Below are 57,671 nucleotides of genomic sequence, written 5' to 3' on the forward strand. Positions count from 1 at the left end.
TTAACTCAAATTGAAATTCAAAAAGGTCCAGAATCAATGGGGTCTTCTGGAATTGAATTTTCTTATGAATATGACAGCAATGGAAATGTCATAAACAACAGCACTCCATACACATATGAAAATGGTTTAATTACTAAAGTTTTAATTGATAATTATTTAACTGTCTACAACTATGATTCTGAGCAAAGAGTCACTAAACGAACAGGAAAATTAAATGCGTCTACTTTTGAATATACTGATACTGAAGTTAAAGAAACCCGATATGAAATTATTGAATCATTAGGCGAAGTTGCCAATGGAAGAGTTATTCTCACAAAATACGATAAAACAAAGGCTGGTATCTATAATAACGAACCGTATTATAAAATCGCTACTACTTTTTCATCTTTATTAGGCCAGACATTGCCAAATCCTTATCTACATATTATTGAACAATCTATAGTTGACAATGGTATTACGCAAAAAACACAATCGTTCAAATATTTTTATGATGCAGAAGGTTATTTGATAAAAGTAGATGATGGCGAGTTTGTAACCATTTACATTTATCAGCAAATCTAGAAAATAGAATTTTAGTAACTTAGATTAAAAATATACCCTCACAAAAGGCATAAATCCAGAACCGTAAAGGCTTTTATTAGGATTATATAAAACGTCATAACGAGCACCAATTGTTACGTTTTTTGTTCTATAACCTGCTCCAAGATACAAAGCAGTATTCCAGTAACTATCTGAATACGATGGGAAATTGTAGGTGGCTTCATATTGGGTATCAACTCTTACTTGTTCCAATTCAGCTGATAACTGGATTTCCGGAATAGGATTTACTAGACCAATAAGACTACCTCCCCAAACGAAAGATTCGTAATAATTTTTTTGATATAAATAACCAAATTGAAGGCCTGCTCCTACAGCTACAATTTCGTTGATATTGTAAATAGCGCTTGGCATTACAGAAACATTAGTATATCCTGAACCAAATCCGAGACCTAATCCACCTCCAAACTGAACCTTATCCCAAAAATGGTTACTGTTGTCTATAACATATTTTTGTTGTGCAATACTATAACTTGAAAATAAGACGGCCAAAATCACAAAAAAATATCTGCAATCGATTGAAAATTGAATTTTATTCATAGTTAACGTTTATTTTAACAAATTTTTACGTAAAAGTACGTAAAAAAAAGATTTAAATAAATGTGATTGTTGTACTTTTGCCTTTCTATATAACAAAAAGTATATTCACTCATATTATGGATAGGTTTTCATTTTTAAACGCAGCGCATACCGAGTTTTTTGCACAATTATACGATCAATATTTAGTAAACCCAGACAGCGTTGAGCCTAGCTGGAGAAGTTTTTTTCAAGGTTTTGACTTTGGACAAACAACTTATAACGACGAAAACCCTGTGCAAACTATCGTTGAGTACGTGACTAGCGATAACGCAGACTGTAGTTTGGTTTCAGAAAAACTGCAAAAAGAATTCAATGTACTAAAATTAATTGACGGATACCGTACGCGCGGGCATTTATTCACAAAAACAAATCCTGTTCGTGACCGTAGAACTTCATCTCCGACCTTGGATATTGAAAACTTCGGATTATCTGCAGCAGACCTTTCAACTGTTTTTGATGCTCGCACAAACAATTGGCATGGCGCCATCTTCTTTACAAGATATCGTAAATCGTCTTAAAGCTATTTACTGCCAGCATATCGGTATTGAATATATGTATATTAGAAATCCTGGCGTTGTAAAATGGATTCAGGATAAATTGGCTGTCAATGTTAATCAGCCTAATTTCTCTACAGAAGAAAAGAAAACAATCTTAAATAAATTAAACGAAGCTGTTTCTTTTGAGAATTTCCTTCATACTAAATATGTTGGACAAAAACGTTTCTCATTAGAAGGTGGAGAATCTATCATACCAGCTTTAGATGCTTTGATCGAGCAAGTTGCTGAAAAAGGTGTTGAACAATTCGTAATGGGAATGGCTCACCGTGGTCGTTTGAACGTTTTGGCAAACATCTTCGGAAAATCGACTCAAGATATCTTTGGTGAGTTTGACGGAAAAGATTACGATCAAGAATATTTTGACGGTGACGTAAAATACCATTTAGGTCTTACTGCCGACAAAAAAACAAGATCTGGAAAAAGCATCAACATCAATTTAGCACCAAACCCTTCTCACTTAGAAACTGTTGGAGCTGTAATTGAAGGTATTACAAGAGCTAAACAAGATAAATACTATGCTGATGATTTCTCTAAAGTATTGCCAATCGCAGTACACGGAGATGCTGCAATCGCAGGTCAAGGTATTTTATATGAAATCATTCAAATGGCTCAACTTGATGGTTACAAAACTGGAGGAACAATCCATATTGTAATCAACAACCAAGTTGGATTTACAACAAACTACTTAGACGCTCGTTCTTCTACTTATTGTACAGACGTTGCTAAAGTAACTTTATCTCCAGTATTACACGTAAATGCTGATGATGCAGAAGCTGTTGTACACGCTGTATCTTTTGCATTAGATTACAGAATGCAATTTGGACGTGACGTATTTATTGATTTATTAGGTTATAGAAAATACGGACACAACGAAGGTGACGAACCTCGTTTTACACAACCTGTTTTATACAAAATCATTGCTAAGCATAAAAATCCAAGAGACATCTACGCAGATAAATTACTTTCTGACGGCGTAATCGATGCTTCTTATGTTAATGCTTTAGAAAAAGAATATAAAGCTAGATTAGAAGAAAACTTAGAAGCTTCTCGTAAAAAAGACTTAACAATCATTACTCCATTCATGAAAAACGAATGGGACGGATTTGTTCAGGTAACAGATACGCAAATGCTTCAAAAAGTGGATACTACTTTTGCTAAAGAAGGATTAGATTCTATAATCAATACAATCTCAACTTTACCATCAGATAAAAAATTCATCAACAAAATCAGTAAAATTGTTACAGATAGAAAAGCTGGTTACGATAACAATACTATAGATTGGGGAACTGCAGAAGCATTGGCTTACGGTTCACTTTTAACAGAAGGATTTGATGTTCGTATTTCTGGACAAGACGTTGAGCGTGGTACATTCTCTCACCGTCACGCTGTTGTAAAAGTAGAAGATTCTGAAGAAGAAGTAATTTTATTAAATGCTATTGAAAACAAAAAAGGAAACTTTGGCGTATTCAACTCGCTTTTATCAGAATATGGTGTTTTAGGTTTTGATTATGGATATGCATTAGCAAACCCAAAAGCATTAACAATTTGGGAAGCACAATTTGGAGATTTCTCTAACGGAGCTCAAATTATGATTGACCAATACATTTCTTGTGGCGAAGATAAATGGAACAACCAAAATGGTATTGTGATGTTATTGCCTCACGGATATGAAGGACAAGGTGCAGAACACTCTTCTGCAAGAATGGAGCGTTATTTACAACTTTGTGCAAGACACAACATGTATGTTGCAGATTGTACAACGCCAGCTAACTTCTTCCACTTGTTAAGAAGACAAATGAAAACGAATTTCCGTAAACCTTTGGTAGTTTTCTCTCCAAAAAGTTTATTGCGTGATCCAAGATGTGTATCTACAGTTGAAGAAATCGCAAGCGGAAGTTTCCAAGAAACAATTGATGACAACACAGTAGATAAAAAAGGTGTAAAAACTTTAGTTTTTGTTACAGGTAAATTCTACTATGATATTGTAGCAGAAAGAGAAAACAACGGAAGAAATGATGTTGCAGTGGTTCGTATCGAACAATTATTCCCTTTCCCTGTAGATCAAATCAAAGAAATTATTGCACAATATCCAAATGCTGATGATTATGTTTGGGCGCAAGAAGAACCTAAAAACATGGGAGCTTACAGCTTTATGTTAATGAATTTTGATCTTGTAAAATGGAGATTGGCTTCATTAAAAGCATATTCTGCTCCAGCATCTGGAAGTTACACACGTGCAAAACGTCGTCATGCAGATGCTATTAGAATGGTATTCGATAAAAACTTATTTAGATAATTAAAAAAATAATTGTTTCAAGTTTAAAGTTTCATGTTACACAAAGCCTGAAACTTTAAACTGACTAAACTTTAAACAAAAACAAGATGATTTTAGAAATGAAAGTCCCATCACCAGGGGAATCAATAAAAGAAGTTGAAATTGCAACTTGGTTAGTAAAAGACGGAGATTATGTAGAAAAAGATCAGGCTATTGCTGAAGTTGATTCAGATAAAGCTACTCTTGAATTGCCTGCTGAAATGAGCGGTGTAATTACACTAAAAGCTGAAGAAGGTGATACAGTTGCAGTAGGTGCTGTAGTTTGTTTAATTGATACAGATGCTTGCTAAACCAGCAGGAAGCACAGCTCCAGCAGCTGAAGCGCCAAAAGCAGAGGCTCCAAAGACTGAAGTAAAAGCAGAAGCTCCAAAAGCAGCACCAGCTCAAGCTCCAGCAGCGACAAGCTATGCAGCAGGAACTCCATCTCCAGCGAGCAAGAAAAATATTAGACGAAAAAAATATTGCTCCAACTACAGTTTCAGGAACTGGTAAAGGCGGAAGAATTACTAAAGAGGATGCTGTAAATGCAGTACCTTCTATGGGAACTCCAACAGGAGGAAGCCGTGGAACTGAGCGTACAAAATTATCTATGTTACGTCGTAAAGTAGCAGAAAGACTAGTTTCAGCTAAAAATGAAACTGCTATGCTTACTACTTTCAACGAAGTAAACATGACACCAATCAACCAAATTCGTAACGAATACAAAGATGCTTTCAAAGCTAAACATGGTGGTTTAGGTTTAGGTTTCATGTCATTCTTTACAAAAGCAGTTACAAGAGCTTTAGAATTATATCCAGATGTTAACTCTATGATGGATGGTGATTACAAAATTGCTTATGATTTTGCTGACATCTCAATCGCAGTTTCTGGACCAAAAGGATTAATGGTTCCTGTTGTTCGTAATGCTGAACTTTTAACTTTCCGTGGAATTGAAGCTGAAATCAAAAGATTAGCTTTAAGAGCTCGTGATGGTCAAATTACAGTTGACGATATGACTGGAGGAACTTTCACAATTACAAATGGTGGTGTTTTCGGAAGTATGTTATCTACTCCAATCATCAACCCTCCTCAATCAGGAATCTTAGGAATGCACAACATCATTGAGCGTCCGATTGCTGTAAACGGAAAAGTTGAAATTCACCCAATGATGTACGTTGCACTTTCTTACGATCACAGAATCATTGACGGACGTGAGTCTGTTGGTTTCTTAGTTGCCGTAAAAGAGGCTTTAGAAAACCCAGTAGAATTATTGATGAATGGCGACGCTAAACGTGCTTTAGAGTTGTAATTTTTAAAGTAATTTTTGACAATAATAAAAACCTGTTCATTAATTTGAGCAGGTTTTTTTGCTTAAGATTAGCTTAATTTTAGCTTAAGTTGTTAATTTTTTGAAAAAATGTAAATTTTACCCTTTAAAAAATATTTAATTTAGAATAAATAAGAATAACTTGTTTAGTTGCTATCCAACAATTAAATTTGCACTATCAAAATTAATTCTAAATAAAAATGAAATTAAAATTTACAGTTTCTTTTTTGAGTTTTTGTTTTGCTTTAATGACCAGCGTATCAGCTTTGGCTCAAGAAAAAGCAACTATTAAAGGTCAAATTAGCTTAACAAATAATCAAGCGAGCAGACAACGTATCTGTAATATTGAAAGGAACAAAAATAGGAACTAGCACTGACGCGAATGGTTTCTATGAAATTAAAAATATTAAACCAGGCAACTATGTAATTAAAGTTTCTGGAATTGGTTATTCTTCTAAAGAAAAAAGCGTTAACCTTAATGGTGGCGACTCAATTATTGAGGATTTTAGAATTAGTGAAAACTCTCAAGAATTAAATGAAGTTGTTTTAAGCTCAAACAGAAAAAACCCGTTAGCGCGTAAAGAAACAACACAAGTATCAAGATTACCTCTTAAAAATCTTGAAAACCCTCAAGTTTATACTACAATTACTGGTGAACTTTTAAAAGAGCAAGTTGTTACAAATATAGATGACGCTCTTAAAAATGCACCAGGATTATCTCCGCTTTGGGCTTCTACTGGACGTGGTGGCGACGGTGCAGGATATTTCTCTCTAAGAGGATTTGCTGTGCAACCAACAATGACAAATGGTTTACCTGCTTTGAATAACGGAAGTATCGATCCTGCAAATATTGACAAAATTGAAGTTATTAAAGGGCCTTCTGGAACTTTATTCGGAAGTAGTTTAATTTCTTACGGAGGTTTAATCAACTTGACTACTAAAAAACCTTATGATCACTTTGGAGGAGAAGTAAGCTATACAGCAGGAAGTTACGGATTAAACCGTGTAACTGCAGACATTAATACTCCTGTAGATGATGAACACAAAATTAATTTCAGAGTTAATACTGCATATCATACAGAAAACAGCTTTCAAGATGCTGGATTTAGAAAATCATTTTTCTTTGCTCCATCTTTATCTTACCAAGCGAGCGACAGACTTTCGTTTTTTATTAATACTGAATTCATGAACAACAAACAGACGAATCCTACTATGCTATTTTTAGATAGAGGAGCACCTTTGAGAGTTCATAATATGGATGAATTAGGTTATGATAACAAACGTTCTTATACAAGTAACGAACTTGCAATTGAAACTCCTTCTTACTCTCTTCAAGGACAAATGAATTACAAAATCTCTGATCAATGGACTTCTCAAACGGTTCTATCAAGAGGATCATCTAAATCTGAAGGATATTACACTTATCTTTATGAAGGCACACAATATTTTCCTGCAGAAGTAAATCAAGGAATTGTTTTAGGACGTTCAATGAATTACCAAGATACAACAACTTTAACAACAGATATTCAACAAAACTTTATTGGTGATTTTAAACTTGGAAACTTAAGAAACAGAATTGTTGTTGGCTTTGATTACTTTAATAGAGGGCAAGTTGATAATGGTTCTGGATATGTATCAAATGGAAGAGTTTATATCGGAAACTTAGATGTAGCAACTGTAAACCAATACGTATTTGGCATAACAGATCCTGCAAAATATATTACAAACGGTGACAGTGGTATCCTAACAAAAGCTGGTTCTGATAAACTTTTAGCAGAAGCTGGCGCAAACAATAACAAAACAAAACAAGAAGTTATTAGTGCTTATGCATCAGATGTAATCAATATTACTCCTGCATTATCTGCAATGGCAAGTTTACGTGTAGATCGTTTTATGACTGCTGGTGATGTTACTACAAATGCTGATGATTTTAATCAGACTTCTTTTTCACCAAAATTTGGTTTAGTTTATCAGCCAATTATTGACAAAGTTTCGATTTTTGCCAACTATATGGATGGTTTTACTAATACAGCTCCAACAACTGATACTGGTTTAAATGGTGCAGTTATTCCAAGAACTTTCAAACCAGAACATGCTAATCAATTTGAAATCGGAACTAAATTAAATGTTCTTAAAGATAAAGTTTACGCAACATTTAGCTATTATGATATCAAAGTAACAGATCAGGTTTATACTGTTTATGGTTCTACAGGTGGAGTACCAACTCAAACTTCTTTCCAAGATGGAGAACAAAGAAACAAAGGTTTTGAAGCAGAAATCGTTGCAAATCCAGTTGCTGGTTTAAACATTGTTGCTGGTTACAGTTATGTAGACGCTGTATTAAATGCTGGAGATCCTTCGTTCGTAGGAAACAGACCTGAGAGTTCAGGACCAAGAAACACAGCAAACTTTTGGGCAAGCTACAAATTCCCTCAAGGAGATTTACAAGGATTTGGTTTAGGTTTTGGTGGAAACTATGCTGACAAAAACCTAATTATGAACAGAAATGTTGTAGGTCAGTTTACAATTCCTTCTTACACTGTTTTAAATTCTTCTATTTTCTACGGAACAGAGAAATTTACATTGACATTAAAATTAGACAATATTGCTAATGTTGATACTTACGATGGTTGGTCAACAATTCACCCAAAAAACATGAGAAGCGTATCTGCGAACTTCGCGTACAGATTCTAATAAAAAATAATGAAAACACCTTTCTCTTCTTATAGGAAAGGTGTTTTTTTAAATTTTAAAGATTATGATTACAACTGCCAGTCTTATCGTTTTTTTAGCTTTTTACACGTTGTATTACACTTCAAAAAGAGCTGTTTTGTCTTATGATTTAGGTTTTGAAAAATGGATGCAGAAAAATCCGAAGCCAACTAAAATCATCGGCTTAATGCTTTTGCTTTCTGCGTATGCAATGTGGCTTTTTACGCAATCACTAGGCTGTGGCACTTTGATGTTTTTTATTCAGCTCATGACCGTAGGAAGTTTAATCATTATCCTTACACCACTAAAAAAAATAAACAGTAAGTTACTTTTGGCGCTACTGGTTTTTATTGCACTAACAGAATTCTATTACCAGTAATCATTATCAAATTATGCCAGCAAATTCAAAATATCTAAATCCCTCTTTTTGGCCACGTTTTTCCAAAATTACTGCCGCAATTTTAGGAGGATACTTTGTTTCTGTCACTTTTCATTTGGCTCTAGCTTCTTGGTTTAACCGCGCCAATGTTTTAATGACAATGGCTTTTACTGGTTTTATTTTATGGGTTGCCTTAATGATCATTGCTTTTTTAGCCAAAAGCGGTTGGAAAATATGGGGAATTTACATCTTGCTTTCTTTACTTTTTTGTCTTTTTATTTATTTGGGTCAAACCTATAATACGGCACAATAATATATATGAATAACCGTCATTACAATATCTATTTTCATACACATACTGTCAGCGGAATCGTTATCAGTGTAATTCTTTTTGTAATTTTCTTCGCTGGATCTTTTTCTTTTTTTAGAGATGAAATCATCAATTGGGAAAGAAGTGAATCTACAGCAATCACAAGAGAAATTCAATTGGATTACAATGACGCCCTGCAGCATTTAGATAAAAAATATGTTTTGCACGGAAGAAATATCACTATTTCTAAACCTTCAATAGAAAATCGAGTTGCTGTTTATATGGAAGGAACCAAAGACACATTGGCTCCCAAAAAACAACAAGCAGGAGAATTTTTCTATTTAGACAATAAAAATTACAAATCTTATACTTACGAAGAATCTTATTCTCTTGGTGAACTTTTATACCGTCTGCACTTCTTGGCGCAAATTCCTTATCCTACGGGGTATTATTTAGCCGGATTCACCGCTCTGTTTTTTTTATTCGCAATCGTGACAGGAGTTTTATTGCATTGGAATAAAATCGTTTCTAACTTTTATATCTTCCGTCCAAAAGAAAAATTAAAAACACTTTGGACAGATGCACACACAGCATTAGGAATGATTGGACTTCCGTTTCAATTTGTATATGCCGTTACAGGTGCTTTTTTCATGATTAAACTTTTAATAGTAGCGCCAGCTGTAGCCGCTTTATACAATGGTGATCAGGATAAATTATATAAAGAATTAGAATATACAGATGCCGATTATAAATTTGAAAATAAAAAGTTAGCCAATCCATTTAATATTGATGAGCTAGTTGCCAAAACCAAAAAGAACTGGAAAGATTTTGAAATTACTCGTGTTTTTATCCAGAATTATGGAGATGCCAACATGCACGTTTTGGTCGAAGGAGAACTTTTAAGCAATAAGAAATTTACGGGAATTGGGAAAGTAGTTTATAGAATTGCCGATGGAAAAGAAATTGCTAAAAAAGATCCAATTGCCCAAACTAATTACCTAGATGTTGTAAAAAATGTTTTGTACCGAATTCATTTTGGCGATTATGGCGGATATGCTTTAAAAATCGTAAGTTTCCTTTTAGGAATTATAACCTGTTTTGTTATTATTTCTGGAGTAATGATTTGGCTTGTTGCGCGACAAAAAAACAATATGCCGGAAAAGAAAAGACGTTTTAACAATGCGGTTGTTCGTATCTATCTGGCAATCTGCTTAAGCATGTATCCAATTACGGCATTAGCTTTTATTGGAAGTAAGATTTTCTATCCTTTAAGCCAATCTAATTTGTATGCTCTTTATTTTGGAGGTTGGCTATTGCTTGCCATTTTCTTTATCATCAAAAAGAATGATGCTTTTACGAATAAATTCTGTTTGGTTTCAGGAAGTATTTTAGGATTCTTAATTCCAATTACAAACGGAATTGTTTCTGGAAATTGGTTTTGGACTTCATTTATAGAAAACAAATTTCAGATTTTCTTTATCGACGTTTTTTGGATTTTCTTAGTCGCAATTACATTATATACAGCTTATCATTTAAAACCCAAAAAAGCAGTTTCTTAAAAATTAGCTCAATTTATTTGTCCTCTATTGATTTTGCGTATAATTTTACGTTTTTAATCAAAATATGGGATTCAAAACCAAAATACGTTTTATACACAAATGGCTCGGATTAATTTCTGGGCTTATTGTTTTTGTAGTTTGTATAACGGGCTGTATTTTTTGTTTTCATGATGAAATAAAAGACATTACAAGAAAAGATTGGCGTTTGGTAGAACCTCAAAACAAACCTTTTCTATTACCATCTGAATTGCGAGCAAAAAGCAAAAGAAATTGCTCCTGCGAATAAAGCCAGTATGGTTGCTTATTACGGAAAAAACAGATCGGCAATTGTTTATACCTATTCAGATACAGAAAATTTATATCTCTATTTCAATCCCTACACAGGTAAATATTTAAAAACAGAAAATCCAAAAACCGATTTCTTTATTATAGTAGAGTACATTCATTTGTATCTGCTCCTGCCCGATTATATCGGAAAACATATTATTGGTGTTTCAACCATCATTTTTATTTTATTGCTTATTTCAGGAATTATACAATGGTGGCCAAAACGAAGAAGCGACATCAAAAGAAGTTTTACTGTAAAATGGTCCGCAAAATGGCGTCGCGTAAATTATGACTGGCACAATACTTCTGGTTTTTACATTTCGTTAATTGCTTTAATTCTAGCCATAACTGGACTTACTTTTACATACGAATGGGTTGGCGACGGAATTTATAAATCTTTCAATTTCGGTGGAGACAAAGCAGCCGAGACAAAAACGCCTACAATTGATACAACCACTTTCAAATCAAATTCGGCCACAGCAATTGACAAAGCTTTTATTCAAACCTTAAAATTACAGCCAAAAGCAGAAATGTTCTTTGTAATGATTCCGCAACAAAAAGGTGACATTGTGAGTACAGGCGCATATCCGCACACATTGCGTTACGACCAGCAGAGCAATTATTATTTTCATCCGTCAAGCGGAAAACTTATTCAAAGTCAGACATTCGATAAAAAGAGTTTAGGATTGCAAGTTGTCGAAATGAATTACGGAATACATACAGGACAAGTTTTAAATCTTCCAGGAAAAATTATCGCTTTTATAGTAAGTCTAATTGCCGCAGCGCTTCCCGTCAGCGGATTTGTAATTTGGTTTGGAAGAAAAAAGAAATCTAAAAAAGTAAAGCCATAAAAAAACCGCTTATTTAAAGCGGTCTTTCTATAATTGGTACTGAAATTATATGATTAATTTCTGTTTGCTAAAGCATTTTTCTGTAAATTTTTAACCGAACTTACTTTGTTGTCAACATAAGCAACTTCTTTCAAGCTGTCTTCATTAAAGTAAATCCATTTTCCAGTTTTAACTCCGTCTGCGTATTCTCCAACGGTTTTTTTGTTTCCATTTTCGTCATAAGATACCCAAACACCGTCTAATTTACCATCTTTAAAAAAGCCTTCTTGTCGCACTTTACCATTTTCATAGTAATAGGTTGCTTTTACCTTGTTCCCAGCAGCTTCTAATTCAGGCTTTCCTTCTTGTGCAACTACAATTCCAGAGAACAATATTGCGACTAAAATTACACTCTTTTTCATATCTTTAGGTCTTTAATGTTAAGAAATCTTTATCAAATATAGTTAATTGTTTACATTAAAAAAACTTTTGCTTAACAATTTGGTAACATTGATTAAAAACTTAACATTGGAAAAATTTATAAAATAAAAAAACCAGCGCTCAAGCACTGGTTTTACTGGTATTTTAGAACTATTTAAATTTTACGATAACGTTGTAAATTTCGTAAATAAATTAGTTCAATAATGCTGTAAGCTGTTTATCTAGTTCTGGATCTGAAGGTCTTTCTGCATCATATTTTAGAATATTACCACTTGGATCTACCAGAATAAATCTTGGAACTCCAGTTATATTATAATTAACAATAAACTCAGATTCCCAATCCTTATCTGCTAAAAGCTGTGTACCGCCAAGACTTTTATCAGCAATAAATTTTCTCCATTTGTCACTGTCTTTCAGTTTATCAATAGAAATACTTACAAATTCAATATTTTTTCCATGATACTTTTCTTCAAGTTTTTTTAAATAGGGAATCTCAGCTCTGCAAGGCGCGCACCAAACTGCCCAAACGTCTATAAAAACGTATTTTCCTTTAAAATCAGAAAGCTTGGTTTTCCCTCCTTTATAATTTTCATAATCAAACCCTGGAGAAACTTTCCCCGTAAATTTGTTTGCTTTTGAAACTCTTTCATACTGTCGAGCGACTAATTCATGGTAACTTTCAAAACTGCGTTTTAAAGTTGTTTTAAAATCTGCCGAAAAATCACTCTTCTCTATTTTTTCTGTATCCGATTTCAATTTGTCATCAAGCAAAGCAGTAAACTCGTTCGGTTCTTTTGTAAAAGCATCTTTTGTAAAGTTTTCGTTTCTTATAGCTTGCTGTGCTAAAAAGTTGCTTTCTTCTACTCCTTTACCTTTATATACAATCGTTTTATAAAATTCCTGAGCATTCAGCGTTAAATTGATCTCAGAATTTGGTTTCAAATATAGATTAGAAGATTCCTTGCCATCATAAAACACATAAAATCCTTGAGGAGCATCAAAAGAAGAAACAAAAACTCCTTTTTTATCAATCGGAATTACTTTCTCAAAATCTCTTCCTTTAATTACTAAAGTGTCGCTATTTCTATTATCTATTTTAGCTGTGAACTTAATAGAATTTCCACTTTGAGCGGCAATATTCAAAGCATTAAAAATTACTAAACCTGCAACAAAAAGTTTTTTCATAGGTATTTCAATTAGTTTTAGATACTCAAAACTAAATAAATTAAACCTTTCCAATTTGAGAATTAACAAAATATTTAAAATTATTCTGCATCAACTTTCCACTTTACTATATTATCTTGAATTTTGTATTTACTTTTGCAGTCTAAAATTTTGATTATGTATAGAAGTCATAATTGTGGCGAATTAAACGCTTCAAATATTAATACCGTAGTTACACTTGCGGGCTGGGTTCAAAAATCACGTGATAAAGGATTTATGAATTGGGTCGATTTACGCGACCGTTACGGAATTACGCAACTTATTTTCGACGAAAGTCGTACTGATAAAACCGTTTTTGAATTGGCTAAAACTCTAGGAAGAGAATTTGTAATTCAAGTAAAAGGAACTGTAATTGAGCGTGAAGCTAAAAACAAAAACATTCCAACGGGTGAAATCGAAATTTTAGTTTCAGAATTAACGATTTTAAATACTGCACTTACTCCTCCTTTCACAATCGAAGATGAAACAGATGGTGGAGAAGATATCAGAATGAAGTACCGTTACTTGGATATTAGAAGAAATCCAGTAAAAAACAGTTTATTATTCCGTCACAAAGTGGCAATGGAAGTTCGTAAATATTTATCTGATTTAGATTTCTGCGAAGTTGAAACTCCTTATTTAATTAAATCGACTCCTGAAGGAGCAAGAGATTTCGTTGTACCAAGCCGTATGAACGAAGGTCAGTTTTATGCATTACCGCAATCTCCTCAAACTTTTAAACAGCTTTTGATGGTTGGAGGTATGGATAAATATTTCCAAATCGTGAAATGTTTCCGTGATGAAGATTTACGCGCCGACCGTCAGCCTGAGTTTACTCAAATTGACTGCGAAATGGCATTTGTAGAGCAAGAAGACATTTTGAATATTTTCGAAGGATTGACAAGACACTTGCTTAAAGAAATTAAAGGTATTGAAGTAGACAAATTCCCAAGAATTACTTACGACTACGCCATGAAAACATACGGAAACGACAAACCGGACATTCGTTTCGGAATGAAGTTTGGAGAACTAAACGAATTTGCACAACATAAAGAATTCCCTGTATTCAATGCAGCAGAATTAGTTGTCGGAATCGCTGTTCCTGGTGCTGGAAATTATACTCGTAAAGAAATCGACGGATTAATTGACTGGGTTAAACGTCCACAAGTTGGTGCATCTGGAATGGTTTATGTAAAATGTAATGAAGATGGAACATACAAATCATCTGTAGATAAATTCTACGATCAAGACGATTTAGCAAACTGGGCAAAAGCTACAGAAGCAAATCCTGGCGATATGATTTTTGTTCTTTCTGGACCTGCAAACAAAACACGTGCTCAACTTTCTGCATTGCGTATGGAATTAGCAACTCGTTTAGGATTACGTAATCCTGAAGAATTTGCTCCATTATGGGTTGTAGATTTCCCATTATTAGAACTAGACGAAGAAAGCGGTCGTTACCATGCAATGCACCATCCATTTACTTCTCCGAAACCAGAAGACATGGCTTTACTGGAAACAGAACCAGGAAAAGTTCGCGCAAATGCATACGATATGGTTTTAAACGGAAACGAAATTGGAGGTGGATCTATTCGTATTCACGATAAAGCGACACAACAATTAATGTTTAAATATTTAGGATTTACCGAAGAAGAAGCAAAAGCGCAATTCGGATTCTTAATGGACGCTTTCCAATTTGGAGCACCACCTCACGGAGGACTTGCTTTTGGTCTTGATAGACTTGTAGCAATTCTTGGAGGTCAGGAAACAATTAGAGATTTCATCGCTTTCCCTAAGAACAATTCAGGACGCGATGTTATGATCGATGCACCTGCTGCAATTGATGATGCACAATTGAAAGAACTTCGTATTAAAGTAGATATAGCTTAATTTGAAGTAATTTATTCATAAAAAAACAAAAAGCCGCTGAAATTTCAGTGGCTTTTTTAATTTAATCAAATATTAAGAAAAATCTTAAATCATTATTTTTTCGAATTATCATATTCTTACAAACGTAATGTTTTCTTATTCTTACAATTAATGATTCGCAAATTATGGTATTTTATAAACAAATTGACGCAATAAACCACGTAAAAACACTGTAAATCAATAATTTTTACAAAAAATTAACACGTAGATGTCTTTTGTATGATATTATATACTACATTTGTTTATTATAAATTATTATTACATTACAAATGCGTACAGGTACAGTAAAATTTTTCAATGAATCTAAAGGTTATGGATTCATTACAGACGAAGAAACAGGAAAAGACATCTTCGTTCACGCTTCAGGAATTAACGCGGAAGAATTACGCGAAGGTGACCGTGTAAGCTATGAAGAAGAAGAAGGAAGAAAAGGGAAAGTTGTCGCTAAAGTAGCAGTAATCTAAGAAAAATATAGCAATTTATTTTTTTTGCCTCTGAATGGTCTCAGAAGACGTCCCGAAGTATCGGGACGTTTTTTTTACCCATTTCTTAAAAAAATATTAAAATAACGCAATGTTATTTATAATGAATAAAAATTAGACGTAAACGCGGTTTACTACCCTACTTAAATCCTTTTTTAGCTTGTGTTTTACAGAGTTCCAAGTTATCTTTGTGGCTCATTTTTTAAGTATAAAACACGAAGTTTATGCAATCTGATCAATACAGTTACATTCCTATTTTAATGCAGTTTATTCTAGCTGTTGGTTTTGTGGTAGGAACAATCATTATTTCTGGAAAATTAGGACCAAGAAGAACCTCTGAAGTTAAAGATAAAAACTTCGAATGCGGTATCGAATCTGTTGGTAACGCCCGTATTCCATTCTCTGTAAAATACTTCTTAGTTGCCATTTTGTTCGTATTATTCGACGTAGAGGTTATTTTCCTATATCCTTGGGCGGTAAACTTCAAAGACTTAGGAATTGAAGGAATGTTAAAAATGTTAGTTTTCATGTCTTTGCTTTTAGTTGGTTTCTTCTATATCATCAAAAAGAAAGCATTAGAGTGGGAATAATGATTTTAGATTTTAGATCTGAAATTTTAGATTTATCTACTATTGAGATTTAAAATTTGAATTCGAATTTAAAGTACTGATTTAAAAAATTGATTTTACCTTTTACGATTTCAAAAAATCTAAAATCTAAAATCAGAAATCTAAAATAAAATGAGCGATTCAAAAGTAAATATGGTTGCGCCGCCAGAAGGAGTTACTGGTGAAGGTTTCTTCGCCACAAAACTTAGTGATGTTGTTGGTTTAGCAAGAGCTAACTCATTATGGCCGCTTCCTTTCGCGACTTCATGCTGTGGTATCGAATTCATGGCAACAATGGCATCTCACTATGACTTAGCTCGATTTGGTTCTGAGCGTGTGAGTTTCTCGCCAAGACAAGCCGATATGTTATTAGTAATGGGAACTATTTCTAAAAAAATGGCTCCTATTTTGAGACAAGTATACGAGCAAATGTCAGAACCTCGCTGGGTAATTGCTGTTGGAGCATGCGCTTCTTCAGGAGGAGTTTTTGATACTTACTCTGTTCTTCAAGGAATTGACAAAGTAATTCCGGTTGACGTTTATGTACCAGGATGCCCGCCAAGACCAGAACAAATTGTTGATGGAGTTATGAGACTTCAGGACTTGGTTAAAAGCGAATCTGTGAGACGAAGAAGCTCACCAGAATACCAAGAATTATTAGCTTCATATAATATCTCATAAGATGGCCTTAGAAAATACCCAAATTCAAGACAAACTTGTAGAAACATTTAGTAACGATGTTTTTAACTTTCAACAAGAAAGAGATATTTTTTCTTTAGAAGCTTCAGCTGATAAAATTACACCGTTGATTCTTTTCCTTAAAAACGATCCAGAATTACGTTTTCATTTCTTAACAGATTTGTGCGGCATTCATTATCCAGATAACGAAACAGAACGCCAGTTTGCCGTTGTTTATCATTTACACAACTGGTACGAAAACAAAAGATTAAAAATCAAAGTTTTCTTAAACGGCGAAAAACCAGAAATTAAAACAGTTTCAAATATTTTCTTGTCTTCTAACTGGATGGAAAGAGAAACTTTCGATTTCTACGGGATTGACTTTATTGGACATCCTCAGTTGAAACGTATTTTAAATATGGACGAAATGCAGTCTCATCCAATGAGAAAAGAATTCCCAATGGAAGACAGCGGAAGAACAGATAAGGATGACCGATTCTTCGGAAGAACAACATCAAATTGCTAAAAAATAATTCAACATTATAAAATGTCAGAACTATTATTACCACCAGAGCATCGTTATGCTAAAATAATTAAGGAGAGACTAAACGACGACGGAAGTGAACTTTCTGTACTAAATTTAGGTCCGACTCACCCTGCAACACACGGTATTTTCCAAAATATCTTATTGATGGATGGTGAAAAAATTCTTGAGGCTGAGCCAACTATTGGTTACATCCATAGAGCATTCGAAAAAATTGCCGAAAATCGTCCTTTTTATCAAATTACACCTCTTACAGACCGTATGAACTATTGTTCCTCTCCTATTAATAATATGGGGTGGTGGATGACAGTAGAAAAACTATTAGGTATTGAAGTTCCAAAAAGAGCACAATATTTAAGAGTTATCGTTATGGAGTTGGCTCGTATTACGGATCACATTATCTGTAACGGAATTTTAGGGGTTGATACTGGTGCGTATACTGGTTTCTTATACGTTTTTCAATTTAGAGAAAAAATCTACGAAATCTACGAAGAAATTTGTGGAGCTCGTTTGACTACAAATATGGGAAGAATCGGTGGTTTTGAAAGAGACTGGTCTCCAGAAGTTTTCAAAAAACTAGATAAATTCCTTGAAGAATTCCCTCCAGTTTGGCAGGAATTCCAAAACTTATTCGAGAGAAATAGAATTTTCCTTGACAGAACTGTTAACGTAGGTGGAATTACTGCTGAAAAAGCAATGGCTTACGGATTTACAGGTCCAAACTTACGTGCTGCTGGAGTTGATTACGACGTACGTGTAGCACAACCTTATTCATCTTACGAAGATTTCGATTTTATTGTTCCTGTTGGAAAATCAGGAGATACTTATGATCGTTTCTGTGTTCGTAACGCTGAAGTTTGGGAAAGTTTAAGCATTATTCGTCAGGCTTTAGAAAAAATGCCTCCAGGAAACGAATATCATGCTGAAGTTCCAGATTACTACCTTCCTCCAAAAGAAGATGTTTACACTTCTATGGAATCTTTAATTTATCACTTTAAGATCGTAATGGGAGAAGTTCCTGTACCAGTTGCAGAAATCTATCACCCTGTAGAAGGAGGAAATGGAGAACTTGGTTTTTATTTAGTAACAGACGGAAGTAGAACTCCATATAGATTACATTTCAGAAGACCTTGCTTTATTTATTATCAAGCATTCCCAGAAATGATTAAAGGTGCCATGCTTTCTGATGCAATTATCATTCTTTCAAGTTTGAACGTAATTGCAGGAGAATTAGACGCCTAAACAATTTAGATTAAAAAAATTGTGCCTTTGCGCCCTTGCGGCAAAACAAGAATAAAATGGAAAGAAAACATTACAAACAAGAAATAAATATGACTGAAGCATTGATCGCTCGTATCAATGAATTAATTAGTCATTATCCTGAGGGCAAACAAAAATCAGCTTTATTGCCTGTTTTGCACGAAGTTCAGGATGCACATAACAACTGGCTTAGTATTGAATTGCAAGACAAAGTTGCTGAGATTCTTCAGATCAAACCAATCGAAGTTTATGAAGTTGTAACTTTCTATACGATGTTCAACCAAAAGCCAATTGGTAAGTACATGTTTGAGTTCTGCCAAACTTCATGTTGTTGTTTAAGAGGTGCCGAAGATTTGATGGATTATACTTCTGAAAAACTAGGCATTAAAATGGGAGAAACAACTCCAGACGGAATGTTTACCATTGCTGGTGTAGAATGTTTAGGTGCTTGCGGATATGCTCCGATGATGCAATTAGGTGATTTCTACAAAGAAAAACTGACAGAAGAGAAAATCGATCAGATCATTGCTGATTGTAGAGATGATAAAATAATATTACACGATAAATAAGATGTCACAAAAAATATTATTAGATAAAATCAATATTCCTGGAATTAAAACCTACGAAGTTTATCGCCAAAATGGTGGTTACGCTTCTGTAGAAAAAGCTTTAAAAACCCTTACCCCAGACGAAGTTACTGAAGAAGTAAAAAAATCAGGATTACGTGGTCGTGGTGGTGCAGGTTTCCCTGCTGGAATGAAATGGAGCTTTATCGATAAAAAATCAGGAAGACCAAGACACTTAGTTTGTAACGCCGACGAATCTGAACCTGGAACATTCAAAGATAGATTTTTGATGGAATACATTCCTCACTTATTGATCGAAGGAATGATTACTTCTAGCTATGCTTTGGGCGCTAACCTATCTTATATCTACATCCGTGGAGAATATATGTGGGTTTTCAAAATTTTAGAAAGAGCAATCGCCGAAGCAAAAGCTGCCGGATGGTTAGGAAAAAATATATTAGGTACAGGTTATGATCTTGAACTTCACGTACACTGTGGAGCTGGAGCGTATATCTGTGGAGAAGAAACAGCATTAATCGAATCATTGGAAGGTAAAAGAGGAAACCCTCGTATTAAACCACCTTTCCCAGCGGTTTCTGGTCTTTGGGCAAATCCAACTGTGGTAAACAATGTTGAAACAATTGCGACTGTGCCTTGGATTGTAAACAATTCTGGTGATGATTATGCTAAAATTGGAATTGGACGCTCTACTGGAACTAAATTAATTTCTGCTTCAGGACACATTAAAAATCCTGGTGTTTACGAAATTGAATTAGGTTTAAGTGTTGACGAATTCATGAATTCTGATGAATATTTAGGAGGAATGTCTTCAAGCCGTCCTTTAAAAGCATTTGTACCAGGAGGTTCTTCTGTGCCAATTTTACCAGCTGAATTGATTTTCAAAACAGCAAATGGCGAAGATCGTTTAATGACTTACGAATCTTTAAGTGATGGTGGTTTTGCTACTGGATCGATGTTAGGTTCTGGAGGATTTATTGTTTACAACGACACTGCTTGTGTAGTAAGAAACACTTGGAACTTTGCTCGTTTTTACCACCATGAATCTTGCGGACAATGTACTCCTTGCCGTGAAGGAACAGGATGGTTAGAAAAAATCTTATGGAGAATCGAAAACGGTCAAGGCCGTGAAGAAGATATCGAATTATTATGGAGCATTCAAAGTAAAATTGAAGGAAACACAATTTGTCCACTTGGTGACGCCGCTTCTTGGCCAGTAGCTGCAGACAATTCGTCACTTTAGAGATGAGTTCGAATATCACGTTCGTTTCCCAGAAAAAATTAAAAATAGAGATCACTTTGTTGCCGAGCCTTTCTCACAAGTTAAGCATTTAGTAGGCGGTAAAGTAATCGTATAAAAATATATAGAGAAAGTTATAAAGTTAAAAATATTAAAAAGGACAGCAACTCTTTTAAATATTCCGACTTTCAACATTCAAATCAATAAGAGATGAAAGTAACCATAGACGGTCAAAGTATAGACGTAGAACCAGGAACAACGATCCTGCAGGCTGCACGTATGATTGGTGGAGATTTAGTTCCGCCAGCCATGTGCTATTACTCAAAATTAAAAGGCAGCGGCGGTAAATGTCGTTGTTGTTTAGTTGAAGTTTCTAAAGGTAGTGAAGCTGACCCACGACCAATGCCAAAATTAATGGCATCTTGTGTAACAGGATGTATGGATGGTATGGAAGTAAACAGTAAATCGTCTGCAAGAGTAACTGAGGCTCGTAAATCTGTAACAGAATTTTTATTAATCAATCACCCATTAGACTGTCCAATTTGTGATCAAGCTGGAGAATGTGATTTACAAAATTTAAGTTTCGAGCACGGAAATCCAAAATCACGTTATATTGAAGAGAAAAGAACATTTGAACCAGAAGATATTGGTCCAAATATTCAACTTCATATGAACCGTTGTATTTTATGCCAAAGATGTGTACAAGTTGCAGATCAATTGACAGACAACAGAGTTCATGGAGTATTAGATCGCGGTGACCACGCTAATATTTCTACTGGAATTTCTAAAGCAATTGACAATGAGTTCTCTGGAAACATGATTGACGTTTGTCCGGTTGGAGCTTTAACAGATAAAACTTTCCGCTTTAAATCAAGAGTTTGGTTTAACAAACCTTATAACGCGCACAGAGAATGTACTACTCCAGGATGTTGCGGTAAAACTACAGTTTGGATGTTTGGTGGAGAAATTCAACGTGTAACTGGTCGTAAAGACGAGTACCATGAAGTTGAAGAATTCATCTGCAACAGCTGTCGTTTTGATCACAAAGATGTAAATGACTGGGTTATTGAAGGTCCGAGAGAATTTGAAAAAGATTCTGTTATCAACCAAAATAACTACACTCAAAAATTAGAGAAAGTTACAATCGATACAGAAAAGAATATCCTTTTAGGTAGAGATATTGACCGTAAAAAGATTAGTATGGTCGCAATTCCATTAACTGATAAAGATCAAAAATAGTAAGAAATGGAAAGTGCATTTATTATAGAAAAAAGTGTTGTAATTGTTGTCGTTTTTGCGGTAACAATGATTATGGCGATGTATTCTACTTGGGCAGAACGTAAAGTTGTCGCTTTCTTGCAAGATCGTGTTGGACCAAACCGTGCTGGATGGGGAGGTTTATTACAACCGCTTGCAGATGGTATGAAATTATTCTCTAAAGAAGAGTTTTTCCCAAACACACCAAATAGATTTTTATTCGTAGTTGGACCTGCGATTGCAATGAGTACTGCTTTGATGACTAGTGCTGTAATTCCGTGGGGAGATCGTTTACACCTTTTTGGAAGAGACATTATTCTTCAAGCTACAGATGTTAATATCGCATTATTGTACATTTTTGGAGTTCTTTCTGTTGGAGTTTACGGTATCATGATCGGTGGATGGGCTTCTAACAATAAGTTCTCTTTGATGGGAGCTATTCGTGCTGCTTCTCAAATGGTTTCTTACGAGGTTGCAATGGGATTATCAATAATCGCTTTATTGATGATGACTGGAACAATGAGTTTAAAAGAAATCTCATTACAACAGCAAGGAATGAACTGGAATGTTTTCTATCAGCCATTATCATTCTTAATTTTCTTAATCTGTTCATTTGCTGAAACAAACAGAACTCCTTTCGATTTAGCAGAATGTGAAAACGAATTAATTGGAGGTTACCACACAGAATATTCATCTATGAAAATGGGATTCTATTTATTTGCTGAATATGCAAGTATGTTTATCTCTTCTACTATTATTTCTGTATTATTCTTTGGTGGATACAACTACCCAGGAATGCAATGGATGGTAGAAAATGTAGGTGTAAATGTGGCTAACTTATTAGGTATTGCGGCATTATTTGTAAAAATATGTTTTTTCATATTCTTTTACATGTGGGTACGTTGGACGATTCCAAGATTTAGATATGACCAATTAATGCACTTAGGATGGAGAATTTTAATTCCGCTTTCAATCATTAATATCATGATTACGGGTGTTGTTATTTTAAGACACGAAATCTTAGTCGCTTTAGGATTCTAAGAACCGAAGTTAGCTTCAAATAAAAAACAAAATAGATTTTAAATTTGATTCGATATCAAATTATAAATCATAAACTATAATAGTAAAAATGTCAATAGAAACTATATCATTATCGGGTAGAAAAAAGGTGGTGTCAAATAAGGACATGTCTTTTGTTGAACGATTGTATCTTGTGGCGATTGTAAAAGGTTTAATTATTACTGTAAAACACCTTTTTAGAAAGAAAGTTACCATTCATTACCCAGAGCAGGTTCGTGAAATGAGTCCAGTTTATCGTGGTCAGCATATGTTGAAACGTGATGAGCAAGGCCGTGAAAACTGTACTGCTTGCGGATTATGTGCTTTATCATGTCCAGCAGAAGCTATAACAATGAAAGCTCGCTGAACGCAAGCCTGATGAAAAACACTTATACAGAGAAGAAAAATATGCTGAAATCTATGAGATCAACATGCTTCGTTGCATTTTCTGTGGTTTATGTGAAGAAGCTTGTCCAAAAGATGCTATTTACTTAACAGAATCTAAAGTATTGGTTCCTGCTAGCTACAATAGAGAGGATTTCATATTCGGGAAAGATAAATTAGTAATGCCTTTAGAAATGGCTATGAAAAACGCTCAACTTAAAAACGCTAACTAAATGATACATATTCCTGATTTTGCACACGCGACAACTATTCAAGTTATCTTTTGCTTTTTAGCGTTTATTACCGTTATTACTGCTTTCTTGACTATTTTCAGCAGAAACCCGATTCATAGTGCCATCTATTTGGTAATTTGTTTCTTCTCTATTGCTGGTCATTATTTACTATTAAATTCTCAGTTCTTAGCTGTTGTACATATAATAGTCTACTCCGGAGCTATTATGATCTTGTTCCTGTTTACCATTATGTTGATGAACCTGAACGAACAGCGAGAAGTTCACCGACCTAGAATTACACGTTTAGGTGCTATTGTTTCTTTCTGTTTAATATTGATTGTTTTAATTACAATTTTTATCAACTCGAAACCAATTGTTGGTGAATACGATTCTACTGGAGAAGATTTCCAATCGATTAAAGTTTTAGGTAAAATATTATTGAACGAATATATGGTTCCGTTCGAATTTGCTTCAATCTTACTTTTGGTTGCTATGATTGGAACAGTTCTATTGTCTAAAAAAGAAAAATTAAATAAATAATGGGTAATATATTAAATCAAATAGGTATTGAAAACTACATCTTTTTGAGTGTTGTACTTTTCTGTATTGGAATTTTTGGTGTATTGTACAGACGAAATGCTATTATCGTTTTCATGTCTATCGAAATTATGTTGAATGCGGTAAACCTTTTATTTGTTGCTTTTTCAACTTATCATCAAGATGCACAAGGACAAGTTTTTGTGTTCTTCTCGATGGCGGTTGCTGCAGCCGAAGTTGCGGTAGGATTGGCCATTTTAGTTTCTATCTTTAGAAATATCGGATCAATCAGTATCGATAATTTAAAAAATTTAAAAGGATAATCAGAAATGGATACCAATTTAGCTTTAATTTTAGTTTTAACTCCTTTACTAGGATTTCTAGTAAATGTCTTTTTTGGAAAAAGCTTAGGCAAAACAGTTTCTGGTGCAATCGGAACTATTGCTGTAGCAATTTCTTTTGTAGTTTCTCTTTTACTTTTTAATCAAATAACTTCAACTGGAAAAGGAATTGAAGTTACTTTATTTGATTGGATTCAAATTAGCAACTTAAAAATCAATCTTGGATTTTTATTAGATCAATTATCTGTTCTTTGGTTACTTTTCGTAACTGGAATCGGATCTTTGATTCACTTATACTCTATCAGTTACATGCACGATGATGAGAATATGCACAAGTTTTTTGCTTATTTAAATCTATTCGTTTTCTTCATGATTACACTTGTAATTGGAAGTAACTTATTAGTTCTTTTCATCGGATGGGAAGGTGTTGGACTTTGTTCTTACCTATTAATTGGATTTTGGCATAAAAACCAAGATTACAATGATGTCGCGAAAAAAGCTTTCATCATGAACAGAATTGGAGATTTAGGTTTATTAATCGGAATGTTCATCATTGGATCGATGTTCTCAACATTAGATTATGCAACTTTAAAAACTGCAATTGCTGGAGCTTCAAACTTAAATTTACCATTACTTTCTTTAGCAGACTTTATGTTTGTTTATTGGAGCTTGCGGTAAATCTGCTCAAATTCCGTTATATACTTGGTTACCTGATGCGATGGCTGGACCAACTCCAGTTTCTGCTTTAATCCACGCAGACTACAATGGTAACTGCTGGTATCTTTATGGTAACAAGATTAAACTTTGTTTTTGACCTTGCAACAGATGTTCAATCTGTAATTGCGATTATTGGAGCTATCACTTCATTAGTTGCGCCTACAATCGGATTGGTTCAAAACGATATCAAAAAAGTATTAGCTTACTCTACAGTTTCTCAATTAGGTTTAATGTTTTTAGCATTAGGATTTGGAGCTTATGAAGTAGCGGTTTTCCACGTAATCACTCACGCTTTCTTTAAAGCTTGTTTATTCTTAGGTTCTGGATCTGTAATTCACGGATTACACGGAGAACAAGATATGCGTAACATGGGAGGTTTGCGTAAAGCAATGCCAATCACTTTCTGGACAATGTTGATTTCTTCATTAGCAATTTCAGGAGTTCCATTCTTCTCTGGATTCTTCTCTAAAGACGAAATTTTATTGACTGCATTCCACCACAGTATTCCATTATACGTTGTTGGATCTGTTGCTTCAATCATGACGGCTTTTTATATGTTCCGTTTAATGTTCTTGACTTTCTTCAAAGAATTTAGAGGAACAGAAGAGCAAAAACACCATTTACACGAAAGCGGTTCATTAATTACTATTCCGCTTATCATCTTAGCTATTTTAGCGACTTTTGGTGGATTGATTAGTTTACCTGGAAACAGCTGGTTGAATGGTTACCTTGCTCCTCTTTTCACAAAAGTAGCTGGCGAAGAACATCATTTAGGCACAACTGAATACACTTTAATGGGTGTTGCAGTTTTAGGCGGACTATTAGGAATTTTAATTGCTTACGTAAAATACTTTAAACAAGATAATGTTCCAGAATCTGATGAAAACATTACTGGTTTAAGCAAAGTGTTATACAACAAATACTATGTAGACGAAGTTTACGACGCTGTATTTGTAGCACCAGTAAATAGTTTATCTAAATTCTTTAGAGATTATATCGAGACAGGATTGTCTGCTCTTGTTTTTGGATTAGGTAAAATAGCAAACGAAATTGCTTTCCAAGGAAAAAAATTACAAACCGGAAGTATAGGATTATATCTATTTGTATTTGTTTTAGGACTTTGTGCAATTGTTTCCTATATATTTTTAGCTCAATAATATTATTACTATGAACGTTTCTACTATATTAATTATACTTTTAATTGGTGCATTTGCCACTTACTTTTCTGGTGACAAACTAGCTTCAAAAGTTGCTTTACTTTTCAGTTTAGCCGCTTTAGGATGTTCAATTGTATTATTGAATAATTATAATGCAGGTGAAAATATCAGCGTAATCAACAGCTGGATTAATCAACCAAAAATTTCATTCGCTTTAAACGGTGATGGACTTGGACTTGCAATGGTTTTATTGACCGTAGCTTTAACTCCGATAATCATATTTTCTTCTTTCGGAAATGAATATAAAAATGCAAAAGGCTTCTATGCTCTAATCTTGTTTATGGCTTTTGCTATGACTGGAACTTTCTTAGTCGCTGATGGTCTTTTATATTATATTTTCTGGGAGTTAGCACTTATTCCAATCTACTTTATTGCTTTGATCTGGGGTAATGGTGATGCTGAAGAGCGCAGAAAAGCGGTGGTTAAATTCTTTATTTACACTCTTGCTGGTTCGTTATTCATGTTAACTGCTTTTATTTATTTATACCAAAAAGCAGGTTCTTTCTTAATCGAAGATTTATATAAAGTAAACTTGTCTGCTTGCGAGCAATTCTGGATTTTCTTGGCTTTCTTCTTAGCTTATGCTATCAAAATTCCAATTATTCCTTTCCACACTTGGCAGGCAAATGTGTACCAAAAAGCACCAACTGTTGGAACAATGCTTTTATCTGGTATCATGCTAAAAATGGGATTGTACAGCGTACTTCGTTGGCAATTGCCACTTGCACCAATCGCTCGCTAAAGAATACATGTATATCTTTATTGGTTTAGGAATTGCAGGTGTAATCTACGGTTCAATCGTTGCATTGAGACAAAAAGATTTAAAGAAATTATTAGCTTATTCTTCTCTTGCTCACGTTGGTTTAATCGCGGCAGGATCTTACACTTTAACTCTAGATGGTTTTAGAGGTGCAGTTATGCAAATGATCGCTCACGGTTTTGTTGTAGTTGGATTATTCTTCGCTGCTGAAGTAATTTTCAGAAGATACGAAACTAGAGAAATTGAAGAAATGGGTGGTATTCGTACTCAGTCTCCAAAATTCACATCAATGTTTTTAATCTTAGTATTAGCTTCTGTTGCATTACCAAGTACATTTAACTTTGTTGGAGAGTTTACAGTATTATACAGTTTATCTCAAATTAATATCTGGTTTGCTATTCTTGGTGGAACTACTATTATTTTAGGAGCTTACTATATGTTAAGAATGTTCCAGCATGTAATGTTAGGAGAAACAAATGCAAAAACTTTTGCTGATGTTACACTTAACGAAGGAGTTTCATTTGTTGTAATCATTGCGGTTTTATTGTTTTTCGGATTCTATCCAAAACCAATTACAGATTTGATTACACCAAGCTTGGAAACCATTTTACAAGTTATCAATAAGAACTAATATTTTAAACAAAAAAATAAATTAGGATTACACTTAAAAATTGGAATCCTAAATCAAAAAGATAAAAATGAATACATTAATAGCTATAACAGGATTGGGTATTTTCTGCCTATTGTTTGAAATTCTTAATTTAAGAAAGGCCATTGTTCCTATTACCATTTTGGGTTTAATAGGTGTTTTGGCTCTTAATTACTGTGAATTTGGAACAGAACAAAGTTATTACAACAATATGATAGCAGTGAGCAAGTTTTCTACAGCTTTTTCATCATTGTTTATCGTTTTGACTATATTCCTTGTAGCATTAAGTCATAATTTTTACCACAATCACCCAACGAAAATTTCAGATTATGTGGCAATTAAAGTTTTCTTACTAGCTGGTGCTGTAGCAATGGTTTCTTTTGGAAACTTAGCAATGTTCTTTTTAGGAATTGAAATCTTATCTATTGCTTTATATGTACTTGCTGCAAGCGATCGTTTAAATATCAAAAGCAATGAGGCTGGTATGAAATATTTCTTAATGGGTTCTTTCGCTTCAGGAATTATCTTATTCGGAATCTGTTTGATTTACGGTGCAATGGGAAGTTTTGACATTAGTGACATTCACGAAAGTGCCCTTTCTGCAGAGTTACCAATATGGTTTCCAATTGGAATGATTTTAATGGTTGTTGGAATGTTATTTAAAGTAGTCGCAGTTCCTTTCCACTTCTGGGCTCCAGACGTTTACGAAGGTTCTCCTGCTTTAACTACAGCTTTAATGAGTACTTTAGCAAAAGTAGTCGCAATTGCAACTCTATTCAAGTTGGTTTCTGGTATGAACTTAATTCCTTCATTAGACAACCAAGACCTTCTACATACATTTGAAGTTATCGTAGTTATTATTTCTATTGCGTCTATGTCTGTTGGTAATATTATGGCATTAAGACAAGTAAACGTAAAACGTATGCTTGCTTTCTCTGGAATCTCTCACGCAGGTTTCATGTTAATGACATTATTAACTGTTTCAGCTTCTGCTGGAGTTTTATTATACTACACTGCTGCTTATGCATTAGCTGGTATAGCTGCTTTTAGTGTAATTTTATATGTTTGTAGAGATCATGACAATGAAGATATTACAAATTTCCACGGTTTAGGAAAAACAAATCCGCTATTGGCTGCAGTTCTTACAGCTTCATTATTATCAATGGCCGGAATTCCTATTTTCTCTGGATTTTTTGCTAAGTTATTTTTATTCAACCAAACTATTCAAGCAGGATACATTGGTTTAGTAATTGTTGCTGTAATTAATTCTATCATAAGTGTTGGATACTATTTCAAACTAATCATAGCAATGTATTCTAAAGAACCAAATCAAGAAAGAACAGGAAGACCATTCCTTATTTATGCTACAGCTGTGGTGTCAATTGTTTTAAATATTGCTTTAGGTTTATTTCCATCATTAGTTTTAGACTTATTGAAATAAAATTATTTCTTTAAAAAATACTCAAAAATCCATTAAATCAGTTTTAATGGATTTTTTTATGCCTTAAATTAAGAACAGAAATTCATGTTAAAAATTTCTTCTAGACAATTGCACTTCAAAAAATCTCCATATATTTGAGTTCAATTAAATGTATTAAATTATGAACTTTAATTCAAAAAATCCATTTTTAAACAGTAAGCGTTTTTCGTCTAATGCTGAACCAAGAACAGAAGTACACCACGCTCAGATTATTGATTACAATCAAGAAATGACGGTGTCTGGAACAATCAACAAAACAGCAATCCTATTCCTAATCTTATGCGGAGCTGCTATGGTGACATGGTGGATGACTTTTAACGGAATAAACCCAATGCTTCCAACAATTGGAGGTGCAATTGTTGGTTTCATTTTAGTATTAGTTTCTTCATTCAAACCACAATTATCTCCTTACCTAGCTCCAGGATATGCATTATTTGAAGGATTATTCATAGGAGGTATTTCTGCAATATTTGAATTAAAATTTCCTGGAATCGTAATCAATGCAGTTGGCGCAACTCTTGTTACTTTCTTGGTTTGTTTAGGTTTATATAAATTTAGAATCGTAAAAGTTACAGAACAATTCAAATCTGTTGTTGTTGTCGCAACATTGGCTATTGCTACTTATTATTTAATTTCTTGGGTTGTATCAATGTTTACAAGCTGGACACCTGTTCATTACGGAAATTCTATGATGAGTATTGGTATTAGTGTTTTTGTTATCATCATAGTCTGCTCTTAACCTTTTCTTAGATTTTGATTTAATTGAAAAAGGCGCAAGAGAAAAAATGCCAAAATTTATGGAATGGTATGGAGCAATGGGATTGATGATTACATTAGTTTGGTTGTATATTGAATTCTTAAGACTTTTATCAAAACTTTCTAGCAAAGACTAAATAAGTCTCTTTTAAATAATCTAAAGCCTTTTTGAGTAAAATCAGAAAGGCTTTTTTTTATACTTATAGATTGCTTTTTCGCAAAATTAGGTTTAAAACTTCTAAGAATAATCTGTTATTCAAAACCAAAAAATAATTTATTTCTTACAAAAATAAAAATGTAATTTATTGTAATTAAAAAAAATTATAAATCTTCTATATTCTACCCGTTTAAAGATAGAAATAATCAAAAGCTAGAAAAACACGGCTTTTCTCAAGAAATCAAAACATGTAATAAATTACAATTTATGCAATTTGTTGCATTTTTAACATTTAAAAAGCTAAAAAAATAAAGTATATTATTTTTTTAGCTAAAAAAAATAAAGAATTAAGAATTAATATATAATTTCGTGTAATCGATTACAATTAAACCACTTGAAGTCGAAAGTAAAACCACTTACTTATTATTAACTATCTTAAACAAAACAATTATGAAAAAAAACCTACTTTTCATGACTGTCTTTCTCATGACAGTTCAATTATGGGCCCAAACTATCCAAATTAATGAAGCTTCTGGCTGGCTAGAATCGGCTTTTGTAAAATGGCAACCGGTTAGTGGCGCCCAGACTTACAATGTGTATTACACTGGTAACGGATTTACAGATCAGAAAATAGACGACCAACTTATTAGAAGTTATGGTTCTTATTTCCGTGCTGACATTCCGGGACTTAAAGCCGGAACTTACACTGTAAAAGTAAAACCTGTTGTAAATGGGACAGAAGGAACTGGAGCTACAACAGGAAATCTAACTGTAACCGCACACGACAGAAACGGATTTGCTTTTGAAGGTGGTCGTGTTCCTGGAGGATACAAAGCAGACGGAACGCCTAAAGACAATGCTGTAATTTTGTACATTACCCAAAATACGAAAAACACAATTTCAATGAATATTACTGGTGCAAGTGCTAATCCTTGTATTGGTTTACAAAATATTCTTTACGCTATCAAAAAAGGAAAAGACACTCGCCCATTTATTATCCGTCTAATTGGAAATATTACAGATATGACTATTATGGAAGGTGGCGATGTTGTTATTGAAAACTCCAACAATGCTTCAAGCTATGTTACAATCGAAGGTATTGGCGATGACGCTGTAGCAAACGGGTGGGGAGTTAGATTGAAATCGGCTTCAAATATAGAAGTAAACAATCTTGGATTTATGAACTGCGACAGTACTGCAGGTGATAACGTGGGAATGCAGCAAAGCAATGATCACGTTTGGGTTCATAACTGTGATTTATTTTATGGAAATGCAGGAAGCGATGCTGACCAAATAAAAGGCGATGGAGCATTAGATAATAAATCTTCAACTTACATTACAATGTCTTACAACCACTTTTGGGATAATGGAAAAGCAAGTCTTCTTGGTTTAAGCGAAGGAACAACTTCTGGTTTGTACGTAACTTATCACCACAACTGGTTTGACCACTCAGATTCTCGTCATCCACGCGTGCGTTATTATTCAGCACATATTTACAACAACTATTATGATGGAGTTGCTAAATATGGAGCGGGCTCAACTATGGGCTCATCACTTTTTGTTGAAGGAAATTACTTTAGAAACAGTAAACATCCAATGCTAACTTCTCTACAAGGTTCTGACATTTGGGATGAAACCAACCAAGTAAATAATGCAGGAACAATGGGAACATTCTCTGGCGAAGCTGGAGGAAGCATCAAAGCTTATAACAATACATTTGATGCTTCAAACGGAACAAACAACATGCGTTTTGTTGCTTACAATGATCCAAATCCGTTATACAATATCTCTGGAAAAATTAGCTCTACAACCGATTTTGATGCTTATGTAGCAAGCACAAGAAGCGAAGTTGTAAGTAGTTCTGTAAAATCTAAATCTGGTGCAAATACTTATAACAACTTTGATACAGATGCTAATTTATATGTGAAAAATTTAGTAATTGATACTCCAGCTGCAGCGAAAACAAAAACAACGCAATATGCAGGACGTGTTTCTGGAGGAGATTTAAAATGGTCGTTCAATAATGCTACAGATGATACTTCTTCTTTAGTTATTACAGCATTAAAAACAACACTTACAAATTACACAGGAACTTTAGTTGCTGTACAAGGCGAAGGAAATCCACCTGCTGGAACACAGACTTTAACTTTAACATCTGCTTCAAACAACAATCAAACCGTTGTAAGCGGAACAGCAATTTCTTCCATCGTATTTACATGGGGCGGAGATGCAACTGATGCAGCCGTAACTGGATTGCCTGCTTCTGGATTGACTTTTGTAAAAAATACTACAGCTAAAACGATAACTATTTCGGGTACGCCAACTGCAACAGTTTCGTACTCCATTGCAACTTCTGGAACTAGTGGTTCCCCAGCTACTGGTTCTGGAACTGTAACAGTAACTCCAGCTGGAACACAAACATTAGCTTCATCTGGCAATAACAGCCAAACTGTTTCTTCTGGAACTGCTATTGCTTTGATTGTATTTACTTGGGGCGGAAATGCTACAGATGCATCTGTAACTGGATTACCAGCTTCTGGATTGTCTTTTGTAAAAAATACAACTGCAAAAACGATAACTATTACTGGAACTCCAACTGCAAATGTTTCTTATACGGTAACCACTTCAGGAACAGCTGGAACACCAGTATCTGCATCGGGAACCATAACAGTTACTACAGGCTCGGGTGGCGGATCTGAATTACATAATTTTACTACATCTGGTAAAACAAGTACATTCTACTCTATTACAGGAAATATGAATTCAACTCCAGGTTCTGTAACTTACAATGGACTAACACTTACTGAGCGTCTAAAAATCGAATCAAGCACATCTATAACGTATACGACAACTAGCGCGTCTACTTTAACTTTAGTATTTGATTCGAGTTTTAATGGAACTATTAAAGTAGATAATGTTTCGTATACAGCCTCAGCTGGTATTGTAACTGCTTCAATAGCTGCTGGTTCTCATACCATAACAAAAGGTTCTGTTGCTAATTTATTCTATATTAGCACTGTTTATGGCGGAACGACTCTAAAAATGGTCGCGATCGCCGAGACAACAACCATAGAAACTTCAAAAATAATTTTATATCCCAATCCAGTTTCAAGTACTTTATATTTATCAGATTCCGAACAGAAGGTACAAAAAGTACTTATTTACAATGTTTCTGGAAATCTAGTAATTACTTCTGGAAATTCTCAAAGTATTGATACAAGCAGTTTAATTCCTGGTACTTACCTAGCCAAAATTTATACTGTCGATGGGTCATTTAACCAAACACTAATTAAAAAGTAAAAACTAACTTAACTTAAAAAGGCTTCCAAAATTGGAAGCCTTTTTTTCAAATATTATGAACTACAAATCAAATTTAATTCCCTGCGCAAGCGGAAGATTTGTTGTATAATTGATTGTATTAGTTTGACGTCTCATGTAAATTTTCCAAGCATCAGATCCAGACTCACGACCACCTCCTGTTTCTTTTTCACCTCCAAAAGCACCTCCAATTTCAGCACCAGAAGTTCCTATGTTTACGTTTGCGATTCCGCAATCAGAACCTGTTGCAGATAAAAATCTTTCGGCTTCACGTAAGTTATTCGTCATAATTGCAGAAGATAATCCTTGTGCAACTCCATTTTGAATTTCTATCGCATTTTCTACTTCGCCAGAATATTTAATTAAATATAAAACTGGAGCAAAAGTTTCATGCTGTACAATTTCAAACGAATTTTTAGCTTCTGCAATTGCAGGTTTTACATAACAGCCGCTTTCATAACCTTCACCAGATAATACTCCTCCTTCTACAAGGATTTTTCCACCTTCGGCTACTACTTTATTTAATGCTGCGGCATACATTTCTACAGCATGAGTATCAATTAGTGGTCCAACATGATTCTTTTCGTCAAGCGGATTTCCGATTCTTAACTGTTTATAAGTCGCAACCAAAGCATCTTTCACTTTATCATAAATACTTTCGTGAATAATCAGTCTTCTAGTAGAAGTACATCTTTGTCCAGCAGTTCCAACAGCGCCAAAAACAGCACCAATAACAGTCATTTTAATATCTGCGTCTGGAGTAACAATAATTGCATTATTTCCTCCTAACTCTAACAATGATTTCCCTAACCTTCCTGCAACAGTTTGCGCTACAATTTTCCCCATTCTAGTTGAACCTGTTGCCGAAATAAGCGGAATGCGAGTATCTGCTGTCAACAACTCTCCTATTTTATAATCTCCGTTTATTAAACACGAAATTCCTTCTGGAAGATTGTTTTCTTTTATAACTTGAGCAATTATATTTTGGCAGGCAATACCGCAAAGAGGTGTTTTTTCAGATGGCTTCCAAACACAGACATCACCAGAAATCCAAGCTAAAGCTGTGTTCCAAGACCAAACTGCAACTGGAAAATTAAATGCTGAAATGATTCCGACAATTCCAAGCGGATGATATTGTTCATACATTCTATGTCCTGGTCTTTCAGAATGCATTGTTAATCCGTGAAGTTGGCGCGATAAACCTACTGCAAAATCACAGATATCTATCATTTCCTGAACTTCACCATATCCTTCTTGCAATGATTTCCCCATTTCGTAAGAAACCAACTTACCAAGAGCCTCTTTATTTTGTCTTAATTTTTCTCCAAATTGGCGTACAATTTCACCACGTTGTGGAGCAGGAATTAATCTAAATGTTTTAAAAGCTTCTGCTGCGGTTTGAATTGCTTTTTCGTAATCTGCTGCCGTTGACATTTTTACCGAAGCAATTAATTTTCCATCAACTGGCGAATAACTTTCCAAAATTTCTCCAGAAGAAAAATTGTTAATTCCTGTTGATGTTCCTTCATTTATTGTCTTGATGCCCAATTTATCAAGAGCTTCCTTCATTCCAAATTGCGATGCTATTGTTGTCATTGTAACTTTTTTGGTTAAAATTGTTATATTTTTATGTAAAGATATTGTTTTAGAATTAATTTTTGATTGAAGTTAATTCATAAATGAACGTAAATTTAAGCTTATTTTATAGTATTAACAGAAACGAAACTTCAATATTGAATTTATTTAATGAAATTTGCAGTACTTAAAATTAAAAATATGACCCATTCTTTTAGGCTTCTGCTTTGTTTTCTCTTAATTTCAACAAATATATTCTCTCAAAAAGGAAAAAGTTCTTTTTCTGTAGTTCCATTAGGCGTAATGGGTGGTATTGACGAAAAAAATCTTTCTGCTTATTTAATCGCTCCAGCCAACACAACTGATTATATCTGCCTTGATGCTGGAACTGTAAACGCCGGAATTGAAAAAGCTATTGAGAAGAAAACTTTTAAAGTTTCTACAAGTGAAGTTTTACGAAAATACATCAAAGGATATTTAATTTCACACGCACATTTAGATCATGTTTCTGGTTTGATAATTAATTCTCCAGCCGATTCTTCGAAAACAGTTTATGCTACAAATAAATGCATGGAAATGATGGAAAACCATTATTTCAACGATCAGACTTGGGCTAACTTTGGAGACGCAGGACCAGGATTTCCTTTAAAAAAATACCATTTTCAGACTTTAAATTTGGGAGAAGAAACTTCTTTGACGAATACCAAAATGGCAGTTAAAGCATTTTCGTTAAGCCATGTTAATCCGTTTGAGAGTACTGCTTTCTTAATTAAAAATGAAAATGATTACGCTTTATATTTAGGCGACACAGGACCAGATGAAGTAGAAAAAAGTAATAATCTCCGTGATTTATGGACCGCAGTTGCTCCATTGGTTAAAGCCAAACAATTGAAAGGAATTTTTATTGAAGTTTCTTTTCCAAATGAGCAACCAGATAAATTCTTGTTTGGTCATTTGACTCCAAATTATTTAATAAAAGAACTTCATATTCTAGAGGATTTAGCTGGAAAAGGTTCTCTTGAAAACTTTAAAATTATCATCACACATTTGAAACCGCCTGCAAAGAATATTGCGAAAATTAAAGAGCAGTTAAAAGCTCAAAATGATTTAGGATTGAAAATTATTTATCCTGAGCAGGGGAAAAAGTTTGAATTGTAGTTTTATTTTGCCACAGATTCTAAGGATTAAAAGGATTTATTTTAATTTCTAAATACAAAACATAATTAAACCCGACGAGTTTTTAAAACCTGTCGGGTTTTCTATTTCTATAAATATTATTTCTTAGCCGTGAATCTCGGATCAGTTTCCATAACAGTTCCGCAATTATCGCAGGTTCTTAAATCTTCTGAATTGTAGAAGTGTTCAAAATGAGGAAGGAAATCTTTTTCGATATTATGAAGTTCAAAATACACTTCGTACAGTTTATGATTGCAGTTATCGCAATGCCAAAGCAAACCATCTGTAAAACCTTGTCCAGCACGTTTTCTTTCGATCACAAGTCCGATAGAACCTTCTGAACGAACAGGAGAATGAGGCACTTTTGCAGGATGCAGATACATATCGCCTGCATTTAATTCCATTTCTTTACGTTGACCATCTTCCTGAATGACAACCTTGATATTTCCTTCTAACTGATAAAAAAGTTCTTCTGTTTCGTTATAATGGTAATCTTTTCGCGCATTGGGACCTGCAACAATCATTACAATATAATCTCCAGAATCAACATATAAGTTTTTATTTCCAACAGGCGGTTTAAGTAAATGACGGTTTTCGTCAATCCATTGCGTCAGGTTAAAAGGTTTTGCTATAGCCATTTTTATTCAAAATTTATGAAAAGCTAAGGTAGTGAAAAGTATTCAGTCTCAGTTGCAGTTTTCAGCCAGAGTAATCAGTCTCTGCAAAACTGAAAACTGCAACTGAGACTGAATACTTATTTAAATTCTTTTATCAAATAAATATAAACCGGAAGATGATCACTAAAACCAGCTTCCGCCAAAGTGTTCCGCAACGGATAACCTTTGTATTGCCCCGAATTTTGAATAAGATAAGGTCTGCTGAAAATACCCGATTTCCAAAAATTAAAAGTTGAAAAATCCGATTTAATTAAGGATTCTGTCATGATAATTTGATCAAAAATATTCCAAGAATCACGATAAGCAATAGTTCCTAAACCTTTATTGGCAAGCTCTTCAAACGGATTAAAAACTCCAAATTCCGAAACTTCAGCTTTTATTCCTTTTGCACCTAGTCCTGATTTTATGCTTTTGTTTGATGGTGAATCATTAAAATCTCCCATTGTTAATACTTTTGCCTGAGGATTAATCCTTTGCAAAGAATCAATAATTTTCCTGTTCAATTTTCCCGCTGCTTCCCGAAATAAACTAGTTGCCTTTTCTCCGCCTGATCTCGATGGCCAGTGATTGACAATAATATGTATTTCTTCATCCTCTAAAAATCCCGAAACCAAAAGTTGATCTCTTGTAAAAACTCGATTTTTATTTTCTTTCTTAACCTCTATTTCGTCATCTAAAATTTCTGTTTCTTCTTCTTTTTTAGGAATTTCTTTTCTATAAATAATTAAAGGAATATTCGAATAAGAAGTTGGTCTGAAATACTTTTTCTGATAAAGTAGCGCCACATCGATACCACGCTTATCTGGAGAATCAAAATGAATGATTCCTAAATCCAACGGCTGTAATTTTGGCTCTTTTATCAAATCTTCTAAAACTGCTCTATTTTCTATTTCTGCTCCCCCAATTAAAGTTGGCGCATTTGAATTATCTGGTGTTCCAATTTCAGATAAAACCCTCGCCAAGTTCTTTAGTTTCTGCTGGTATTTCTCTGTTGTCCAATGCTGCGCTCCATTTGGTGTCCATTCATCATCATTTGTGAATGCATCATCTACAGTATCATAAAAGTTTTCAAAATTGTAAAAAGCAACTGTATGTATTTTGTACTTTTTGGATTGGCTAAAAAGGACTGACGTTCCAAAAAGAAAAAGCAGACAAAATCTAAATTTTAAAGGCATATATAAGATTTTAAAAAGACAAATCTAACTAAAAAATGTAAGATTTTTACTTAAATAAAATTTCAAAATATTACATTTGTTTCTTGTAAAAGTCTTGTACCTTGCTCAAAAAATCTGATAATTTATAACATGAAAAAAATACTGTTTTTTACTTTCTTCTTAAGCTCTTTAAATACATTTTACGGACAGAAAAACAGTTCTCGAGCAGAGGAAATTAGAAAACAATACAAAATTCCAGAACTGGCTTATGCAGTTGTTTCTTCAGATTCTATACTTGAAATTGATGCTTTAGGATTTCAACGTTACAAGTCTTCTCATAAAGCAAAAATTAATGATATATTCCGTTTAGGATCCATCACAAAAACGATCACAAGTTATATCGCGACGACTTTAGTTAAAGAAGGGAAGATAAAATGGGATACCAAATTCTTTGATTTGTATCCTGAATTAAAAGCAGAAAGTAATCCAGAAATCTATAACATAACCTTGCAAGATTTCTTGACATTTAGAGCGCCAATTCCAACTTGGTCTTATGGAAATGAAACGCCAAATCAACAAGAAATTAAGGGCAACAATCAGGAACAACGTTATGAATTTATAAGTTGGTTTTTTAAGCAAAAACAAATTGTTACTGAGAAACAAGATTGGTATGGTTCTAATCCAAGTTTTGTTGCGGCAGGTTTGATGCTCGAAAAAGCAACTGGAAAAAGTTATGAAACTTTAGTAAAAGAATTGGGCAAAAAGCTAAACATAAACTTTGGTTTTGGACAGCCAAACGTTACTGATGTAAACCAGCCATGGGGACATGATGAGAATTTGAAGCCTGAAAAACCATTTGTAAATTATAAATTAAATTGGCTTTCATCAGCAGGAAATATTAATGTAAACCTCCCTGATTTTTGCAAATTTACACAGATGCGACTACAAGGTTTGTTAGGGAAATCAAAAGTATTGTCTGAAGAAGAATTTAATAAAATGCATTTCGGTTTTCCAGAATTTTCTTTTGGATGGTATTCTGAAATAAATGAAAATTCAGGTTTAAAATATTCTTTTCATTATGGAAATCCAGGAACATTTTTAACCAAAGTGTATATTTGCAAAGACATCAATAAGGCTTTTATATTATTTGCTAATGTGCAATCTGAAGAAGCTGACAAAGGCTTAATGTTGCTTTTATCTGAGCTTCAAAAACAATATGGAGGTTAAATTGATAAACCTTAAAAATTAATTTTATAATTTTAAGCAAAAGAAAAAAATGAATAAAAACTGCTTTCACTATATAAAGAGACACTTTGTCTTTTGTAAACTCGCATTTCTTATTTTTGCTTTACAATCATTCAACTGTCAATCTCAACAAAACATGATAACACCGCCTTATTTACAAAAAGGAGATACTGTCGCACTTTTGGCAACAGCAAGAAAAAACATCGACGATAACTTAAAACCAACAATAGATTTATTGCACAGCTGGGGTTTAGAAGCCGTTATCGGGTCAACAATTGGTTTAGATTATCATCAATTGGCTGGAACAGATGAACAGAGAGTCGCCGATTTTCAGAAACAAATGGACAATCCAAATATTAAAGCCATTTGGTGCGTTCGTGGCGGATATGGCACTGTTAGAATGTTAGATTTACTAGATTTTACGAAATTTAAACAGCATCCAAAATGGGTTATTGGTTTTAGTGATGTAACGGTTCTTCATAATCATTTGAATACAATGGGTTACAAATCTATTCATGGTATTATGCCAGTAACAGTCCCTAGAGCAACTCCAGATGCTGTGAGCTCGTTAAAAGCCGCTTTATTTAACGAACCTATTTCCTACTCTATTAGTCCAAATTCGATGAATCGTTTAGGAAGTGCTACTGGAGAATTAGTTGGAGGGAATTTATCTATTTTATACAGTTTATTAGGATCTCCTTCTGCAATTGACTGCAAGGATAAAATTTTATTTATCGAAGATTTGGATGAATATCTGTATCACATCGACCGTATGATGATGAATCTAAGACGTAACGGATGTATCGAAAATCTAAAAGGAATTATCATTGGCGGAATGACAAGCATGAAAGACAATGAAGTGCCTTGGGGTAAAAATGCTTTAGAAATTATTGATGATGTAACCAAAAAATACAATATTCCAGTAATTTTTAATTTCCCAGCTGGCCATATTAGAGACAACAGAGCTTTAATTATGGGAAATACTGTTTCTATAGAAGTTACTGCTTCTGGAAGTACGGTTACTTTTAAAAAATAATACCGTCAAGCTCCTTATTTAAGGAAATCTAACAATACCACATAAAATCTCGCAGAGACGCGAAGTCGCAAAGTTTTAATATTCTTTGTGGCTTCGCGTCTTTACTTGCAAAAAACATGAAACTATTATCCACTTTTCAACAACCTGAAACTTGAAACAAAAAAACAAATCATATGGCAGAACATAACGATTTAGGAAAATTAGGTGAAGATCTCGCAACGGATTATTTGGAAGAAAATGGATATTCAATTCTAGAACGAAACTTTGTTATCCAAAAGGCAGAAATAGATATAATTGCACAAAAAGATAATGTTTTGGCGATTGTTGAAGTTAAAACTCGTTCGAGTTTAGATTTTGGTTCTCCGCAAGATTTTGTGAAGCAAAAAAAGATTCAATTACTCATAAAAGCAGTAAATGCCTACATAAACGATAGGGAAAAGGATTTTCAGGAAGATTTAGAAATCCGTTTTGACATCGTTGCCATCCATAAAAATGGGGAATCATTTGCAATTGAACATCTTACTGACGCTTTTTATCACTTTTAACATAATTTTTTATTGTTATAATTGTAACAATTTGTTTTTTTATTTATATTTGCAAAGAATTATAACATCGCAATGTTAAATTAACTACCAACTCAACTGTTACCAAAAAAAAAAGAATTATGAAAACTGTTTCTTCTATTGTAGAAAACTACATTAAAACAAAACCATTTTTATTAAATGCCCTGTCACTTGGAATTATCAACCTAACATCACTTTCGCGAAATATTATGACCGAATTAGAAAGTGAGTTTGGCAAAGAAGTAAAACAAGGCGCTGTTGTAATGTCTTTAAAACGACTGACGGAAGAACTAGATTTTAAACTAAATCACAAAATCAATAAAGTAATTAAAAACATTGGTGAAATCACGGTTCGCTCTGAACTTACAGATTACACTTTTGCAAGCATCTGAAACTGTTTTAAACAAACAAGCAGATTTGATCTCTGATATTAATGCTTTGTCTGATATTTTTTATACCTCATCTCGTGGAGTAAACGAAACTAATATCGTTGTCAGCAGTAGTGTAAATCACTTAGTTGAGAAACATTTTATGAGAGAAAAATTAATCCAAAAATTAGATAATTTAGCTTCTATCACAGTAAAATTACCAAAAGAAAACATTGTTGTTCCTGGTATTTACTACTTCATTTTCCAACGTTTGGCTTGGGAAGGAATCATCATCAACGAGGTAATTTCAACTTCAAATGAGTTTACCATTTTAGTTGGAGAAGATCAAGTTGATGTTGCTTTTAAAGTAATTAAAGACTTAAAAAACTAATTTAGAAAATATCTAATTTAAAAATCAAATTAGAGTTTATAACACTAAAATCCTTTTGTCTTCTATAGATAAAAGGATTTTTCTTTTGAAATAAAATGAGATAAAAGACCAAATTTCATATTTCGTAGATAAGAATATTCTCAAAAGTCAAATTCATAATTAAAATTTATTTTGCAATAGCGTCAAAATAACACTTACTAGTGCGACTGCGACTTAACAAGAGTTTTTGTTTCTTTCTTTAAAAAACTAACAAAAAATCCGAATTAAGTTTTTTTATATATAATTTGTTGCGAATATTATTTTTATATATTTGCGATGAAGTCAGACATCAGACCTCGCATTTTGATAGTTTAATACCATTGGAATTAAATAAACGCAAATTAAATTGTTAGAAGCGGCCAACCATAGTGAAAAATTATTGGTAAGTGAACTCAAAAAAGGAAACGAAAAAGCCTTTCGCCAACTTTTTGATTTATTCCACCAAGATATTTATGGATATAGCATCAGTCTTCTAAAATCAAAAGAAGGCTGCAGAGGAAAATGTACAGGATGTTTTTTTGAAAGTCTGGCTCAATCGCGAAAGTTTGAATGTAGAACAATCTTTTAAATCCTACATTTTTACAATTGCCAGAAATCAGGCTTTTAATGTTTTGAATAAGGCTGCGAATGAAATTTTATTGAAAGAAGCCGTTTTCTACGAAAGTCAGAAATCACATGAATACGGAGATTATGCTATCCGGGAAGCCGATTGCAAAAAACTTCGAAAACAAGCTATGAAACAGCTCCCGCCCAAACGACGGCAGATTTTTAAAATGTCGCGGAAGAAAGGAATGAGCTACGAAGAAATAAGCGAGGAACTCGGAATCTCGATAAATACAGTCCGGAACCAAATGAGTAAAGCGCTCGAATCGATGCGCGGTTTTTTTCAACTTCACGATGAAATTATCTAACCAAAACCACAAATATTGCCCTTAAAATCACTCTTCGGAGTGATTTTTTTTTGATTATTTTTTTGCCACAGATTTAAAGGATTTTCACAGATTTTTTTTTTAATCTGAAATGAGAAGAATTTCAACGTATTAAAATCCTTTTAATCTTTTTAATCTGTGGCAAAAAAAAATCTATTGCCTCCAGCTTTAGCTGGAGGTTTATGAGAAATTAAGATTTAGGCTTTAGCCAAAATTATCTCATTTGGCTAAAGCCATAATTTGACACTAATTTTTTTAAACCTCCAGCTAAAGCTAGAGGCAATTGAAATTATTTTCGAAAATTATTTCACTCTTTTCTTATTCACAAAACACTAACAATCAAACACATAAAAAACACAAAATGTTAAAATTTAAAAATTTATAACGTTTGAGTAGTACTCAATTGCATCTCAGCTGTATTATAGAAACACAGAACCTAAAAACATTCTTAATGAATTCAAATTCTGAAATAAAAACGCTTTTAGAGAAGTTTATTTTAAATCAATGTACTGCCGAAGAAACAGAGCAAGTTGTTGCCTATTACCGCAATAACAACCTTACCGATGAATTTCCGACAGTAGAGGAAGTAAAAAATCTCTTAGGCGAAATGCCAAAAATGGATGAGCAGAAAGCCAATTTAATTTTTGACAGCATTTTATCTACAGCAAAAGACCAAGAAACAATTATCAAATTAGAACCTCAAAAATCAAATTACAGAAAGTACATTTCTATTGTCGCTTCTGTTTTGGTTCTTCTTGGAGTTGGATTTGCTTACAAACAAGGTTTTTTTAGTAAAACTGCAGATGTCCCGTTCGATTTTAAAAGTTCTGACATTGTTCTTCAAATGGAAGATGGTAGCGTTCAGATTATTTCTGAAAATGGAAAAGTTCAAGTTCATGACAAAAACGGAAATATTGTCGGGAATCAAAGTGGTGATAAATTGGTTTACCAAAATCAAACTAATTCTGATAAATTGGCTTACAACACTCTTAAAATTCCGTTTGGCAAAAAATTTCGCCTACAATTATCTGACGGAACTATGGTTCATATAAACTCTGGCTCTACTTTAAAATATCCGATAAAATTTATTGCTGGAGAAAATCGTCAAGTATATCTTGATGGAGAAGCTTTTTTTGATGTGGCAAAAGATAAAAAACACCCTTTTATTGTAAATGCTGACAACTTAAATGTACGCGTTTTAGGAACACATTTTAATGTTTCTAATTATCCTGAAGATGCCGTTACCGATGTAGTTTTAGTTGAAGGCTCTGTTGGAATGTATCGCTCAAACGAAGAATTTGACGCTTCTAAAAATACCATTTTAAAACCGGGTTATAAAGGAAGCTTCAACAAAGAAAATGCTTCAATCTTTACCAGACAGGTTATTACAGAAATTTATACTTCTTGGATAGATGGCGGACTTACTTTTAGAAATATGACTTTCAAAAACATTATTACTAAACTAGAAAGACGCTACAACGTAACGATCATTAATAAAAATGAAAAACTGGCTAATGAGAAATTTAATGCCAGCTTTAAAGAAGAATCAATTGAAAATGTTATGAGTTATTTTAATGACGTTCATGGCATTAATTACACCATAAAAAACGATCAAATACTAATTAAATAACCACTAAAACCAATACTATATATGATGAGATAACATTACGGGAATAAAAAAATCGGAAAGAGTCGCGAACAATTTCCGATTAACTAAGTGATTGAATATAACGAATTAACTACAATCAATTAACAAAATTATGAAAAAAAAATCTAAGAATAATGGGTTTCTATACTCATTGTTCCAAAATGACCTAAAATTGAAATTAACTACACTACTTATTTTGGTCGCCATGTTTAATATCAAAGCAAGTACTTATGCCCAAAAAACAAAAGTTACTCTTGATTTGAACAATTCAACAATCGAAAAGGTTATTGAGACCATTGAACAAAAAACGGATTTCAGATTTATTTACAAAATGAGTGATGTCGACTTAGATCGAACGGTTTCGATTTCTGTAAAAGAACAATCGATCTATACTGTTTTGGATAAAATTTTTAAAGGAACGTTTACTGAATTTAAAATTCGTGACACGCAAATTATCCTTAAAAAGCCAGAACTAAAATCACAAAATATTGAATATGAAAAAGAAACTATTTCTGGAATTATTACTGACGAAAATGGTGCTCCACTTCCTGGTGCATCTATTTTAGAAGAAGGCACAAAAAACAGCACTGTAACTGATTATGATGGTAAATTTAAATTTATTGTCGAAAGCAGTTCTTCTGTGATTGTAATAAGTTTTGTAGGATATAAAACAAAAAAAGTTGCCGCTGGTAATGGTACTTTAAATGTTCAACTGGAACCAGATGCAACAAATTTACAAGAAGTTGTATTGGTAGGTTACGGTACCGCAGCTCGTAAAGATGTTACGGGAGCAGTATCTTCTATCAATTCAAAAGATATGAATCAAGGAGCAATTGTAAATCCATTACAATTGATTTCGGGAAAAGCTGCGGGTGTAAATATCAATCAAATTGGTAGTGAGCCAGGAGGTGCTCCGAGTGTGCGTATTAGAGGTATTTCTTCTCTTATTGGGGGAAACGATCCTTTAGTTGTTGTAGATGGAATTCAGGGAAACTTAGACTTATTAAGTCAGATTCCACCAACTGAAATCGAAAATATCGATATCTTAAAAGATGCATCGGCAACAGCTATTTATGGTTCTAGAGGTGCTTCTGGTGTAATTATGGTTACTACTAAAAAAAATAAAGCAGGCAAAACTACTATAGAATACATCGGAAATACTTCTATTGATTTTATCCCAAAAAAATTGGATATGCTAGATGCAAATCAATGGTGGGAAGCTGCACAAAAAGTTGGTGTTCCTGCATCTGCAAATCATGGTTCTGACACAGATTGGTATGGTCTTTTGACTAAAACTGGAGTAACTCAAAACCATACTTTGTCTTTTGGCGGTGGTGCTGATAAATTTAGTTATAGAGCCTCAATTAGTGCAATTTTGCAAGATGGGGTTGTAATTAACTCAAACAATAAAAAATACATTGCCCGTGTTCAGGCATCACAAACTGCCTTAGACGGAAAATTAAAACTGACTTATAATTTAAACAACGGAACCGATTTTACAACATCTAGTATTCAATCTATCGGACGTGTAAATTATGTTTCTAACTTAATTACAAATGCATATTTAATGCGCCCAACTGATCCTGTTTTTAATACTGACGGAACGTATTTTACAGATCCAAACGTTTTTCAATACTTAAATCCATACGCTGCGCAACAGGAAATTATAAATGAGTCTGAGGCTGATAATTTATTTGGAAGTTTAAAAGCTGACTTAGATTTATTTGACGGATTAACAGCTGGATGGTTTGGAAGCTGGAGAAAAACCAATAAAACTATAGGTTTTTATGATCCTGCAAAATCTACAGATTCGCACGCAATTGATCAAAAAGGCTTTGCTAATATCACAGATAGCAGACAAAATGAAAAATTGATGGATATTAGCCTGAATTACAAAAAGACTTTTGGTCTTCACAGCCTTAATGTTTTGGCTTTGTACGAATGGCAAAAACAATTATACCAAGATAATTATTCTCAAATAAGAGGTTTTATTAACGACATAACAACTTATAATAGTCTACAGCTTGGAGATTTCTCTAAAGTTCTTCCTGGAGATATGAAATCGTCTAAGTCAGACAGAACTTTAGTTTCTTTCTTAAATCGTATTAACTACTCTTATGCCGATCGTTATTTATTTACGGCAAGTTTAAGAAAAGATGGTGCTTCTGTTTTTGGATCTAATCAAAAATGGGGATATTTCCCTTCTGCTTCTGTAGCTTGGCAAGTAACTAAGGAGTCATTCATGGCAAACCAAACACTATTTAATGAGCTTAAATTACGTGCAGGATATGGAGTTACAGGAAATCAGCAAAATTTATTGCCGCAAGGTTCAATTGCATTAGTCGGACTTGGAGATCCTTCAACAATTTATTTTGGAGGTCAGCAAATCACAAACTTTTTTCCAAGTCAAAATGCAAATCCTGATTTGAAATGGGAAACAAAAAAACAAACCAACATTGGTCTTGACTTTGCTTTGTTAGAAAGTAGACTACGAGGAACTATCGATGTTTATACTTCTACAACTGATAATTTATTATTTGATTATACAGTACCTCAGCCTCCATATCCTTACAATAAAATTAAGGCAAACGTAGGAAGTATTTTGAATAAAGGTCTTGAGGTTTCTCTTGCTTATGATGTAATTAAAAATGAAAATACAACTCTTACACTTGCAGGAAACGTTTCGCTAATAAAAAACGAAGTGCTTAATTTAAGCGGAAGCATCAATGGAGTTCCTTTAAACACAGATTATGTTGCTTGGGGAGCAAATGGCGCTAACTCTTATTTAATAAAAGGACAGCCTGTTGGAACTTACAATATTTTACATCATACGGGTGTAGATGCTGCAGGAATTGAAACTGTTGAAGATCGTGATGGAAATGGTATAATTGATCAAGGTGACAGAAGCCCAGATAGAGTTATTAGCGGATCTGCATTACCAAAATATACTTATGCATTTAATCCAACTTTTGTTCATAAAAATTTTGATGCTTCAATGTTGTGGAGAGGTTCGGGAGGAAATAAAATCTATAACCAAGTACGTGCCAACATAAGCCGTCTTGAAAATATTGGTAAATCTAACATTTTAGCAAGTGCTGTAGACGAAGGTATTTATTCTTCTCCTTATGCCTCAGATATGTATTTAGAAGATGGTTCATTCTTACGTCTAGAAAATGTTACTGCTGGATATAATTTTCGTTTCACAGATGTTAAATACATCGAATCTGTTAGAATCTCACTTACTGGAAACAATCTTTTACTTATTACCAACTATTCTGGTATAGACCCAGAGGTAACTTTGAGTGGAAGTGGAAAACCTGAGGACAACTTTGGTGCAGATAGAGGAATTTATCCTCGTACAAGAAGTATCGCTATAGGTTTAAATGTAAAATTTAAATAGTAAAAGAAATGAAAATCAAAAATATATTAATACTAGGGAGTTTAACTTTCCTGTCTCTTGTTGGTTGCACCAATATTGATGAAAATGTGTACGATAAATACCCTCAGAACGATTTTTATAATTCACCCGAAGGTGCTGATGTTGCCCTTGCCAGTGTTTATGGTCAAATTGGAGGAAATTGGGATGGAAAGGGTTATGCTGGAGCTGATAACGGCTGGTACGATTTAAACTGTATGTCGGCAGATGAACAAGTTATTCCGCATAGAAATACAGGCGATTGGCAGTTAGATTTTGCTCGTGTTTACATGCATCAATGGCTTCCAACAGATTTAATGGTAAACAATACTTGGAATTGGCTTTACAAATCTATTTTCAGTCGCCAATTTAGCTGTTTCTCAACTGGAAACCGCCAAAGCAGATGCTTCAAAGATTGCAGAAGCTAAAGTATTGCGCGCTTTTTTCTATTATTTATTAATGGACGATTACGGAAACATTCCTTTCTACACAGACAATAACACAACCGTAGATAAAATTCCGCAAGTGAGTCGTAAAGAAGTTTATGATTTCATAGTAAAAGAATTGACCGAAAACGTAGAATTGCTTTCTGGAACAAAAGGAGGAAATTATTACGGGCGTTTCAATAAATGGGCTGCTTATACCTTATTAGCAAAAGTATACTTAAATGCAGAAGTTTATACAGGACAAGCAAAATGGGCTGAGTGTTTAGTCGCTTGTCAAAAGGTTTCTGAAGGAAACTTTAATCTTCACCCTGCATCAAACAATGCCTCAAGTCCGCTTGGAAATACGTATTATGAATTGTTTGGCGATGTGCTACCAGATGACGAAACTATCCTTTCTATATACACTACTGTAGATGTTGTGTCTAGAAATATTTTTACTGTTAGAAGTTTATACGGTCCTCACTGCCAAGCTCTTTTTGGATACAGCGGATGGAATGGTACAATTGTTCCAAAAGATTTTTATCTAAAATATACTGACAATGATATTCGTAAAAAACAATTCTTAATAGGAGAACAACCAGGTGGAACAAACTATACTCTTGATATAAGTTCATTGGATAATCCTGGAGCTGGTGCGCAAGAAGGTGTTCGTAACGTTAAATTCTACCCAGCAACCCCAAGAAACGGCGGAGGAGCATCAAACGACTTCCCTATTTACAGATATGCAGATGTTCTTTTAATGATGGCAGAATGTAATGTTCGTTTAAATAATCCTGCCGCTGCAAAACCATCTATCGATGCTGTTAGACAACGTGCTGGTTTAGGCGCTTTGGATAATGTGCCAACTCTAACTGATATTTATAACGAAAGAGGATTAGAATTGAACTGGGAAGGTCACAGAAGACAAGATATGATTCGTTTTGGTACCTTTTTATCTGCAAAACAATTCATGGAAAGTTCAGAAGAATATAGAAAAATATATCCTATTCCAACTTCGGCTTTAAATGCTAATCCAAGTCTTAAACAAAATCCAGGTTACTAATTAAAAGTACTTGATATGAAATTGCCGTTCCTCAAAAATAAATTCAATAAAAGAAGTTCGGCAGTCTCATGGTACTTTAAAACAAATAATAACTACATATGAAAAAATATATAAATAGATTATTTGCACTTACAGCCTTGCTTATTGTTGGAGCTGCTTGTGAAAATGATGCCGAATTGACCTATCTAAAAGATGTTCAGTTCCCATCTGAAATAAAAATTACACCAAGTACCACTTTTGTGCTTCTGGAAGACAATGCAGATACAGATGCAATTACCATTTCTTGGGATAAAGTTACTTTTCCTATTGAAGCGCCTGTAACATATGCAGTACAATTTGATGTTCCTTCAGATATAACAGGCTCAAATGCATGGCTAAACGCAACTCGTATTGAAGTAGGACAAGATGTTTTGACTAAGACTTTTTCAGTTAGAGATTTCAATAAAATTGCAACAGATTTAGGTTTGCCTGCAGATAAAGCCAACAAACTTATTGTGCGTGTTGAAGCTCAAATGGATAGAAAAGTTTTTTCAAAAAATGTTGAATTAACCATTACTCCTTACGAAAAAGCAATTGTTTTTGGCGAAATTTACATGCCAGGTTCTTACCAAGGCGAATGGAATGTTGAAACTGCTTCTGTTTTAACTGCTATTGAAAAAGGCGTTTACCAAGGTTATGCATCAGTTCTTCCAGGTTATGGAACAGGATTTAAAGTAAATACTGCTAGAAACTGGGAAGAATTTTATGGTTCTAGTGGTGGCGATAACATCCAGAAAATGAATACAACAGACTTACAAATGCCTGGCGAAGGTTCTTATCAAATTAAAGTAAATCTTAATACTTTAAAATGGTCAGCAACAGCTTATGCTTGGGGAATTGTTGGAACAGCTCAAACTGGTGGATGGGATAACAGCACACCGATGAGCTATGACCATCAGACAAAAACATGGAAAGTAACAGCAGATTTGGTTCCTGGAGCATTAAAATTCAGATTGAACAACAAATGGGATGTTAATTACGGACCAAAAGATGCTACAACAAATACAATTAATCGTGACGATCAAGGTTCTTATACCATTACCGAAGCGGGAACTTACGACGTTACATTCACGATTGATGAAACAGATCCAAACACAAATGGCTATCCTGCAACAGCAACTTGCACTATAGTTAAAAAATAATCTAACATATTCATACATGATAGATTAGTTTTGAGTGATACCTGCCTTTCTGAGCAAAAGGCAGGTTATCTAAAAACTAAAGCTCAAATTCTATCAAATTTAATTCTAAAATTATGAAGTCTAACACCAACATTTTTCTTGCTTTACTGCTTTCTTTAGCTTTTATATCGTGCAGTTCTTCTGAAGAAAATCCGAAACCAGATCCAAACACGGGAACAGAAAACGAATATCAGCAATATGGATCCCCATTTGATAAAGTTGCGACCAATGAAGATGCCGTAATTTATCAGGTAAACGTACGTTCTTTCAGTCCAGAAGGAAACTTAAAAGGTGTTCAGAAACGACTTGGAGACATTCAGAAATTAGGTGCAAACGTCATTTATCTAATGCCTATTTATCCTGTTGGAAAAATAAAAATGGCAGGAAAATTAGGTTCTCCTTATTCAATTAAAGACTATAAAGCCGTTAATTCTGATTATGGAAACTTAGAAGACCTTCGCGCTCTAGTTACAGAAGCACACAGCAAAAATATGGCGGTAATTTTAGACTGGGTTGCCAATCATACTTCTTGGGATAATCAATGGATTACAGCACATCCAGACTGGTACCAGAAAGATGCCAGCGGAAACATTACTATTCCGCCAGGAACCAACTGGCAAGATGTTGCACAATTAAATTATACTAATGCAGAAATGAAAAAAGCCATGATCGATGCCATGTCTTATTGGGTTTATAATGCCAATATTGATGGTTTCAGATGTGACGCTGCCGATTTTGTTCCTGTAACTTTCTGGTCAGAAGCAATAACTAAAATCCGTAAAATCAAAAACCAAAGAATGATTTTAATGGCCGAAGGTTCAAGAGCCAATCATTATGATGCTGGATTCGATTATACTTTTGGTTTTGCTTATTTCGGTGCTTTAGAAAAAGTATTCTCAGAAGCGCAGCCTGCAAGTTATCTTCAAACAGAAAGTTCTAAAGAATACGGACAACTAGATGCTTCAAAAAGAATTGTGCGTTACACCACAAATCACGACGTGAATCTTTCTGACGGAACTCCACTTGAGCTTTTTGGAGGCAAAAAAGGTTCTTTAGCGAGCATTTGTAATTGCATCAAGCATGAAATCTGTTCCTATGATTTACAATGGTCAAGAAATTGGCTATAACAAACGCATTGATTATTTTGACAATGTGCCAATAGATTGGTCTACTGCAGATAATGATATGCTTTTAGAATACCAAAAAATAATTGCATTTAGAAATTCGAGTGAAGCACTTCGAAAAGGAAAACTAACGGGCTACAGCAGTAACGATGCAAGTGTTTTTACTATGGAAACTACAACTGATAAAGTCTTAATTGTGGCGAACATTAAAAACAAATCGGTTAAATATACCGCTCCAACAGCTTTGGCCAACACCAATTGGACAGATGCATTAACTGGCAATCCAATTTCTATTGCTTCAGAAATTAATTTAGAAGCTTATCAATACCTTATTCTTAAAAAATAACAAAAGCTTCTTATAATCCTAAGATTTGAAAAAAAGTAAATAACATGAATTTTCAATCCAAAAAAATACAGTTCCAAATTCGTTTGGGCAAAAAACTAGCGTTTTTATTTTTCGTTTGCACCTGCACATTTGCAGTAAAAGCACAAGAAATAATGTCGCCAGACAAAAATCTTTCGCTAAAATTTGAATTGAAAGAAGGCGGAATTCCGTCTTATCAATTATCATACAAACAAAAACCGGTTATTAAACCTAGTTCTTTAGGTTTAGAACTTCAAAATATGCCTTCGTTTTTGGATGGTTTTACCGTTACAAATACAGCACAATCTTCTGTCGATGAAAGTTGGAATCCGGTTTTAGGTGAAGAAAAAACAATTCGCAATCATTACAACGAATTGCTTGTCACTTTAGCGCAAGCGAAAAACAATAACAGATTTATTAGAATCCGTTTCCGTTTATTCAATGACGGATTAGGGTTTCGATATGAATTTCCAAAACAAAATGACCTAAATTATTTTGTAATTAAAGAAGAACGTTCCGAATTCAATTTAGCCGGAAATCACAAAATTTTCTGGATTCCAGGAGATTATGACACCAACGAATATGCTTATACTACTTCAAAGATTTCAGAGATTCCTTCGCTGATGAAAAAAGCCACAATCGAAATCAATTCGCAGTGGCCAATTGCGACATTATCGGTACAAACGCCGTCAATGATGAAGTCTGATGATGGCTTGTACATCAACATTCACGAAGCGGCATTGATTAATTATCCAGCAATGTATCTTGAAGTTGATCCTGTAAACAATAAAATGATTAGTCATTTGGCGCCAGATGCTGTTGGAGCAAAAGGTTATATGCAAACCGATGCACAATCGCCTTGGAGAACTATTGTTGTAAGTGATAAAGCAACAGATATTTTAGCTTCAAAATTAATTCTGAATTTAAATGAACCAACAAGTTACAAAGACGTTTCATGGATTAAACCTGTAAAGTTCATCGGAATTTGGTGGGAATATTTTGTTGCAGGAAGAAGTACGTGGGCTTTTGGAAAAGAAACCAATGTAAAATTAACCGATGATTTTACCAAACTTACTCCAAACGGAAAACATGGAGCCACAACAGAACGTGCAAAAGAATACATTGATTTTGTCGCTCAAAATGGTTTCGATGCAATTCTTATCGAAGGATGGAATATTGGCTGGGAAGACTGGATTAACAACTGGAAAGAAGAAGTTTTTGATTATGTAACAGCTTATCCTGATTTTGATGTAAAAGCGGTTCATGAATATGCCGCTTCAAAAGGAGTGAAAATTATCATGCACCACGAAACTTCTGGTTCTGCAACCAATTACGAAAGACGTTTAGATCGTGCTTTTCAGTTTATGAATGACAACGGTTACGATGCTGTAAAAACAGGTTACGTAGGAAAAATTATTCCTCGTGGCGAACATCACGACGGACAATGGATGGTGAATCATTACATTAATGTTGCCAAACGTGCAGCCGATTATAAAATTATGATTGACAGCCACGAAGCAGTTCGTCCGACTGGATTAAACCGTACTTTTCCAAACTGGATTGCTCAGGAATCTGCACGCGGTACCGAGTTCGAATCTATGGGAGGTTTAGCACCAGATCACACAACCATTTTACCTTTTACAAGATTAATGGGCGGACCGATGGATTACACTCCGGGAATTTTTCAGACCGATCTTTCGTATTATGGAACAGGAAGTACACAACGCGTAAATACCACTTTAGTAAAACAATTGGCATATTATGTAACTATGTACAGTCCGTTGCAAATGGTCGCTGATATTCCTGGAAATTACGAGCGTTTTCCAGATGCATTTCAGTTCATCAAAGACGTTGCCGTAGATTGGGATAACAGTTATATTCTAGAAGCCGAACCGGGAGATTATATTACAATTGCAAGAAAAGCAAAAGGTAAAAACGAATGGTTTATTGGCGGAATCACAGATGAAAATGCAAGAACAGCAAACATTTCATTTGATTATTTACCTGCAGGAAAAAATTTCGTTGCCACTATTTATGCCGATGCTAAAGAGGCCAATTGGAATCAGAATCCACAAAAATATACGCTTACTAAAGTTATCGTAAACTCAAAAACAAAATTAAAACAGTATTTAGCTCCTGGTGGTGGTGTTGCCATCAGCATTAAAGAAGCGACTGCTACAGAATTAAAAGGATTGAAAAAATTATAACTTAAGATTCTAAGGCTCTGAGCCACTAAGTTTCTAAGCTTTTTGCTACGACTCGAGCGATAGCGAACAGGCGAAGCAATTACACGAATTAATACTATTTAAAAAATTAGTGCAATTCGTGGCAAAAAAAAACTATGCTCATTTTTGAGCAAAAAAACTTACTATTTTGAAAACTATTAACCACAAATGTTTGTCGAATTTAAATACAATGCGAGTGAGAATGAATTTTAGTTAAGAAATGCCGACAAGCATGCAAAAAACTACTATTATGAAAATCAAAATTACCCCAAGATTATTTCATATTACCAAAGCATTAATTTGCTTTCTATTATTATTTGCAAGTTCAGTTTATGCGCAAGATCCTCCGCAATATGGAACACCTTTTGCCGGTGTGCCAGACACGAGAGATGTCAATATGTATCAAGTGCATATACGCCCTTTTAGTGCCAACGGAGATTTAGCCGGAGTAACCGCTAGATTAGACAATATAAAAGCATTGGGCACCAATGTTATTTATCTAATGCCTATTTTCCCACATGGCACCGATTCCCGAAGTTCGGCTTCACCTTATTGTATCAAAGATTTTAAAGCCGTTGGATCAGAATATGGATCTTTAGCCGATTTAAGAACTTTGGTTGATGGCGCCCACAGCCGCGGAATGGCAGTAATTCTAGATATTGCCATCAACGGAACTTCTTGGGACAATGTTTGGGTAGCTTCACATCCTGAATATTACAAGAGAACTGGCACAACAATTCAGCAATTAGGAAACTTCTCTGATATTGTTGCGCTTGATCTTAATAGTTCTGCTACAAGAGCAGCCATAAAAGATGCCATGCGTTACTGGATTTTTGTCGCCAATATTGACGGTTACCGTTGCGATTATGCGAATAATCCTCCTTTAGATTTTTGGTCTGAAGTGAATTCAAATCTTCGAAGCATAACTTCTCATAACTTATTGATGTTAGCTGAAGGAGATAGACAAGAAAACTTTCAGGTTGGTTTCGACATGAATTATGGAGACAGATGGTTTCATAGCGGTTTATATGATATTGCTAATGGAGGTCCTGTTTCTCAAAGAATCCAAGATCAGACAACTTATGAATATGCTAAAGCTACTGGAAATCAGCAAATCGTTAGATATACAGGTAATCATGATACCTACACCAATGATGATGGTGTGAGAAGACCATTTGTTGTATTTAAAAATCACAACGGAATTGTTGCCAATTTCTTGGTTTCAGCTTATATGAGAGGAGTTCCTTTTTTAATGAGCGGACAAGAAATAGATTACGAACCAAAAACCGACTGGCCTTGGACAAACTTCAAATTCAACTGGTCACAAAACCCGACTGCTGCAGCCGATTTTGCTAAAATTTTAAACTTTAGAACAACAAGTGCCGCAATCAGACGTGGTGATTTAACAACTTATGCAAATGACGATATTAGTATTTTCACTAAAACATTAGGTTCAGAAAAAGTAATCGTAATGTCGAATTTGAGAAATGCGGCTAAATCATATGTTATTCCAGCAGCTTTGGCAGGAACTTATGTTAATCCTTATAACAATAATGCTTCTGTGACTTTAACTGCAGGTGCTACACGTAATTTTGTTGCTTACGAATATTTAGTTTTAACCAATACAAATGCACCTGTTGTTGCGGTAACAGGAGTTTCTGTTAGTCCAACTACGGTAACTGTTGGTTTAGGATCAACACAGCAATTAAATGCGACAATTGCTCCAGCAAATGCAACCAATCAAAATGTAACTTGGACATCGAGCAATACAGCTGTTGCAACTGTAAATGCTTCTGGTTTAGTTACGGCTGTTGCTGAAGGAACCACAACAATTACGGTTAAAACAGTTGACGGAAATAAAACAGCAACTTCGACTATCGCTGTTGCTGCAATTCCTGTTTCTTCTGTAGCAGTATCTCCTACCTCAGCAAGTTTGTATGCAGGAAATACGCAACAGCTTACAGCGACAATCTCGCCTGCAAATGCAACAAACAAAAATGTAACTTGGAGTTCAAGCAATACTGCAATTGCAACGGTAAATACAAGCGGACTTGTAACAGCAGTTGCTGCAGGAACTGCAACGATTACAGCAACAACACAAGACGGAAACAAAACAGCTTCGGCTACAATTACGGTGAATCCGAATACCAATTTTACGGTTTATTTCTACAAACCATCAAATTGGGGAACTGGAATTAAAATCTACTATTGGAATACTTTACCAACAGGAGTTTTAGCAACCGTAAACTGGCCTGGAGTAAATATGACTGACGCTGGAAACGGCTGGTACAGCTATACTTTTACCAATGTAACTTCGACCAATTTAATTTTCAATGACGGAACAAATCAAACAGCCGATTTAAGCAGAGATAAAAACGGATGGTACATGAACAGCGCTTGGTACGATTCTAATCCAGGAACTGGCGTTGCGGTTACAAGTGTTAGTTTAAGTCCAACGACAGCTTCATTAAATGTTGGCGGAACACAGCAATTAACCCCAACAATTCTTCCTGCAAATGCAACTAATAAATCGGTAACCTATAGTTCAAACAATACAGCTGTCGCAACTGTAAATGCTTCTGGTTTAATTACCGCTGTAGCGAATGGAACAGCAACAATTACCGTTACAACTGTTGACGGAAACAAAACCAGCACTTGTTTGGTATCGGTTACAACAGCTTCAGGAGGAGGAAATTACTACACGATCAAAAACAGATGGACAGGCGCTTATTTATCTGACGCAGGAACAAATACAGGTTACGGAACATCTGTTTCTGGCAACAATTACAAATGGCAAAAAATCGCAATTGATGCCACTTATTTTGTTCTTAAAAACGTAGCAACAGGAGAATTAATGAATATTGAGGGCCAGACAGGAAATGTACAATGTAACATAACCGATACTACTTTCTGGAGCGCGCAATGGTCTAGCGATTACATTGACGGAACTTGGGTTCGTTTAAGAAACAGATGGCAAACCGGAAATATTATTCATATCGAAAACCAAACTGGTGCTGCGCAATACGGAAATTCGCAAGACGGCTGGTACAGCGCTCAATGGCAATTGGAACCAACAACTGTAGGCACATCAAGAATGATTTCAAACGCAGAAGAAGTTTCTGCAACAGAACCAGTAATCGGTATTTACCCAAATCCAGCTACAAACAATGTATTTAATATTTTAATGCCAGAATTAGCAAGTGGAGATACTGCAGAAATTTTCGTTTCTGATTTGAACGGAAGAACTCTTCTAACTGAAAGACTTTCATCTTCAGGGCAAGTAAATCATCATTTATCTTCTGGAATTTATATTGTAAATATTATTTCTAAAGATTTTAATGTGACCAAAAAACTGATTGTTAAATAATTCATTGTAATTTATATATTTAAAGGCATATGAAACTTCATATGCCTTTTTTAGATAAACAATCAAAATGTGGTTTCCCGTATAGATTTCATTATATTATTTCATTTTTTTGCGGGGAAATTTAATCCCTAAATAATGAAAAAAAATTACTCCTATTATCAATCCTTTTGTCTGGACTGACGATATTTACTTCTTGTTCTAGCAATGATTCTGGTGATGACACTCCAGCTGCAGCGGAGCCACTACCTATTGCAATTTCTTCCACTTCTTCTGAAATTCTTACAATTGGAGAAAACTTTGAAATTACGGGAGCCAACTTTTTAAACAAAGATTATCCAACCA

At 34.2% G+C, this 57,671-nt stretch carries 43 protein-coding genes and 7 pseudogenes (2 of these 50 only partly in view); 44 read left to right on the forward strand and 6 right to left on the reverse strand.

Going from position 1 to position 57,671, the window contains the following annotated elements:
• Window positions 1-561: the final stretch of a SprB repeat-containing protein gene (locus P5P87_RS15335; protein WP_278019835.1), read on the forward strand. 564 nt of this gene lie to the left of the window's left edge; the window shows 561 of its 1,125 coding nt (coding positions 565-1,125); its start codon lies off the left edge, out of view; it ends in the stop codon at window positions 559-561.
• Window positions 562-585: 24 nt separating this feature from the next.
• On the opposite strand, the gene P5P87_RS15340 is transcribed toward P5P87_RS15335, so the two are convergent.
• Complete coding sequence (locus P5P87_RS15340) at window positions 586-1,137, reverse strand: hypothetical protein (RefSeq protein WP_198854868.1); 552 nt, start codon at window positions 1,135-1,137, stop codon at window positions 586-588.
• Between the two features lie 116 nt (window positions 1,138-1,253).
• Here P5P87_RS15340 and P5P87_RS15345 point away from each other — a divergent pair, with 116 nt between their 5' ends.
• The 9 genes and pseudogenes from P5P87_RS15345 to P5P87_RS15385 all read left to right on the forward strand — a co-directional run bounded on the left by P5P87_RS15345 (window position 1,254) and on the right by P5P87_RS15385 (window position 11,512).
• The gene (locus tag P5P87_RS15345; protein ID WP_278019836.1) at window positions 1,254-1,694 is read left to right on the forward strand and encodes a 2-oxoglutarate dehydrogenase E1 subunit family protein; all 441 of its coding nucleotides are present in this window, start codon (window positions 1,254-1,256) and stop codon (window positions 1,692-1,694) included.
• On the forward strand, window positions 1,588-4,029 hold the full coding sequence (locus P5P87_RS15350) for a 2-oxoglutarate dehydrogenase E1 component (RefSeq protein WP_278019837.1): 2,442 nt from the start codon (window positions 1,588-1,590) through the stop codon (window positions 4,027-4,029). Before P5P87_RS15345 ends, P5P87_RS15350 begins: the two co-directional genes overlap by 107 nt.
• Window positions 4,030-4,115: 86 nt before the next feature.
• A pseudogene (odhB, locus tag P5P87_RS15355) lies at window positions 4,116-5,356 on the forward strand (2-oxoglutarate dehydrogenase complex dihydrolipoyllysine-residue succinyltransferase).
• 363 nt (window positions 5,357-5,719) lie between these two features.
• On the forward strand, window positions 5,720-8,068 hold the full coding sequence (locus P5P87_RS15360) for a TonB-dependent receptor (protein WP_278019838.1): 2,349 nt from the start codon (window positions 5,720-5,722) through the stop codon (window positions 8,066-8,068).
• Window positions 8,069-8,132: 64 nt separating this feature from the next.
• Complete coding sequence (locus tag P5P87_RS15365; protein ID WP_278019839.1) at window positions 8,133-8,465, forward strand: hypothetical protein; 333 nt, start codon at window positions 8,133-8,135, stop codon at window positions 8,463-8,465.
• 13 nt (window positions 8,466-8,478) lie between these two features.
• Complete coding sequence (locus tag P5P87_RS15370; protein WP_198854873.1) at window positions 8,479-8,778, forward strand: hypothetical protein; 300 nt, start codon at window positions 8,479-8,481, stop codon at window positions 8,776-8,778.
• A gap of 5 nt (window positions 8,779-8,783) precedes the next feature.
• Complete coding sequence (locus P5P87_RS15375; protein ID WP_278019840.1) at window positions 8,784-10,334, forward strand: PepSY-associated TM helix domain-containing protein; 1,551 nt, start codon at window positions 8,784-8,786, stop codon at window positions 10,332-10,334.
• Window positions 10,335-10,398: 64 nt separating this feature from the next.
• Entirely contained in the window at window positions 10,399-10,620 is a 222-nt protein-coding gene (locus tag P5P87_RS15380) for a PepSY domain-containing protein (RefSeq protein WP_278019841.1), read from the forward strand.
• Window positions 10,621-10,627: 7 nt separating this feature from the next.
• A complete protein-coding gene (locus P5P87_RS15385; protein WP_278019842.1) occupies window positions 10,628-11,512 on the forward strand; it encodes a PepSY-associated TM helix domain-containing protein in 885 nt (294 codons plus the stop codon).
• Window positions 11,513-11,565: 53 nt separating this feature from the next.
• Here P5P87_RS15385 and P5P87_RS15390 read toward each other — a convergent pair whose 3' ends face one another.
• Both P5P87_RS15390 and P5P87_RS15395 read right to left on the reverse strand, forming a co-directional pair.
• Window positions 11,566-11,913, reverse strand: a complete 348-nt coding sequence (locus P5P87_RS15390) for a toxin-antitoxin system YwqK family antitoxin (RefSeq protein ID WP_278019843.1) — start codon at window positions 11,911-11,913, stop codon at window positions 11,566-11,568.
• Between the two features lie 211 nt (window positions 11,914-12,124).
• Window positions 12,125-13,117 (reverse strand): TlpA family protein disulfide reductase, encoded by a 993-nt coding sequence (locus P5P87_RS15395; protein ID WP_278019844.1) that lies wholly within the window; start codon window positions 13,115-13,117, stop codon window positions 12,125-12,127.
• Window positions 13,118-13,273: 156 nt separating this feature from the next.
• Here P5P87_RS15395 and aspS point away from each other — a divergent pair, with 156 nt between their 5' ends.
• From aspS to P5P87_RS15485, 18 genes and pseudogenes are all read left to right on the forward strand, one after another.
• On the forward strand, window positions 13,274-15,025 hold the full coding sequence (gene aspS, locus P5P87_RS15400; RefSeq protein ID WP_198854878.1) for an aspartate--tRNA ligase: 1,752 nt from the start codon (window positions 13,274-13,276) through the stop codon (window positions 15,023-15,025).
• Between the two features lie 308 nt (window positions 15,026-15,333).
• Window positions 15,334-15,528: a cold-shock protein gene (locus P5P87_RS15405; RefSeq protein WP_278019845.1), complete on the forward strand. Its 195-nt coding sequence runs from the start codon at window positions 15,334-15,336 to the stop codon at window positions 15,526-15,528.
• 242 nt (window positions 15,529-15,770) lie between these two features.
• Window positions 15,771-16,136, forward strand: a complete 366-nt coding sequence (locus P5P87_RS15410) for an NADH-quinone oxidoreductase subunit A (protein WP_095929654.1) — start codon at window positions 15,771-15,773, stop codon at window positions 16,134-16,136.
• Between the two features lie 150 nt (window positions 16,137-16,286).
• A complete protein-coding gene (locus P5P87_RS15415; RefSeq protein ID WP_111378918.1) occupies window positions 16,287-16,835 on the forward strand; it encodes an NADH-quinone oxidoreductase subunit B in 549 nt (182 codons plus the stop codon).
• Window position 16,836: 1 nt separating this feature from the next.
• Entirely contained in the window at window positions 16,837-17,358 is a 522-nt protein-coding gene (locus tag P5P87_RS15420; RefSeq protein WP_198854880.1) for an NADH-quinone oxidoreductase subunit C, read from the forward strand.
• Window positions 17,359-17,379: 21 nt separating this feature from the next.
• Window positions 17,380-18,618: an NADH-quinone oxidoreductase subunit D gene (locus P5P87_RS15425; protein WP_111368854.1), complete on the forward strand. Its 1,239-nt coding sequence runs from the start codon at window positions 17,380-17,382 to the stop codon at window positions 18,616-18,618.
• A 56-nt stretch (window positions 18,619-18,674) separates the two neighbouring features.
• Window positions 18,675-19,205: a complex I 24 kDa subunit family protein gene (locus P5P87_RS15430; RefSeq protein WP_012023324.1), complete on the forward strand. Its 531-nt coding sequence runs from the start codon at window positions 18,675-18,677 to the stop codon at window positions 19,203-19,205.
• 1 nt (window position 19,206) lies between these two features.
• Window positions 19,207-20,578 (forward strand): annotated as a pseudogene (gene nuoF / locus P5P87_RS15435) (NADH-quinone oxidoreductase subunit NuoF).
• 92 nt (window positions 20,579-20,670) lie between these two features.
• Window positions 20,671-21,699 (forward strand): NADH-quinone oxidoreductase subunit G, encoded by a 1,029-nt coding sequence (locus P5P87_RS15440; RefSeq protein WP_278019846.1) that lies wholly within the window; start codon window positions 20,671-20,673, stop codon window positions 21,697-21,699.
• A 6-nt stretch (window positions 21,700-21,705) separates the two neighbouring features.
• Window positions 21,706-22,758, forward strand: a complete 1,053-nt coding sequence (nuoH, locus tag P5P87_RS15445; protein ID WP_278019847.1) for an NADH-quinone oxidoreductase subunit NuoH — start codon at window positions 21,706-21,708, stop codon at window positions 22,756-22,758.
• Between the two features lie 88 nt (window positions 22,759-22,846).
• Window positions 22,847-23,393, forward strand: a pseudogene (locus tag P5P87_RS15450) (NuoI/complex I 23 kDa subunit family protein).
• Window positions 23,394-23,933 (forward strand): NADH-quinone oxidoreductase subunit J family protein, encoded by a 540-nt coding sequence (locus P5P87_RS15455; RefSeq protein WP_008466105.1) that lies wholly within the window; start codon window positions 23,394-23,396, stop codon window positions 23,931-23,933. It begins immediately after the preceding pseudogene.
• Window positions 23,933-24,253 carry an NADH-quinone oxidoreductase subunit NuoK gene (nuoK, locus tag P5P87_RS15460; RefSeq protein WP_008466103.1) on the forward strand — a complete coding sequence of 107 codons (321 nt, stop codon included), beginning with the start codon at window positions 23,933-23,935 and terminating at the stop codon, window positions 24,251-24,253. The genes P5P87_RS15455 and nuoK overlap by 1 nt, the downstream gene beginning before the upstream one ends.
• A 6-nt stretch (window positions 24,254-24,259) precedes the next feature.
• A pseudogene (gene nuoL, locus P5P87_RS15465) lies at window positions 24,260-26,145 on the forward strand (NADH-quinone oxidoreductase subunit L).
• A 10-nt stretch (window positions 26,146-26,155) separates the two neighbouring features.
• Window positions 26,156-27,596: pseudogene (locus P5P87_RS15470) on the forward strand (complex I subunit 4 family protein).
• Window positions 27,597-27,663: 67 nt separating this feature from the next.
• The gene (locus P5P87_RS15475; RefSeq protein WP_278019848.1) at window positions 27,664-29,055 is read left to right on the forward strand and encodes an NADH-quinone oxidoreductase subunit N; all 1,392 of its coding nucleotides are present in this window, start codon (window positions 27,664-27,666) and stop codon (window positions 29,053-29,055) included.
• Between the two features lie 160 nt (window positions 29,056-29,215).
• A pseudogene (locus tag P5P87_RS15480) lies at window positions 29,216-29,987 on the forward strand (Bax inhibitor-1/YccA family protein).
• A gap of 470 nt (window positions 29,988-30,457) precedes the next feature.
• Complete coding sequence (locus P5P87_RS15485) at window positions 30,458-33,307, forward strand: pectate lyase family protein (RefSeq protein ID WP_278019849.1); 2,850 nt, start codon at window positions 30,458-30,460, stop codon at window positions 33,305-33,307.
• Between the two features lie 60 nt (window positions 33,308-33,367).
• On the opposite strand, the gene amaB is transcribed toward P5P87_RS15485, so the two are convergent.
• Window positions 33,368-34,921 (reverse strand): L-piperidine-6-carboxylate dehydrogenase, encoded by a 1,554-nt coding sequence (amaB, locus tag P5P87_RS15490; RefSeq protein WP_278019850.1) that lies wholly within the window; start codon window positions 34,919-34,921, stop codon window positions 33,368-33,370.
• 180 nt (window positions 34,922-35,101) lie between these two features.
• Between amaB and P5P87_RS15495 the strand changes: the two genes are divergently transcribed.
• The gene (locus P5P87_RS15495; RefSeq protein WP_278019851.1) at window positions 35,102-36,058 is read left to right on the forward strand and encodes an MBL fold metallo-hydrolase; all 957 of its coding nucleotides are present in this window, start codon (window positions 35,102-35,104) and stop codon (window positions 36,056-36,058) included.
• Between the two features lie 116 nt (window positions 36,059-36,174).
• Here P5P87_RS15495 and P5P87_RS15500 read toward each other — a convergent pair whose 3' ends face one another.
• Window positions 36,175-36,714, reverse strand: coding sequence for a 3-hydroxyanthranilate 3,4-dioxygenase (locus P5P87_RS15500; protein ID WP_177211340.1), 540 nt, complete (start codon window positions 36,712-36,714; stop codon window positions 36,175-36,177).
• 116 nt (window positions 36,715-36,830) lie between these two features.
• A complete protein-coding gene (locus tag P5P87_RS15505; RefSeq protein ID WP_278019852.1) occupies window positions 36,831-37,928 on the reverse strand; it encodes an endonuclease/exonuclease/phosphatase family protein in 1,098 nt (365 codons plus the stop codon).
• 129 nt (window positions 37,929-38,057) lie between these two features.
• Between P5P87_RS15505 and P5P87_RS15510 the strand changes: the two genes are divergently transcribed.
• The 15 genes and pseudogenes from P5P87_RS15510 to P5P87_RS15580 all read left to right on the forward strand — a co-directional run.
• Window positions 38,058-39,134 carry a serine hydrolase domain-containing protein gene (locus P5P87_RS15510; RefSeq protein ID WP_278019853.1) on the forward strand — a complete coding sequence of 359 codons (1,077 nt, stop codon included), beginning with the start codon at window positions 38,058-38,060 and terminating at the stop codon, window positions 39,132-39,134.
• Window positions 39,135-39,288: 154 nt separating this feature from the next.
• Window positions 39,289-40,188, forward strand: coding sequence for a S66 peptidase family protein (locus P5P87_RS15515; RefSeq protein WP_278019854.1), 900 nt, complete (start codon window positions 39,289-39,291; stop codon window positions 40,186-40,188).
• Between the two features lie 173 nt (window positions 40,189-40,361).
• Window positions 40,362-40,733 (forward strand): YraN family protein, encoded by a 372-nt coding sequence (locus P5P87_RS15520; protein WP_278019855.1) that lies wholly within the window; start codon window positions 40,362-40,364, stop codon window positions 40,731-40,733.
• Window positions 40,734-40,852: 119 nt separating this feature from the next.
• A pseudogene (locus tag P5P87_RS15525) lies at window positions 40,853-41,510 on the forward strand (aspartate kinase).
• 557 nt (window positions 41,511-42,067) lie between these two features.
• Window positions 42,068-42,460 carry a sigma-70 family RNA polymerase sigma factor gene (locus tag P5P87_RS15530; RefSeq protein WP_278019856.1) on the forward strand — a complete coding sequence of 131 codons (393 nt, stop codon included), beginning with the start codon at window positions 42,068-42,070 and terminating at the stop codon, window positions 42,458-42,460.
• Window positions 42,461-42,929: 469 nt separating this feature from the next.
• Window positions 42,930-44,108 carry a FecR family protein gene (locus tag P5P87_RS15535; protein WP_278019857.1) on the forward strand — a complete coding sequence of 393 codons (1,179 nt, stop codon included), beginning with the start codon at window positions 42,930-42,932 and terminating at the stop codon, window positions 44,106-44,108.
• Window positions 44,109-44,298: 190 nt separating this feature from the next.
• A complete protein-coding gene (locus tag P5P87_RS15540; protein ID WP_233074019.1) occupies window positions 44,299-47,526 on the forward strand; it encodes a SusC/RagA family TonB-linked outer membrane protein in 3,228 nt (1,075 codons plus the stop codon).
• A gap of 8 nt (window positions 47,527-47,534) precedes the next feature.
• Complete coding sequence (locus tag P5P87_RS15545) at window positions 47,535-47,969, forward strand: hypothetical protein (RefSeq protein WP_278019858.1); 435 nt, start codon at window positions 47,535-47,537, stop codon at window positions 47,967-47,969.
• Entirely contained in the window at window positions 47,956-49,029 is a 1,074-nt protein-coding gene (locus P5P87_RS15550) for a RagB/SusD family nutrient uptake outer membrane protein (RefSeq protein WP_278022802.1), read from the forward strand. The genes P5P87_RS15545 and P5P87_RS15550 overlap by 14 nt, the downstream gene beginning before the upstream one ends.
• Before the next feature lie 98 nt (window positions 49,030-49,127).
• Complete coding sequence (locus P5P87_RS15555; protein ID WP_198854897.1) at window positions 49,128-50,210, forward strand: SusE domain-containing protein; 1,083 nt, start codon at window positions 49,128-49,130, stop codon at window positions 50,208-50,210.
• A 113-nt stretch (window positions 50,211-50,323) separates the two neighbouring features.
• Window positions 50,324-51,376, forward strand: a complete 1,053-nt coding sequence (locus tag P5P87_RS15560) for an alpha-amylase family glycosyl hydrolase (protein WP_278019859.1) — start codon at window positions 50,324-50,326, stop codon at window positions 51,374-51,376.
• The gene (locus tag P5P87_RS15565) at window positions 51,330-51,719 is read left to right on the forward strand and encodes a hypothetical protein (RefSeq protein WP_278019860.1); all 390 of its coding nucleotides are present in this window, start codon (window positions 51,330-51,332) and stop codon (window positions 51,717-51,719) included. The genes P5P87_RS15560 and P5P87_RS15565 overlap by 47 nt, the downstream gene beginning before the upstream one ends.
• Before the next feature lie 152 nt (window positions 51,720-51,871).
• The gene (locus tag P5P87_RS15570) at window positions 51,872-53,944 is read left to right on the forward strand and encodes a glycoside hydrolase family 97 protein (protein WP_278019861.1); all 2,073 of its coding nucleotides are present in this window, start codon (window positions 51,872-51,874) and stop codon (window positions 53,942-53,944) included.
• A gap of 268 nt (window positions 53,945-54,212) precedes the next feature.
• Window positions 54,213-57,329: an Ig-like domain-containing protein gene (locus P5P87_RS15575; RefSeq protein WP_278019862.1), complete on the forward strand. Its 3,117-nt coding sequence runs from the start codon at window positions 54,213-54,215 to the stop codon at window positions 57,327-57,329.
• Between the two features lie 167 nt (window positions 57,330-57,496).
• A protein-coding gene (locus P5P87_RS15580; protein ID WP_278019863.1) for an IPT/TIG domain-containing protein crosses the window boundary here: on the forward strand, window positions 57,497-57,671 show its 5' end (the start). 1,130 nt of this gene lie beyond the right edge of the window; 175 of the gene's 1,305 nt are visible here — the first part of the coding sequence; the start codon lies at window positions 57,497-57,499; the stop codon falls past the right edge of the window.

This window comes from Flavobacterium ginsengisoli, assembly GCF_029625315.1.
Classification (GTDB): domain Bacteria; phylum Bacteroidota; class Bacteroidia; order Flavobacteriales; family Flavobacteriaceae; genus Flavobacterium; species Flavobacterium ginsengisoli.

Bases quoted from the DNA above. Each gene is read 5' to 3' on its own strand.
- P5P87_RS15340 (WP_198854868.1), bottom strand. From the start codon at position 1,137: ATGAATAAAATTCAATTTTCAATCGATTGCAGATATTTTTTTGTGATT.
- P5P87_RS15345 (WP_278019836.1), top strand. From the start codon at position 1,254: ATGGATAGGTTTTCATTTTTAAACGCAGCGCATACCGAGTTTTTTGCA.
- P5P87_RS15365 (WP_278019839.1), top strand. From the start codon at position 8,133: ATGATTACAACTGCCAGTCTTATCGTTTTTTTAGCTTTTTACACGTTG.
- P5P87_RS15370 (WP_198854873.1), top strand. From the start codon at position 8,479: ATGCCAGCAAATTCAAAATATCTAAATCCCTCTTTTTGGCCACGTTTT.
- P5P87_RS15375 (WP_278019840.1), top strand. From the start codon at position 8,784: ATGAATAACCGTCATTACAATATCTATTTTCATACACATACTGTCAGC.
- P5P87_RS15380 (WP_278019841.1), top strand. From the start codon at position 10,399: ATGGGATTCAAAACCAAAATACGTTTTATACACAAATGGCTCGGATTA.
- P5P87_RS15385 (WP_278019842.1), top strand. From the start codon at position 10,628: ATGGTTGCTTATTACGGAAAAAACAGATCGGCAATTGTTTATACCTAT.
- P5P87_RS15390 (WP_278019843.1), bottom strand. From the start codon at position 11,913: ATGAAAAAGAGTGTAATTTTAGTCGCAATATTGTTCTCTGGAATTGTA.
- P5P87_RS15395 (WP_278019844.1), bottom strand. From the start codon at position 13,117: ATGAAAAAACTTTTTGTTGCAGGTTTAGTAATTTTTAATGCTTTGAAT.
- aspS (WP_198854878.1), top strand. From the start codon at position 13,274: ATGTATAGAAGTCATAATTGTGGCGAATTAAACGCTTCAAATATTAAT.
- P5P87_RS15405 (WP_278019845.1), top strand. From the start codon at position 15,334: ATGCGTACAGGTACAGTAAAATTTTTCAATGAATCTAAAGGTTATGGA.
- P5P87_RS15410 (WP_095929654.1), top strand. From the start codon at position 15,771: ATGCAATCTGATCAATACAGTTACATTCCTATTTTAATGCAGTTTATT.
- P5P87_RS15415 (WP_111378918.1), top strand. From the start codon at position 16,287: ATGAGCGATTCAAAAGTAAATATGGTTGCGCCGCCAGAAGGAGTTACT.
- P5P87_RS15420 (WP_198854880.1), top strand. From the start codon at position 16,837: ATGGCCTTAGAAAATACCCAAATTCAAGACAAACTTGTAGAAACATTT.
- P5P87_RS15425 (WP_111368854.1), top strand. From the start codon at position 17,380: ATGTCAGAACTATTATTACCACCAGAGCATCGTTATGCTAAAATAATT.
- P5P87_RS15430 (WP_012023324.1), top strand. From the start codon at position 18,675: ATGGAAAGAAAACATTACAAACAAGAAATAAATATGACTGAAGCATTG.
- P5P87_RS15440 (WP_278019846.1), top strand. From the start codon at position 20,671: ATGAAAGTAACCATAGACGGTCAAAGTATAGACGTAGAACCAGGAACA.
- nuoH (WP_278019847.1), top strand. From the start codon at position 21,706: ATGGAAAGTGCATTTATTATAGAAAAAAGTGTTGTAATTGTTGTCGTT.
- P5P87_RS15455 (WP_008466105.1), top strand. From the start codon at position 23,394: ATGATACATATTCCTGATTTTGCACACGCGACAACTATTCAAGTTATC.
- nuoK (WP_008466103.1), top strand. From the start codon at position 23,933: ATGGGTAATATATTAAATCAAATAGGTATTGAAAACTACATCTTTTTG.
- P5P87_RS15475 (WP_278019848.1), top strand. From the start codon at position 27,664: ATGAATACATTAATAGCTATAACAGGATTGGGTATTTTCTGCCTATTG.
- P5P87_RS15485 (WP_278019849.1), top strand. From the start codon at position 30,458: ATGAAAAAAAACCTACTTTTCATGACTGTCTTTCTCATGACAGTTCAA.
- amaB (WP_278019850.1), bottom strand. From the start codon at position 34,921: ATGACAACAATAGCATCGCAATTTGGAATGAAGGAAGCTCTTGATAAA.
- P5P87_RS15495 (WP_278019851.1), top strand. From the start codon at position 35,102: ATGACCCATTCTTTTAGGCTTCTGCTTTGTTTTCTCTTAATTTCAACA.
- P5P87_RS15500 (WP_177211340.1), bottom strand. From the start codon at position 36,714: ATGGCTATAGCAAAACCTTTTAACCTGACGCAATGGATTGACGAAAAC.
- P5P87_RS15505 (WP_278019852.1), bottom strand. From the start codon at position 37,928: ATGCCTTTAAAATTTAGATTTTGTCTGCTTTTTCTTTTTGGAACGTCA.
- P5P87_RS15510 (WP_278019853.1), top strand. From the start codon at position 38,058: ATGAAAAAAATACTGTTTTTTACTTTCTTCTTAAGCTCTTTAAATACA.
- P5P87_RS15515 (WP_278019854.1), top strand. From the start codon at position 39,289: ATGATAACACCGCCTTATTTACAAAAAGGAGATACTGTCGCACTTTTG.
- P5P87_RS15520 (WP_278019855.1), top strand. From the start codon at position 40,362: ATGGCAGAACATAACGATTTAGGAAAATTAGGTGAAGATCTCGCAACG.
- P5P87_RS15535 (WP_278019857.1), top strand. From the start codon at position 42,930: ATGAATTCAAATTCTGAAATAAAAACGCTTTTAGAGAAGTTTATTTTA.
- P5P87_RS15545 (WP_278019858.1), top strand. From the start codon at position 47,535: ATGAAAATCAAAAATATATTAATACTAGGGAGTTTAACTTTCCTGTCT.
- P5P87_RS15555 (WP_198854897.1), top strand. From the start codon at position 49,128: ATGAAAAAATATATAAATAGATTATTTGCACTTACAGCCTTGCTTATT.
- P5P87_RS15560 (WP_278019859.1), top strand. From the start codon at position 50,324: ATGAAGTCTAACACCAACATTTTTCTTGCTTTACTGCTTTCTTTAGCT.
- P5P87_RS15565 (WP_278019860.1), top strand. From the start codon at position 51,330: ATGAAATCTGTTCCTATGATTTACAATGGTCAAGAAATTGGCTATAAC.
- P5P87_RS15570 (WP_278019861.1), top strand. From the start codon at position 51,872: ATGTCGCCAGACAAAAATCTTTCGCTAAAATTTGAATTGAAAGAAGGC.
- P5P87_RS15575 (WP_278019862.1), top strand. From the start codon at position 54,213: ATGAAAATCAAAATTACCCCAAGATTATTTCATATTACCAAAGCATTA.